The sequence below is a fragment of the Kineococcus aridisoli genome (assembly GCF_050871885.1).
Classification (GTDB): domain Bacteria; phylum Actinomycetota; class Actinomycetes; order Actinomycetales; family Kineococcaceae; genus Kineococcus.
Map to the genome: position 1 here is coordinate 56,515 of NZ_JBJLSF010000004.1, position 48,939 is coordinate 105,453.

Annotated in this window: 46 protein-coding genes and 2 tRNA genes (1 of these 48 only partly in view); 19 read left to right on the plus strand and 29 right to left on the minus strand. The window is 75.9% G+C overall.

All coding sequences use genetic code 11. The features are described 5' to 3' along the window. Together ACRYM2_RS02280 and ACRYM2_RS02285 are read right to left on the minus strand one after the other, a co-directional pair. Positions 1 to 31, minus strand: the 5' end (the start) of a protein-coding gene (locus ACRYM2_RS02280) for a putative bifunctional diguanylate cyclase/phosphodiesterase (protein WP_432519551.1). The gene continues 1,865 nt to the left of window position 1, outside the view; 31 of the gene's 1,896 nt are visible here — the first part of the coding sequence; its start codon is at positions 29 to 31; the stop codon falls past the left edge of the window. Positions 32 to 197: 166 nt separating this feature from the next. Further along, complete coding sequence (locus ACRYM2_RS02285) at positions 198 to 1,898, minus strand: putative bifunctional diguanylate cyclase/phosphodiesterase (RefSeq protein WP_432519552.1); 1,701 nt, start codon at positions 1,896 to 1,898, stop codon at positions 198 to 200. 128 nt (positions 1,899 to 2,026) lie between these two features. Here ACRYM2_RS02285 and ACRYM2_RS02290 point away from each other — a divergent pair, with 128 nt between their 5' ends. Further along, positions 2,027 to 2,785: an HpcH/HpaI aldolase family protein gene (locus ACRYM2_RS02290; protein ID WP_432519554.1), complete on the plus strand. Its 759-nt coding sequence runs from the start codon at positions 2,027 to 2,029 to the stop codon at positions 2,783 to 2,785. Here ACRYM2_RS02290 and ACRYM2_RS02295 read toward each other — a convergent pair. Further along, positions 2,730 to 3,206 (minus strand): helix-turn-helix domain-containing protein, encoded by a 477-nt coding sequence (locus ACRYM2_RS02295; RefSeq protein ID WP_432519556.1) that lies wholly within the window; start codon positions 3,204 to 3,206, stop codon positions 2,730 to 2,732. The genes ACRYM2_RS02290 and ACRYM2_RS02295 overlap by 56 nt on opposite strands. Positions 3,207 to 3,302: 96 nt before the next feature. Here ACRYM2_RS02295 and ACRYM2_RS02300 point away from each other — a divergent pair, with 96 nt between their 5' ends. The 7 genes from ACRYM2_RS02300 to ACRYM2_RS02330 all read left to right on the plus strand — a co-directional run bounded on the left by ACRYM2_RS02300 (position 3,303) and on the right by ACRYM2_RS02330 (position 11,301). Continuing rightward, complete coding sequence (locus ACRYM2_RS02300; protein WP_432519557.1) at positions 3,303 to 6,140, plus strand: Na+/H+ antiporter subunit A; 2,838 nt, start codon at positions 3,303 to 3,305, stop codon at positions 6,138 to 6,140. Further along, positions 6,137 to 6,592 carry a Na(+)/H(+) antiporter subunit C gene (locus ACRYM2_RS02305; RefSeq protein ID WP_432519558.1) on the plus strand — a complete coding sequence of 152 codons (456 nt, stop codon included), beginning with the start codon at positions 6,137 to 6,139 and terminating at the stop codon, positions 6,590 to 6,592. The genes ACRYM2_RS02300 and ACRYM2_RS02305 overlap by 4 nt, the downstream gene beginning before the upstream one ends. Beyond that, the gene (locus ACRYM2_RS02310; RefSeq protein ID WP_432519560.1) at positions 6,589 to 8,160 is read left to right on the plus strand and encodes a Na+/H+ antiporter subunit D; all 1,572 of its coding nucleotides are present in this window, start codon (positions 6,589 to 6,591) and stop codon (positions 8,158 to 8,160) included. The genes ACRYM2_RS02305 and ACRYM2_RS02310 overlap by 4 nt, the downstream gene beginning before the upstream one ends. After that, a complete protein-coding gene (locus ACRYM2_RS02315; protein ID WP_432519561.1) occupies positions 8,157 to 8,756 on the plus strand; it encodes a Na+/H+ antiporter subunit E in 600 nt (199 codons plus the stop codon). The genes ACRYM2_RS02310 and ACRYM2_RS02315 overlap by 4 nt, the downstream gene beginning before the upstream one ends. Next, positions 8,753 to 9,016 (plus strand): MrpF/PhaF family protein, encoded by a 264-nt coding sequence (locus ACRYM2_RS02320; protein ID WP_432519562.1) that lies wholly within the window; start codon positions 8,753 to 8,755, stop codon positions 9,014 to 9,016. The genes ACRYM2_RS02315 and ACRYM2_RS02320 overlap by 4 nt, the downstream gene beginning before the upstream one ends. Continuing rightward, positions 9,013 to 9,378: a monovalent cation/H(+) antiporter subunit G gene (mnhG, locus tag ACRYM2_RS02325; protein ID WP_432519563.1), complete on the plus strand. Its 366-nt coding sequence runs from the start codon at positions 9,013 to 9,015 to the stop codon at positions 9,376 to 9,378. Before ACRYM2_RS02320 ends, mnhG begins: the two co-directional genes overlap by 4 nt. Positions 9,379 to 9,480: 102 nt before the next feature. Next, entirely contained in the window at positions 9,481 to 11,301 is a 1,821-nt protein-coding gene (locus ACRYM2_RS02330) for a putative bifunctional diguanylate cyclase/phosphodiesterase (protein WP_432519565.1), read from the plus strand. Here the strand turns inward: ACRYM2_RS02330 and ACRYM2_RS02335 are convergent. Further along, a complete protein-coding gene (locus ACRYM2_RS02335) occupies positions 11,279 to 12,151 on the minus strand; it encodes a hypothetical protein (RefSeq protein WP_432519567.1) in 873 nt (290 codons plus the stop codon). The genes ACRYM2_RS02330 and ACRYM2_RS02335 overlap by 23 nt on opposite strands. An 81-nt stretch (positions 12,152 to 12,232) precedes the next feature. Between ACRYM2_RS02335 and ACRYM2_RS02340 the strand changes: the two genes are divergently transcribed. Continuing rightward, on the plus strand, positions 12,233 to 13,225 hold the full coding sequence (locus ACRYM2_RS02340) for a helix-turn-helix domain-containing protein (protein ID WP_432519569.1): 993 nt from the start codon (positions 12,233 to 12,235) through the stop codon (positions 13,223 to 13,225). Between the two features lie 131 nt (positions 13,226 to 13,356). On the opposite strand, the gene ACRYM2_RS02345 is transcribed toward ACRYM2_RS02340, so the two are convergent. From ACRYM2_RS02345 to ACRYM2_RS02355, 3 genes are all read right to left on the minus strand, one after another. After that, positions 13,357 to 14,472, minus strand: coding sequence for a baeRF2 domain-containing protein (locus ACRYM2_RS02345; RefSeq protein WP_432519570.1), 1,116 nt, complete (start codon positions 14,470 to 14,472; stop codon positions 13,357 to 13,359). Positions 14,473 to 14,545: 73 nt separating this feature from the next. After that, positions 14,546 to 14,965 (minus strand): YchJ family protein, encoded by a 420-nt coding sequence (locus ACRYM2_RS02350; protein ID WP_432519571.1) that lies wholly within the window; start codon positions 14,963 to 14,965, stop codon positions 14,546 to 14,548. After that, on the minus strand, positions 14,962 to 15,252 hold the full coding sequence (locus tag ACRYM2_RS02355; protein WP_432519572.1) for a substrate-binding domain-containing protein: 291 nt from the start codon (positions 15,250 to 15,252) through the stop codon (positions 14,962 to 14,964). Before ACRYM2_RS02355 ends, ACRYM2_RS02350 begins: the two co-directional genes overlap by 4 nt. Before the next feature lie 87 nt (positions 15,253 to 15,339). On the opposite strand from ACRYM2_RS02355, the gene ACRYM2_RS02360 reads away from it, so the two are divergent. Beyond that, positions 15,340 to 16,365, plus strand: coding sequence for a Gfo/Idh/MocA family protein (locus ACRYM2_RS02360; protein ID WP_432519574.1), 1,026 nt, complete (start codon positions 15,340 to 15,342; stop codon positions 16,363 to 16,365). A 33-nt stretch (positions 16,366 to 16,398) separates the two neighbouring features. Here ACRYM2_RS02360 and ACRYM2_RS02365 read toward each other — a convergent pair whose 3' ends face one another. From ACRYM2_RS02365 to ACRYM2_RS02385, 5 genes are all read right to left on the minus strand, one after another. Then, positions 16,399 to 17,937, minus strand: coding sequence for an LCP family protein (locus ACRYM2_RS02365; protein ID WP_432519575.1), 1,539 nt, complete (start codon positions 17,935 to 17,937; stop codon positions 16,399 to 16,401). Between the two features lie 86 nt (positions 17,938 to 18,023). Then, entirely contained in the window at positions 18,024 to 18,485 is a 462-nt protein-coding gene (locus ACRYM2_RS02370) for a DUF4190 domain-containing protein (RefSeq protein WP_432519576.1), read from the minus strand. Positions 18,486 to 18,543: 58 nt separating this feature from the next. Beyond that, positions 18,544 to 18,705, minus strand: a complete 162-nt coding sequence (locus tag ACRYM2_RS02375; RefSeq protein WP_432519577.1) for a hypothetical protein — start codon at positions 18,703 to 18,705, stop codon at positions 18,544 to 18,546. Between the two features lie 9 nt (positions 18,706 to 18,714). After that, on the minus strand, positions 18,715 to 19,422 hold the full coding sequence (locus ACRYM2_RS02380; protein WP_432519614.1) for a class E sortase: 708 nt from the start codon (positions 19,420 to 19,422) through the stop codon (positions 18,715 to 18,717). Beyond that, the gene (locus ACRYM2_RS02385) at positions 19,422 to 20,162 is read right to left on the minus strand and encodes a DUF881 domain-containing protein (protein WP_432519579.1); all 741 of its coding nucleotides are present in this window, start codon (positions 20,160 to 20,162) and stop codon (positions 19,422 to 19,424) included. The genes ACRYM2_RS02380 and ACRYM2_RS02385 overlap by 1 nt, the downstream gene beginning before the upstream one ends. A gap of 116 nt (positions 20,163 to 20,278) precedes the next feature. On the opposite strand from ACRYM2_RS02385, the gene ACRYM2_RS02390 reads away from it, so the two are divergent. Both ACRYM2_RS02390 and ACRYM2_RS02395 read left to right on the plus strand, forming a co-directional pair. Continuing rightward, complete coding sequence (locus ACRYM2_RS02390; protein WP_432519580.1) at positions 20,279 to 20,575, plus strand: cell division protein CrgA; 297 nt, start codon at positions 20,279 to 20,281, stop codon at positions 20,573 to 20,575. Between the two features lie 114 nt (positions 20,576 to 20,689). After that, positions 20,690 to 21,604: a glycosyltransferase family protein gene (locus ACRYM2_RS02395; RefSeq protein ID WP_432519582.1), complete on the plus strand. Its 915-nt coding sequence runs from the start codon at positions 20,690 to 20,692 to the stop codon at positions 21,602 to 21,604. A 202-nt stretch (positions 21,605 to 21,806) separates the two neighbouring features. Here ACRYM2_RS02395 and ACRYM2_RS02400 read toward each other — a convergent pair whose 3' ends face one another. Together ACRYM2_RS02400 and ACRYM2_RS02405 are read right to left on the minus strand one after the other, a co-directional pair. Further along, positions 21,807 to 22,658, minus strand: coding sequence for a rhomboid family intramembrane serine protease (locus ACRYM2_RS02400; RefSeq protein WP_432519584.1), 852 nt, complete (start codon positions 22,656 to 22,658; stop codon positions 21,807 to 21,809). A 56-nt stretch (positions 22,659 to 22,714) separates the two neighbouring features. After that, entirely contained in the window at positions 22,715 to 23,239 is a 525-nt protein-coding gene (locus ACRYM2_RS02405) for a peptidylprolyl isomerase (RefSeq protein ID WP_432519585.1), read from the minus strand. A 157-nt stretch (positions 23,240 to 23,396) separates the two neighbouring features. Between ACRYM2_RS02405 and ACRYM2_RS02410 the strand changes: the two genes are divergently transcribed. Next, positions 23,397 to 24,272, plus strand: a complete 876-nt coding sequence (locus tag ACRYM2_RS02410) for a hypothetical protein (protein ID WP_432519587.1) — start codon at positions 23,397 to 23,399, stop codon at positions 24,270 to 24,272. Between the two features lie 65 nt (positions 24,273 to 24,337). Here the strand turns inward: ACRYM2_RS02410 and ACRYM2_RS02415 are convergent. Beyond that, positions 24,338 to 24,410, minus strand: a tRNA-Ala gene (locus tag ACRYM2_RS02415). A 16-nt stretch (positions 24,411 to 24,426) separates the two neighbouring features. Further along, positions 24,427 to 24,543: a DLW-39 family protein gene (locus tag ACRYM2_RS02420; protein WP_338074703.1), complete on the minus strand. Its 117-nt coding sequence runs from the start codon at positions 24,541 to 24,543 to the stop codon at positions 24,427 to 24,429. Positions 24,544 to 24,668: 125 nt separating this feature from the next. Between ACRYM2_RS02420 and ACRYM2_RS02425 the strand changes: the two genes are divergently transcribed. The 5 genes from ACRYM2_RS02425 to ACRYM2_RS02445 are packed head-to-tail and all read left to right on the plus strand — an operon-like array spanning position 24,669 to position 30,922. Further along, positions 24,669 to 25,853, plus strand: a complete 1,185-nt coding sequence (locus ACRYM2_RS02425) for a glycosyltransferase (protein ID WP_432519588.1) — start codon at positions 24,669 to 24,671, stop codon at positions 25,851 to 25,853. Further along, a complete protein-coding gene (locus tag ACRYM2_RS02430; protein ID WP_432519589.1) occupies positions 25,844 to 27,205 on the plus strand; it encodes a hypothetical protein in 1,362 nt (453 codons plus the stop codon). The genes ACRYM2_RS02425 and ACRYM2_RS02430 overlap by 10 nt, the downstream gene beginning before the upstream one ends. Next, the gene (locus ACRYM2_RS02435; RefSeq protein ID WP_432519590.1) at positions 27,193 to 28,314 is read left to right on the plus strand and encodes a glycosyltransferase; all 1,122 of its coding nucleotides are present in this window, start codon (positions 27,193 to 27,195) and stop codon (positions 28,312 to 28,314) included. Before ACRYM2_RS02430 ends, ACRYM2_RS02435 begins: the two co-directional genes overlap by 13 nt. A 5-nt stretch (positions 28,315 to 28,319) precedes the next feature. Continuing rightward, a complete protein-coding gene (locus ACRYM2_RS02440; protein ID WP_432519591.1) occupies positions 28,320 to 29,465 on the plus strand; it encodes a glycosyltransferase family 4 protein in 1,146 nt (381 codons plus the stop codon). After that, positions 29,465 to 30,922: a lipid II flippase MurJ gene (locus ACRYM2_RS02445; protein ID WP_432519615.1), complete on the plus strand. Its 1,458-nt coding sequence runs from the start codon at positions 29,465 to 29,467 to the stop codon at positions 30,920 to 30,922. Before ACRYM2_RS02440 ends, ACRYM2_RS02445 begins: the two co-directional genes overlap by 1 nt. A gap of 60 nt (positions 30,923 to 30,982) precedes the next feature. Here ACRYM2_RS02445 and ACRYM2_RS02450 read toward each other — a convergent pair whose 3' ends face one another. Both ACRYM2_RS02450 and ACRYM2_RS02455 read right to left on the minus strand, forming a co-directional pair. Further along, positions 30,983 to 32,125, minus strand: coding sequence for a glycosyltransferase (locus ACRYM2_RS02450; RefSeq protein ID WP_432519593.1), 1,143 nt, complete (start codon positions 32,123 to 32,125; stop codon positions 30,983 to 30,985). Continuing rightward, positions 32,122 to 33,546 carry a sugar transferase gene (locus tag ACRYM2_RS02455; RefSeq protein ID WP_432519594.1) on the minus strand — a complete coding sequence of 475 codons (1,425 nt, stop codon included), beginning with the start codon at positions 33,544 to 33,546 and terminating at the stop codon, positions 32,122 to 32,124. The genes ACRYM2_RS02450 and ACRYM2_RS02455 overlap by 4 nt, the downstream gene beginning before the upstream one ends. A 73-nt stretch (positions 33,547 to 33,619) precedes the next feature. Between ACRYM2_RS02455 and ACRYM2_RS02460 the strand changes: the two genes are divergently transcribed. Continuing rightward, on the plus strand, positions 33,620 to 35,011 hold the full coding sequence (locus tag ACRYM2_RS02460) for a tyrosine-protein kinase domain-containing protein (protein WP_432519595.1): 1,392 nt from the start codon (positions 33,620 to 33,622) through the stop codon (positions 35,009 to 35,011). On the opposite strand, the gene ACRYM2_RS02465 is transcribed toward ACRYM2_RS02460, so the two are convergent. The 11 genes from ACRYM2_RS02465 to dnaA form a co-directional block, all read right to left on the minus strand. Next, positions 34,960 to 35,601, minus strand: a complete 642-nt coding sequence (locus ACRYM2_RS02465; RefSeq protein WP_432519597.1) for an arsenate reductase/protein-tyrosine-phosphatase family protein — start codon at positions 35,599 to 35,601, stop codon at positions 34,960 to 34,962. The genes ACRYM2_RS02460 and ACRYM2_RS02465 overlap by 52 nt on opposite strands. Next, positions 35,598 to 36,641, minus strand: a complete 1,044-nt coding sequence (locus tag ACRYM2_RS02470) for an AAA family ATPase (RefSeq protein ID WP_432519598.1) — start codon at positions 36,639 to 36,641, stop codon at positions 35,598 to 35,600. The genes ACRYM2_RS02465 and ACRYM2_RS02470 overlap by 4 nt, the downstream gene beginning before the upstream one ends. A gap of 89 nt (positions 36,642 to 36,730) precedes the next feature. Next, positions 36,731 to 36,807: transfer RNA gene (locus tag ACRYM2_RS02475), tRNA-Ile, on the minus strand. Between the two features lie 80 nt (positions 36,808 to 36,887). Continuing rightward, positions 36,888 to 37,343: a DUF3566 domain-containing protein gene (locus ACRYM2_RS02480; protein WP_432519600.1), complete on the minus strand. Its 456-nt coding sequence runs from the start codon at positions 37,341 to 37,343 to the stop codon at positions 36,888 to 36,890. Next, a complete protein-coding gene (gyrA, locus tag ACRYM2_RS02485; RefSeq protein ID WP_432519601.1) occupies positions 37,340 to 40,081 on the minus strand; it encodes a DNA gyrase subunit A in 2,742 nt (913 codons plus the stop codon). The genes ACRYM2_RS02480 and gyrA overlap by 4 nt, the downstream gene beginning before the upstream one ends. 58 nt (positions 40,082 to 40,139) lie before the next feature. Continuing rightward, positions 40,140 to 42,218 (minus strand): DNA topoisomerase (ATP-hydrolyzing) subunit B, encoded by a 2,079-nt coding sequence (gyrB, locus tag ACRYM2_RS02490; protein ID WP_432519603.1) that lies wholly within the window; start codon positions 42,216 to 42,218, stop codon positions 40,140 to 40,142. A gap of 202 nt (positions 42,219 to 42,420) precedes the next feature. Beyond that, a complete protein-coding gene (locus ACRYM2_RS02495; RefSeq protein ID WP_432519604.1) occupies positions 42,421 to 43,056 on the minus strand; it encodes a DciA family protein in 636 nt (211 codons plus the stop codon). Beyond that, positions 43,049 to 44,224, minus strand: a complete 1,176-nt coding sequence (gene recF, locus ACRYM2_RS02500) for a DNA replication/repair protein RecF (protein ID WP_432519606.1) — start codon at positions 44,222 to 44,224, stop codon at positions 43,049 to 43,051. The genes ACRYM2_RS02495 and recF overlap by 8 nt, the downstream gene beginning before the upstream one ends. 8 nt (positions 44,225 to 44,232) lie before the next feature. Further along, complete coding sequence (gene gnd, locus ACRYM2_RS02505; protein WP_432519617.1) at positions 44,233 to 45,186, minus strand: phosphogluconate dehydrogenase (NAD(+)-dependent, decarboxylating); 954 nt, start codon at positions 45,184 to 45,186, stop codon at positions 44,233 to 44,235. A gap of 27 nt (positions 45,187 to 45,213) precedes the next feature. Beyond that, positions 45,214 to 46,341 carry a DNA polymerase III subunit beta gene (gene dnaN / locus ACRYM2_RS02510; protein WP_432519607.1) on the minus strand — a complete coding sequence of 376 codons (1,128 nt, stop codon included), beginning with the start codon at positions 46,339 to 46,341 and terminating at the stop codon, positions 45,214 to 45,216. 650 nt (positions 46,342 to 46,991) lie between these two features. Next, entirely contained in the window at positions 46,992 to 48,566 is a 1,575-nt protein-coding gene (dnaA, locus tag ACRYM2_RS02515; protein WP_432519608.1) for a chromosomal replication initiator protein DnaA, read from the minus strand. Positions 48,567 to 48,939 lie beyond the last annotated feature (373 nt).

The following is a 48,939-nucleotide window of genomic DNA, read 5'->3' on the forward strand; positions in this document are numbered from 1 at the left end:
CCAGCGCGCGCCACATCCGTGCCAGGCGCACCAGCTGTCCCCCTCCACTCCCCGCTCCGCGCGGCGGCACCCCCGCTCGACCGGAGCGGGGGGACGGCAGCCGGCGGCCTCCCGGCGGGTCCGCCAGCGACCTCTAGAAGTACCACTCTCCGTGGGGGAGGTCGTCACGGAGCGCGTTGGCGGGAGAGCCGCCGCGCTCAGCGGCCCGCGCCCGAGCGGCCGGGCAGCGTCGTGCGGGTCGTGGTGAGCGCGACGGCCAGCTGCTCCTCGTCCATGGGCCGGGCCAGGTGGAAGCCCTGGCCGAGGTCCGCGCCGAGGCCGACGAGCAGGTGCCGCTGGGCGTCGGTCTCGATGCCCTCGGCGACCACCCGCAGGTCCAGCGCGTGCGAGAGGTCGATGACGGCGCGGACGATCTCCAGGCTCTGCGGGTCGTCGCCGATGCGGTGCACGAAGGAGCGGTCCAGCTTGAGGGTGTCGGCGGGCAGGTGCTGCAGCCACGTCAGCGAGGAGTGGCCGGTGCCGAAGTCGTCGAGGGCCACCTTGACGCCCGCCCGCTGCAGGCGGGCCAGCGTGTCCGCGGCCCGCGTGAGGTCGGTCATCACCTGCGTCTCGGTGACCTCCACCTCCAGGCGCCCGGGGTCGACGCCGGCGTGCGCGAGGGCGCCCACCACCTCCTCGAACAGCTGCGGGTGGTGCACCTGCCGGGCGGCGAGGTTGACGTCGATCTCCGGGGCGACGTCGGTCAGCTCGGCCCACTGCGCACCGGCCCGGCAGGCCTCCCGCAGCACCCAGCTGCCGATGCCGAGGATGAGGTCGCTGTCCTCGGCGACGGGCAGGAACTGCCCGGGCAGCAGCAGCCCTCGGGTGGGGTGCTGCCAGCGCACCAGGACCTCCACGGCGGCGATGGCGCCGCTGAGCAGGTCGTACTTGGGCTGGTAGTGCAGCCGCAGCTCGCCGCGGTGCAGCGCCCGGTCCAGCTCGGCCTCGGTGGACAGCCGGTAGCTGGCGCGGGCGTGCAGCTCGGGGGCGTAGCGCTGCACCTGCCCGCGCCCGCGCCTCCTGGCCTCCAGCAGGGCGGCGTCGGCCTCGGTGAGCAGCTTCCCGGCGTCGCGGGCGGCGGAGGTGGTCACGCTCAGCCCCATCGAGGCGGCGAGCACGACCTCGCCGGCGCCGAGGCGGTGGTGGCCGCCGACGGCGGCGCGCACCCGCTCGGCGACCGCGAGCGCGCTGTCCTCGTCGGGCAGGTCCACCAGGAGCGCCACGAACTCGTCCTCGCCGCAGCGGGCGACGACGTCGCCGGGGCGCAGCGCCGAGGTGAGCCGGGCGGCGACCTCCACGAGGGCCTCCTCGCCGGCGGCCTGGCCGAAGGTGTCCACGACGGCCCGGAAGCCGTCGAGGTCGCAGGAGAGCACCGCCACCGCCGTCCCGCTGCGCCGGGAGCGCTCCAGGGCCACCTGCAGGTGCTCCAGCAGCAGCGGGCGGCCGGGCAGCCCGGTCAGCGGGTCGTGGCCGGCGCGCTGGTCGGAGGGCTGCTCGGGGGGCTGCGGGCCGTCGGCGGGCACGTCCTGCAGGTGGCAGACGACCCGTTCGCCGCCGCCGGGGAGCACGTGCACCCGCCAGCGGCGCTCCTGCGGTCCCCGCTCGGGGTCCAGGACGCGCAGCTCCCCGCTCCACGGCCGCCCGCCGCCCAGCACCTCGGCGCAGCGCCGTCGCAGCCGGTCCGCCGACGGGCCGCTCCAGACCCGCTCCCAGCGCGCTCCACCGCCCAGCTCGCGCTCGAAGCCCCGGACGTGGCCGCGCTCGTCGCGGACCGCCCGCAGCACCGCGAACCCGTCGCTCGGGTGCAGGTCGAGACCGCGCAGCAGCGCGGCCGTCGCCGGGGCGCTCGCCTCCTCCACCCCCACACGGTGACAGAGGGCAGCCACCCGTGCACTGCGCGGTGTCACCCGGGAGGACCGGCGTGGTGGGCCTCCGCTCGCGGCCGCGGGGGCTGACGCGCTCCGGTGCCGCCTGCCATGCTCGCCGGGTGAGCCAGCCCGCCGGCAGCGCAGCCGCCCCGACCGCCACCGCTCCCGCGCTCGGCAGCTGGTCGCTGCTGCGCTCGCCGGCGGTGGCCGCCACCGCGGCCGCGGCGGGCGTGGACTGGATCTGCCTGGACGCCCAGCACGGCGAGCACGACGACGCCTCGGTCCGCGAGGTGTGCACGCTGCTCGCGGGCTCCGGCGTCGCGGTGCTCGTGCGGCCGCCCTCCAACGACGCGGCCTGGATCGGCCGGGCGCTCGACGCGGGGGCCGCCGGGGTGGTCGTGCCCCTCGTCGAGGACGCCCGCGAGGCCGCCGCGGCCGTCGCGGCCTGCCACTACCCCCCGCGCGGGCGGCGCAGCTGGGGACCGCTGGGCGGCGCCTACGGGCGGGCCGTGCCCTCGGCGCGCGAGGCGCGGGCCCGCTGCGCGGTCATGGTCGAGACGGCCGGCGCCCTGGAGCGGGTGGAGGCGATCGCCGCCGTCGACGGGCTCGACGAGGTGTTCGTCGGCCCGTTCGACCTGTCGCTGTCGCTGGGCCGCGAGGTGGGCGAGCTGGTCGCCGACCCGGCGCCCGACGCCCCGCTGCGCCGGGTCGTGGCCGCCTGCCGGCGCGCCGGGGTGACCGCCGGGGCCTTCGGGGTCGCCCCCGGGCACACCCGCGCCCTGCTGGCGCTGGGGTTCACCTCGGTGGCCTTCGCCAGCGACGTCAGCGCGCTGGGCGAGGGGCTCGCGCGGCTGCGGGCGGACGCCGCGCAGGGCTGAGCCCCGCGGCGGGCGCGGGCGGCACGGCCGGCGCCGCCGCGTGGCGCTGGCGCTCGGCGTAGGCGAGGACGTCCTCGAGCAGCACCCGGCGGTGCGTGCCGGGCTGGGTGTAGGGCAGCGCGCCGCTCTCCAGCAGGCGCACGAGCGTGGGCCGGCTGACGCCGAGCACGTCGGCGGCCTCCTGGGTGGTGAGCAGCGCCTCGTGCGGGGTGAGGGTCACGGCCTCGCCGCGGGCGAGGGCGGCGACGGCCTCGCGCAGCGCGTCGGCGAGCTCGGCCGGCAGCGGCACGCAGCGGCGCCCCACCTTCAGCGCGAGCGGGTTCCCGGAGCCGGAGGAGAGCAGTTCCGCGAGTTCCGGCAGACCGTCCGCACCGGGGTGGACGGTGACCTCAGCGCCGTGCGCGGCGGCCGTCGATGACACGTCCCCCACGGTACCCGGAGTTCCTCGAATCGAACGAAACGAAAACCTGGGTTACGGTGGGGGGACCGACCCGCCCCCCGAACGTGAGGACTGGCCGTGCTGGCACTGCTGATCGTCCACGCCGTCGCCGCCGTCCTCGCCGTGCCGCTGGTGCGCCTGCTGGACCGCCGCGCGTTCGCCCTGCTCGCCCTGGCCCCGGCCGCCACGGCGGTGTGGGCGGCGGTGAACTCCCGCGCGGTGCTCGACGGGCGCGGGCCCGTCGAGGTCGTGCCGTGGGTCCCCTCGCTGGGCGCGGAGCTCGCCTTCCGCCTCGACGTGCTCTCCTGGGTGCTGACCCTGCTCGTCGGCGGGGTCGGCGCGCTCGTGCTGCTCTACTGCGGCAGCTACTTCCACCGCGGCGAACCCGGCAGCGCGCGGTTCGCCGCCGTCCTCGTCGCCTTCACCGGCGCCATGACCGGGCTCGTGCTGGCCGACGACCTCGTGCAGCTGTACGTGTTCTGGGAGCTGACGACCGTCTTCTCCTACCTGCTCATCGGCTACGACGCGGCCAAGCGCACCGCACGCCGCGCCGCGATCCAGGCCCTCGTCGTCACCACGTTCGGCGGGCTGGCGATGCTCGTCGGGGTCGTCGTCCTCGGCCAGAGCGCCGGGACGTACCGGACCTCCGAGGTCCTCGCGGACTTCCCCACCGGCACCGGCGCCACCGTCGCCGTCGTGCTGCTGCTCGTCGGGGCCGTGAGCAAGTCGGCGCTGGTGCCGTTCCACTTCTGGCTGCCGGCCGCGATGGCCGCACCCACCCCGGTCAGCGCGTACCTGCACGCGGCCGCGATGGTGAAGGCCGGCGTCTACCTCGTCGCCCGGTTCGCACCCGCCGCGGCCGACCTGCCCGCCTGGCAGGTCCCCGTCCTCGGGCTCGGCCTGGCGACGATGCTCGTCGGCGGCTACCGCTCGCTGCGCCAGCACGACCTGAAGCTGCTGCTGGCGCACGGCACCGTCAGCCAGCTGGGTCTCCTCGTCGTCCTCGTCGGCGCCGGCAGCCGCGCCGCCGCCCTCGCCGGGATCGCGCTGCTCGTCGCGCACGCCACGTTCAAGGCCGCGCTGTTCCTCGTCGTCGGCGTCGTGGACCACCAGACCGGCACCCGCGACCTGCGGGAGCTGTCCGGGCTCGGGCGGCGGATGCCGCTGCTCGCGGTGGCCGGCACGGTCGCCGCGGCGTCGATGGCCGGGGTCCCCGTGACGCTGGGCTTCGTCGCCAAGGAGGCCGCCTACGAGGCGTTCCTGCACGACCGGCCCTGGATCCTCGTGGTCCTCGTCGCCGGCTCGGTGCTGACCGCCGCCTACTCCGCGCGCTTCGCGTGGGGGGCGTTCTGCCGCAAGCCGGGCCTGCCGGACTCCACCGCCCCCCGGCCGGGCGCCGGGCTGCTCGCACCGCCGCTGGTGCTGGCCGCCGCGACGCTGCTGCTCGGCCCGCTGGCGGGTCTGCTGGACCGCCCCGCCGGCCTCGTCGCCGCGCAGAACTCCGGCCTGGCCACCGACCCCGGCGGGGAGGCGACGCACCTGGCGCTGTGGCACGGGTTCTCCACCGTGCTGCTGCTCACCGCCGTGACCCTCGGGCTGGCCGCGGCCCTGTTCGCCCTGCGCGCCCGCGTCGAACGCGTGCTGGCGCGGCTGCCGCGGGTCCCCGGCGCCGACGAGGGGTACCGGCGCACCGTGCGCGCCGTCGACCGCGTCGCCGTGGAGGTCACCGGCGCCACCCAGCGCGGTTCGCTCCCGGTCTACCTGGCCTCGATCCTGCTCGTCGTCGTGCTCGTGCCGGGCGGTGCGCTGCTGTGGACGCGGCCGTGGCCGGCGGACGTGGTCCTGGCCGACCACCCCGCGCAGGTGCTCGTGGGGGTCGTGGTCGTCGCCGCCGCGCTGCTCGCGGTGCGCGCCCGCCGCCGGTTGCGCGCCGTCGTGCTCGCCGGTGTCACCGGCTACGGCGTCACGCTGCTGTTCGTCCTGCACGCGGGCCCGGACCTCGCGCTCACCCAGGCGCTGGCCGAGACGCTGACCCTCGTCGTCTTCGTCCTCGCGCTGCGCCGGCTGCCCCCGCACTTCTCCCGCCGGCCCGTCCTGGGTTCGCGCTGGGTGCGCATCGCGATCGGCGTCGCCGTCGGCCTGTGCACCTCCGGCTTCGCGCTCGTCGCCAGCGGCGCCCGCGTCGCCGTGCCCACCTCGGTGGACCTGCCGCAGTGGGCCTACGACTACGGCGGCGGCGAGAACGTCGTCAACGTCACCCTCGTCGACGTCCGGGCGTGGGACACCATGGGCGAGATCTCCGTGCTGCTCGTCGCGGCGACCGGTGTCGCCAGCCTGGTGTTCCGCCGCCGGGCGCGCGCGGCCGAGCGCGCCCCCGCCGCGCACCGCGGACCCGCGCCGAGCACCGTGTCCCTGGAGCGCCGCTCCGTCGTCTTCGAGGTCGTCACCCGGCTGACGTTCCACGCGATCGTCGTCCTCTCGCTCTACCTGGTGTTCTCCGGGCACAACCAGCCCGGCGGGGGTTTCGCCGGCGGGCTGGTCGCCGGCCTCGCGCTGCTCGTGCGCTACCTCTCCGGCGGCCGCCACGAGTTCGACACCGCCGTGCCCATCAGCGCCGGCTGGCTGCTGGGCATGGGGCTGTTCCTGTCCGCCGGCACCGGCCTGGTCGGGATCCTCATCGGCCAGGACGTGCTGCAGACCGCGATCGTCCACCTCGACGTGCCGGTGCTCGGGCACGTGAAGCTCGTGACGTCGCTGTTCTTCGACATCGGGGTGTACCTGCTCGTCGTGGGCCTCGTCGTCGACATCGTCCGCAGCCTCGGCGCCGAGGTCGACCGGCAGGTCGAGGAGGGCGACGAGCAGGGACCCGGGGAACCCGGGGAGACGTCCACCGAACTGCAGGAGGTGACCCGGTGAGCCCGAACCTCACCCTGGTGCTCGTGTCGGGGGTCCTCGTCGCCACCGGCGTCGCGCTGCTGCTGGAACGCACCCTCACCCGGGTGCTGGTCGGCATCGTCCTGCTGAGCAACGGGATCAACGTGCTGTTCCTCGTCGCCGGCGGCAGGCCCGGCGGCGCGCCGATCCTCGGCGTCACGCGGGCGGAGGACATGAGCGACCCGCTGCCGCAGGCGATGGTGCTCACCGCCATCGTCATCACCCTCGGGATGGTGGCGTTCATCCTCGCGCTGGCGTACCGCAGCTGGCAGCTCGACGGGCACGACGAGGTCCAGGACGACGTCGAGGACCGCCGCATCGTGCGCCGGGCGGAGCGCGACGAGACCTCCGCCAGCTACGACGACGACACCGCCGAGACCGCCGGGACCACCGCGACCGGCGCGCACCCCCACGACGGTCGGGAGGCCCCGTGAACGAGTGGCTCACCGACTGGCCGCGGGTGCTGCTGCCGCTGCCCGTGGTCCTGCCGCTGTCCGCGGCCGGGCTCACCCTCGCCCTGGCCCGCCGCGTCAGGGCGCAGCGCACCATCAGCGTCACCGCGCTGTCCCTCGTCGTGCTCGCCTCCGTCGCGATGCTCGTGCTCACCGACCGCGGCGGCGGCACGTACAGCGTCGACGTCGGCGGGTGGCCGGCCCGGCTGGGGATCCCGCTGGTGGCCGACCGGCTCTCCACCCTCATGCTCGTCGTCAGCTCCGTGGTCACCCTCGCCGTGCTCGTGTACTCCCTGGCCCAGGGCGTCGCCGACGGCGAGGAGGACGGCCCCGTCTCGATCTACCACCCGACGTACCTGGTGCTGTCGGCCGGCGTCTCCAACGCGTTCCTGTCCGGCGACCTGTTCAACCTCTACGTCGGGTTCGAGATCCTGCTGGCCGCCAGCTACATCCTGCTCACCCTCGGCGGGACCCGGGCCCGGGTGCGCGCCGGCACCACCTACGTCGTCGTCAGCCTGCTGTCGTCGCTGGTGTTCCTCACCGCCATCGCCCTCGTCTACGCGGCCACCGGCACGGTGAACATGGCCGAGCTGGCGGTGCGGCTGCAGGAGATCGACCCCGACGTCCGGCTCGTGCTGCACCTGCTGCTGCTCGTCGGCTTCGGCATCAAGGCCGCGGTGTTCCCGCTGTCGGCCTGGCTGCCGGACTCCTACCCCACCGCGCCCGCCCCGGTGACGGCGGTGTTCGCGGGGCTGCTGACGAAGGTCGGCGTGTACGCGATCATCCGCACCCAGACGCTGCTCTTCCCCGGCGGCGAGGCCGACGCGCTGCTGATGTGGGTGGCGCTGGCGACGATGCTCGTCGGCATCCTCGGCGCCGTCGCGCAGAACGACGTCAAGCGCATGCTGTCCTTCACGCTCGTCAGCCACATCGGCTACATGGTCTTCGGCGTCGCGCTGGGCAGCGCGGCCGGCCTGTCGGGCGCGGTGTTCTACGTCGCGCACCACATCACGATCCAGACGACGCTCTTCCTCGTCACCGGCCTGGTGGAGCGCCACTCCGGCAGCACCTCGCTGGACGCCCTCGGCTCGCTGGCCCAGCGCGCCCCCCTGCTGGCCGTGCTGTTCTTCGTGCCCGCGATGAACCTCGCCGGCATCCCGCCGCTGTCCGGGTTCCTCGGCAAGCTCGGGCTGCTGCAGGCCGGCGCCGACGACGGCTCGCCGCTGGCGTGGGCCCTCGTCGCGGGCGGGGTCGTCACGAGCCTGCTGACCCTCTACGCGATCGCCAAGACGTGGAACCGGGCGTTCTGGCAGGAACCGCTCGCCGAGCCCGAGGGCGTCGGCGGGCTCGTGACCGCCACCCGCGTCGGGACCCGCACCCCGGTCGGCATGGTCGCCCCCACCGCGGCGCTCGTCGCCGTCGGCGTGGGGATCACCGCGATCGCCGGACCGCTGTTCGGCGTCGCCGACCGGGCCGCCGCCGACCTGCTGGAGCGCACCCCGTACACGAGCACCGTCCTGCACGACCGGGTCCCGGAGGTGGGCCCGTGAGGCTCCTGCGCGAGCGCGTCAGCCTGCCCGTCCTGCTCTGGCTCGTCGTCCTGTGGCTGCTGCTGTGGGGGGACGTGTCGTGGGCCAACGTCCTGTCCGGGCTGGCGCTGGCGCTGCTCGTGACGGTCGTCCTGCCGATGCCGCGGGTCGACCTCGCCGTGCGGGTGCGGCCGCTGCGGATCGCCCGGCTGCTGGCCCGCTTCGCCGTCGACCTCGTGCGCGCCAGCGCGCAGGTGGCGTGGCTGGCGTGCCGGCCGGGCCGGCAGCCGCGCAACTCCGTCGTGCGGGTCCCCCTGCACAGCGGGTCGGACCTGTTCGTCGCGATGACCGCCGAGGTGGTCTCGCTGGTGCCCGGCTCCCTCATCCTGGAGATCGGGGCGCCGTCGGCGCGCGAGGGGCAGGGCGTGCTGTACGTGCACGCGCTCGGCGCGGGCGACGAGCGGGCCCGCGAGCGCACCCGCCGCGAGGTGCTGCTCACCGAGCGCCGGATCGTGCGCACGTTCGCCACCACGGCGGCGCTGGCCGCCTACGAGCAGCGCTGCCGCGCCGACGGCACGGCGGCGCTGCGCGAGAGGACCCGGAGGAACCCCGCGTGAACCTCGTCGTCGCCGTCTGCGCCCTGACGCTGACGGCCGCCGCGCTGATGGCGCTGCTGCGCATCGCCAAGGGGCCCACGATGCTCGACCGCGTCGTCGCCCTCGACGTGCTCGTCGCCGTCGTCGTGATCGCCCTGTGCGTGGAGGCCGCCGCCAACCGGCACGCGACCACGCTGCCCGCCATCGTCGTGCTCGCCCTGCTCGGCTTCGTGGGCTCGGTGAGCGTGGCCCGCTACGCGGCGAAGGAGGAGCGGGAGTGAGCTGGGGCGCCGTCGCGGACGTCGTCTCCGCGCTCTGCCTCCTCGCGGGGTGCCTGCTGACCCTCGTCGCCGCGATCGGGCTGCTGCGGCTGTCCGACGTCCTGGCCCGCATGCACACCACCGCCAAGCCGCAGGTGCTCGGCCTCGTGCTCGCCCTCGTCGGGGTCGGCCTGCAGCTGCGCGGGGCGACCGACGTGGCGATGCTCGTCGCCATCGCGGTGTTCCAGCTGCTCACCGTCCCCGTCGCCGCGCACCTGGTCGGCCGCGCCGCCTACCGCACCGGGCAGGTCGACCAGTCCGTGCTCGACGCCGACGAGCTCGCCGAGCAGCTCGCCCGGGAGGAGCAGGACCGGGCGCGGTGACGGGCCGCGGCGCCCACCGGCGGGCGCGCGGGGCGGGAGGTGCCTACGATCCGGGCACGAGTCATACACGCGGCTCCCCCGCACGGTGAGGCGAGGTGTCCCGTGGGCAGCACCACCCTGGTCGACGGCGTGGCCGACCTGGCCGCCGAGGCCGCCGAGCAGTCCACCCCCGACGACCTGCTGCGGCGCCTGGCGGACGTGGCCGCCCGGCACCTGGCCGTCGACGGCATCGGCGTCGTGGTCCTCGAGGACGGCGCGGCCCGCTTCGTGCACGCCGACTGCGGCGCCGTGGACACCGTCGAGCGGTTGCAGCAGCTCGTGCAGGAGGGGCCCTGCCGCGACGCGGCCGAGACCCGCTCCGACGTCGTCGTGGCCGACCTCGCCGACCCCGCGCAGACGGCGTGGCCGGAGTTCGTCGCCCGCGCGCTGGCGCTGGGGCTGGGCGCGGTGCTCGCGGTGCCCCTGGTCAGCCGCGGCCGCACCTGGGGCGTGCTGGACCTGTACCGGCACCGCGCCGGGCCGTGGACGGCCGGCGAGATCGCCACGGCGCACCTGCTCGCGCGCGTGGCGGTCTCCTACCTGGTGATGGCCGCGGACCGCGACGAGGCCCGCCGCGCCCAGGCCGAGCTGGCCCACCGCAGCACCCACGACCCGCTGACCGGGCTGCCCAACCGGGTCCTGCTCTTCGACCGCCTCGAGCACGCGCTGCGCGCGGCCCGCCGCCACCACCGCGTCGTCGCGGTGCTCTTCCTCGACCTGGACCGCTTCAAGGCCGTCAACGACACCTTCGGCCACGCCGCCGGCGACACCGTGCTGACCACCGCCGCCACCCGGATGGCGGGCGTGCTGCGCGACGAGGACACCCTGGCCCGGCTGGCCGGTGACGAGTTCGTCGTGCTCTGCGAGGACCTGCCGCAGGCGGAGGCCGGCGAGCTGGCCGAGCACGTGCAGGCGGTCACCTCCCGGCTGCGCCGCGCCCTGGCCGAGCCGATCCGCGTCGGCGGCGTCGACCTCGTCGTGCGCGCCAGCATCGGCACCGCCCTCGGCGACGGCCGCCGCAGCGCCGACGAGCTGCTCGCCGACGCCGACGCGGCGATGTACCGGCTCAAGCACGGCCCCGGCCACCTCCGGGACCGCCCCGAGGGCCCGGGCGACGGCGGGTCGGTGCGCCGGCTGGAGCGGCAGGTGCTGCAGGCACTGCCGCAGGGGCAGCTGCGGGTGCACTACCAGCCCATCACCGACCCCACCGGGCACGTGCACGCCGTGGAGGCGCTGCTGCGCTGGCAGCACCCGGAGCAGGGGCTGCTGCCGGCGGCCCGGTTCATCGACCTCGTCGCCGGCACCGAGGCGGTCGTCGGCATCGGGCGGTGGGTCCTCGAGCAGACCTGCGCGCAGGTGGCGCGCTGGCAGCGCGAGCTGGGCGCCCGCGCCCCCGCCACCGCCTACGTGAACCTCGGCGCCCGCGAGCTCGCCGACCCCGGCCTCACCGGCGCCCTCACCACCGCGCTGCGCACCCACCGCCTCGACCCCGAGCAGCTGGGCCTGGAGCTGCTGGAGAACAGCTTCAGCGACCTCCAGGTGCTGCCCGCCCTGCACGAGCAGCAGCGCCGCGGGCACCCGCTGTCCGTCGACGACTTCGGCACCGGCTACTCCTCGCTCTCGCGCCTGGTGGAGCTGCCGGTGCGGATGGCCAAGATCGACCAGAGCTTCGTCGCCGGCCTCGCCGACGACCCCCGCCGCCGGGCCCTCGTCGACGCCGTCGTCACCGTCGCCACCAGCCTGGACCTGCGCGTCATCGCCGAGGGCGTCGAGACCGCCGAGCAGGCGAGCCGGGCCGCCGAGGCCGGCTGCCACTACCTGCAGGGCTTCCACTGCGGCCACCCGCAGCCGGGCGAGGCCCTCACCGCGCTCTGGGCGGGGTGAGCGGCCCGGGGTGCAGCTCGGTGCGCAGCTCGTGGGCACCGTCGGCGGTGCGCGCCTCGTACCAGGTGCGCACCGCGCCGCCCGGCAGCACGAGGACGTCCAGGTAGCGGCAGTCGGCGACCGGCCGCGCCGCGGGGCGGAACGCGGTCCCGGCCGACCCGGCCGGGCCGGTGGGCGCGGCGATCCCGGTGCGCTCGCACCAGTTCTCCGCGGCGCTCGCCCGGCCGTCGTAGGCGGCGCGGCCGTCCGGCAGCAGCGCCGTCAGCCGGGCACCGCGCGCGTCCCAGCCGCCCGGGGCGCCGCGCAGCACCGTCGCCACCGGCGTCCACGTCCAGCCGTCGGCGCTGACCAGCTCCACCGTGCTCATGCGGTCCTCCGCTCCCGGCACGTCGAGCGGGTGGCGGCACGCCCACATCCGCCAGCGCCCGCCCTCGCGGCGCACCACGGGGTCCTTGAAGCCCTCCAGCGCGTCCCCCGGCACCACCGGCCGCCAGGGCGCGTCCGCGAGCCCGGCGAGCGTCGGCGCCTCGCTCGCGCCGATCCACCAGTGCAGGCTGCCGGGGGTGGCGAACCCCGCGAACAGCCGCCAGCCGGTGGCGGTGCGCACGAGCGCGGGGCGTTCCAGCATCGCCGCGCCCGCCCGCTGCGGGCGCAGGCGCACGACCTCCTCGGTCGCCACGCCGTCGGCCGTGCGGGAGAGCACGAGGGCGTCCCCGTCGGCGCGCTCGCGGTGGGCCAGGACGATCCCGCCGTCGTCGTCGAGGGCGGCGCAGGAGGCGCCCGCCCACCGCTGCGGACCGGTCGCCGGGGCGGGGACGGCGACGCTGCTGGGTGCGCTTCCGGGGATCACCCGACGAGCGTGCGCCGCGCCGCCCCCGCCGGGAAGTGGCAGGACTGCCGGGGAGGGCGGGTTTCCTGCCACGATGGGCGCGTGCCTCTCGCGCGGGTGACCGCCCTCGTCGGTGAGCGGGTCGCGCCGTTCGAGCTGGGCATCGCCGTCCAGGTGTTCGGCACCGACCGCCGCGACGACGACCCGGCCCTGCCGCACCCGCTCTTCCGGGTGGCGGCCGCCTCCCCCGGGCCGGTGCCCGCCGCCGCGGGCTTCGACGTCCTCGTCCACCACGGCCTCGAGGCGCTCGCCGACGCCGACCTCGTCGTCGTCCCGGCCTGGCCCGCCCTGGACGCCCCGGTCGCCGAGCCCGTGCTGGAGGCCGTGCGCGCGGCCGTCGGGCGCGGCGCCCGGTTGCTGACGATCTGCACCGGCGCGTTCCTGGCCGCCCGGGCCGGTCTGCTCGACGGCCGCCGCGCGACGACGCACTGGCAGTTCACCGGCCTGCTCGCCGAGCGCCACCCGCGGGTGCGCGTCGAGCACGACGTCCTGCACGTCGACGACGGGCCCGTCACCACCAGCGCGGGGGCCGCGGCCGGCATCGACGCCTGCCTGCACGTGGTGCGCACCGAGCACGGCGCCGCCGTCGCCAACGCCCTCGCGCGGCGCATGGTCACCGCGGCCCAGCGCGCCGGCGGTCAGGCCCAGTTCGTCGAGCGGCCCGTCCCGCGCAGCACCGCCGAACCCGGCATCGCGGAACTGCAGGACTGGGCGCGCGCGCACCTGCACGAACCGCTGACCGTGGACGCGCTGGCCCGCCGGGCGCTGATGTCCCCGCGCACGTTCGCCCGCCGCTTCCGCGAGGCGACTGGGACGACCCCGCACCGCTGGCTGGTGGAGGAGCGCGTGCGCCGCGCCGAGGAGCTGCTGGAGAGCACCGACCTCACCGTGGAGGCGATCGCCGCGCGCACCGGCACGGGCACCGCCGAGGCGCTGCGCGCGCAGTTCACCGCACGCCGCGGCGTCGGGCCGGCCACCCACCGCCGCACCTTCCGCGCCCCGGGCACCGCGGGCGCTGCGGGGCCCCGCGGCTGAGGGCCGCTCGTCCCCAGCGTGTGGAGGCGCCTGGGGACGCACCGCGACCCGTCCGTGATCTTCCACGGCGCGCATCCCCGATCGGTGATCTTCCACGGTGCACCGTGGGAGATCACCGATCGGGAGGGCGGTCAGGTGGAGGGGTCGGCGTAGCGCAGGACGGCGCCGATGCCGTCGACGAGCTCGACGCCGTCCTCCACCAGCTCGATGTCGGCGTCGGAACCGGCCAGGGCCCGGATGATCGCCGCGTCGGCGCGGACCTCGAACGGGTCGCTCACCCCCAGGGCGCGGACCTCGTCGGCGGACGTGCCGATCGCCAGCGGGTCGTCCCCGATCCACAGCGTCGCCGTGGAGCTGGGGTCGTCGCGCAGCAGCAGGGTGCGCACCTGGCTGCGGCGCAGCGCGGCGACGACCGCGGTCAGCCCCTCCGCGGCCGCGCCGGAGCGGCCGCGCTCCTGCACGAACGCGTCGAGGACGGTCTTGCGGCGCTCGGCGCGGACGGCGTCGACCGCCTCCTCGACGGCGGCCGCGAACGCCTGCTCGTTGGCGCCCGGCGAGCGGCTGCCGCCCTGCACGTCGACGAGCAGGTCGAGCACCGCCGGGGAGGCCTTGCCGCGCAGCGCGGCGGCGGCCTTGGTGTCGCCGGTGAGCACGACGACCTCGGGGCGCTCGGTGCGCACGATGCGGTCCAGCTCCTCGGCGACGGCCGCGGCGTTGTGGTCCCAGGAGTCCTGGACGGCGTGCTGGTAGCGCAGGTGCGCCCACCCGCCGCCGGGGATCTTGTGGATGAGGTCGTGCCCGCCCTCGACGGTCCGGGTGCGGGCGGGCTCGACGGCGTGCGAGCGGGCCATGGTGATGTCGGCGCCCGTGCGGTCCAGCACGACGAGGGCGTAGCGCACGTCGTCGGCCAGCGAGCGCACGAGCGGCATGAGGTGCGCCACGGGTCCGCTGGCGCTCTCCTCGCGCAGCGGCGGGCCGGGCAGCAGCACGTGCAGCTCCAGCCCTTCGGCCGAGGCGAGCATGGCGCGGCCGACCCGGCCGCCGACGCCGGTGGGCTCGGTCGCCACGCCGTCCAGCGCCTGCAGCGCCGGTTCGGGAGCGCCCTGGTCCAGCAGCACGGTGCGTGCGTCCTGCCAGCGCACGTCGAACTCGTGGGCGCCGTTCTCCCGGTCGCGGGTGGCGTCGGCGTAGACGGACACGTGCGGTCCGGGGGCCAGGGCGACGTCCTTGAGCCAGTCGAGCTTCACGGAGGAACCTCCTTGCGACGGTGCGGTGGTACTCCTCTCGTACCCGTGACCCAGCGTGTCAACGCCTGCTCCTTCACGCGAGCCGGTCCGCGTCGGGCCCCACGTACACCCAGCGCCCCGCGCGGCGGGCGAACAGCGAGCGCTCCGCCTGCACCCCGCGCCGGCCCGCCCGGCGGTGGTGCGCCTCGAACTCCACCGTGCCGGTGTCGTCGAACGGGCCGCCGCCGCTCGTGCCCAGCACGACGAGGCGCCGCCAGCGCACGTCGTCGTCGAGCACCAGCTCGCGCGGGCGGGTGGCCGGGTCCCAGGTGCGCAGCAGGTGCGCGACGTCGCCGAGCGCGAAGGCCGTGTAGCGCGAGCGCATGAGCGCCTCGGCCGTGGGCGCCTCGGCCCCGGCGAGGTGGCGGCCGCAGCAGGCCTCGAAGGCCTCGCCCCAGCCGCAGGGGCAGGGCGCGCCGGGTGCGGGGGCCGCGGGGTGTCCGGGGGTGCTCACGGGTCCACCGTGCCAGCAGCCGCGGTGCTCGCGCGCACCCGCAGCCGGGCCGGGGAGGTGTCGTCGTAGCCGGCCACGGACAGCCCGGCCGGCACCCGCAGGCCGAGGTCGGCGGCCGCGGCGAGCACCCCGACCGCGGACAGGTCGTCGGCGGCCAGGACGGCGGCGCGGCGCTCGGGCGACACCTTCGGCGAGCCCTGGAGCACGAGGGAGACCAGCGACTCGGAGAACCCGGCGCGGGCGGCGACGTCCCGGACGGTCGCCCGCCGCCCGTGCTCCACCGCCACCGCCCGTCCTTGACACCCCCGTCGCCCGGCCACCACCCTCGAGCGCCATTGGACCGGTCCAACACCGTCGTTCCCGGGAGCCTGCGCATGTCCGACCTGCACCTCGCCCTGGCCGGCGTCGGCCGCATCGGCGCGATGCACGCCCGCCACCTCGTCTCCACCCCCGGCGTGGGCAGGCTGACCGTCGCCGACGCCGACGCCGGCCGGGCCCGCGAGGTGGCCAGCGCCCTCGGCGCCGACTGGGCCCCCGACACCGCCGCGCTGCTGGCGCGCGGCGTCGACGGCCTGCTCGTGGCCACCGGCACCGCCCAGCACCCCGAGCTCATCGCCGCGGGCGTGCGCGCGGGCGTGCCGGTGCTCTGCGAGAAGCCCGTCGCCCCCGACGTGGCGTCCTCGCTGCCGGTGCTGGAGCTCGTCGAGGCCGCCGGCGGCGTCGTCCGCATCGGCCACCAGCGCCGCTTCGACGCCGGCTACCGCGAGGCCCGGCGCGCCCACGCCGCCGGCGAGCTCGGCTGGCTGCACGCCGTGCGCGCGACCACCTGCGACGCCGCCCCGCCGCCGGTGGCGTTCCTGGCGACCTCCGGCGGGCTGTTCCGCGACTGCAGCGTCCACGACTTCGACGTGCTGCGCTGGACCACCGGCCGCGAGGTCGTGGAGGTCACCGCGCGCGGCAGCAACAACGGCGACCCCGCGATCGGCCGCGTCGGCGACGTCGACACCGCGCTGGCCGTGTGCACCCTCGACGACGGCACCCTCGCCGTCGTCACCGCCTCCCGGTACAACGGCGCCGGCCACGACGTGCGGCTGGAGCTGCAGGGGTCGCTGGGCACGCTCGTCGTCGGCCTCGACGAGCGGTCCGCGCTGCGCTCGGCCGAGCCGGGCGCCACCTTCCCCGCCGGGCCCGCGCACACCACCTTCGCCGAGCGCTTCGCCGACGCCTACCGCGCCGAGGTCGCCGCCTTCGCCGACCTCGTGCGCGGGACCGCGGGCCCGGCGGACGACCTGTGCACGCTCGCGGACGCCGTGGCCGCCGCCCGCGTCGCCGACGCCGCCCAGGAGTCGCTGCGCAGCGGGGCGCCCGTGCGCCTGGACGCGCCGGTCGCGGTGCCGTGAGCAGCGGTGCCGCGAGCGGGTGCGCCGCGGGCCTCAGGCGCAGATGTCGTCGGTGGCCACCCGGCTCGTGATGCTCGCGCTCGGCGCCGGCGCGGCGGGCACCGCGCCGGTCACGCGGGAGCGGACGTCGGTGACCGCCACGGTCGGCGAGGCGACCTCGACGACGATGCTGCGGCCCAGGGTGGCGTCCTCCTGGATCGTGGCGCCGCCCAGGGCGGCGGCGACGGTCCTCGCCGAGTCGGCCCGGTCGGTGCCGTGGCGCACGAGGACGCCGGTGCCGGGCGCCGTCGCGGGGCCGTCGCCGGTGCCGGCGACCGCGAACCCGACCCCGGCCAGCTGGTCGGCGACCGTGGACGCCGTCCCGGCGGGAGCGCCCACGTTGAGCACCCGCACGGAGATGTCCGAGGGCGCCACGAGCAGCTCCGAGCTCGCCGACGGGTCACCGGTGGGGGTCGCCGTCGGGGTCGCCGACGGCGGGCCCGCGGTGTCGGTGCGGATCTGCTGCCACAGCGCCGAGGCCGCGGCGGTCCACTGCACGCGGGCCTCGTTCCTCGGGTACGGCTCGGTGGGAACGGTGATGAACTGCACGCCGTCCGCGGGCATCTTCTGCAGGCTCTGGGCCAGGCCCACCGACTCCGTCAGGCTCGCCAGGCCGGGGTCGGCGGTCACCGACTTCGTCGCCGCGTCGAGGAAGGAGTACAGCCGGTCCGGGCGCAGCAGCACCTGCGAGCTGGTGATCTTCTGCACCATCGAGGACATCAGCGCCTGCTGGCGGCCGATGCGGGAGATGTCCGAGCCGTCGCCGATGCTGTAGCGGGCCCGGGCGTAGGCCAGCGCCGTCTCCCCGTCGACGTCCTCGTGGGTGCCGGCGGGCAGGTGCAGGTTCGCCTTGGTGTCGTCGATGTCCTCGGGGGTGCAGATCGTCACCCCGCCCAGCGCGTCCACCATCGAGCGGAAGCCGCTGAAGTCGATGACGGCGTAGTGGTCGACGTAGACCCCGGTCAGCGACTCGACCGTGCTGATCGTGCAGGCCGCACCGCCCTCGGAGAAGGCGGAGTTGAACATGTCCAGCCGCGGCGGGACCTGCTCGCCGGTGGTGGAGGAGGTGCACGCGGGGATCTGCACGACGGAGTCCCGCGGGATGCTCACGATCGTCGCGCTGCGCCGGTCCGCCGACAGGTGCACGAGCACCGTGGTGTCCGAGCGGGCGCCCGGGTCGGCGGCCTCGCCGCCGTACGCGTCACCGCTGCCGTCGGCCAGGGCCCGGGTGTCGCTGCCCATGACGAGGATGTTGACGGCGTCGTTGCCGGTCGTCGGGTCGGCGGTCGACTCGTCGCTGGGCCGGTCCCCCAGCAGCCCCGACAGGTCCCGGGCCTGGATGTTGCCCTGCAGCCGGTGGTAGGCGTAGACCCCGCCGCCGGCCGCCAGGACCGCCAGCACGAGCACGCCGACGGCCAGCACCCGCAGCACGCGGAAGGCCGCGCCGTGGGCGTGGCTGGAGTGCTGGCCCCGGGCGCGGCGGCCCGCGCCGGGCACCGTGCTGGGCTGCGGGTCGTCGGTCGAGGTGGCCACGCCGTCACGGTAAGGCCGCAGCGGGGCCTCCCCGGACGCGGTCGCGCACAGTTGCGCAGCGTGTGCGCGATGCCTTCACAGCCCGCTCAGGAACCGAGCTGGTCCTGCAGGGTGTCGTTGTACTCGTCGTTGCACGCTTGCACCGCCGCCTGGTCGTTGCCGGCCTCGCGCAGGCAGTCGGTGAGGTCGGCGCCGCCGTTGTTCCAGAAGGCGGCGCCGGCGGCGATCCAGATGGCGGTGAAGACCGCGCTGGCCAGCAGCGCGACGGCGTTGACGGCGACGGCGGCGATCGCCGTGCCGCGGTTGGTGGCGAGCCCCCGCTTGGCGCGGCGCATCGCCACGATCCCCAGGACCAGCCCCACGAGCGCCAGCGGCAGCCCCAGGAAGATCCAGCACGTCAGCAGCGCGAGGACGCCCAGGACGAGCGCGGCGACGGCCATCCCGTTGCGGGGCTTGGCGCCGTAGGGCTCGGAGTAGCCGCCGTAGCCGCCCCCGTAGCCGCCCTGCTGCCCGCTCGGGTAGCTGCCCTGCCCGTGCTGCTCGGCCATCCGGTCCTCCTCGATCGTGGAGCTGGGAGTCTGCCAAGCAGACGCACCGGGCGCGACTTCAGTTCCCCTCGACCGTGCCGTCGTTGATCGCCAGGTGGTCGGCGACCGCCGGGAAGACCACCGTGAAGCACAGCAGCAGGAGGCCGGCCGCCACCAGCAGGCTGATGAGCAGCCGCACCCACCACGGGCCGGGCAGCGCCCGCCACCACCACGCGTACACCGCGACCTCCTAGTCCACGGCCGCGAGCGAGGCCGGCGGCCCCGCCGAGCGGTCCTGGGCCGACTCCAGCAGGGCGTGCACCACGTAGCGCTCGCGCGCGGAGTGCATCGGGTGGCAGGCCGTCATCGTCAGCCACGCCTGCGTCGGGTCGGCCCCCGGCTGGTCGGGCACCGGGGCGATGACCGAGACCTGCTTCGGGCTGACGACCTGGGAGGAGGCCACCCGGTAGGTGAACCACCGCGTCGCGGTGGCGACGACGACGGCGTCGCCGGGCCGCAGGTCGGCGATGAGGTGGAACGGCTTGCCGTAGGTGACGCGGTGACCGGCGAGGGCGAGGTTGCCGACCTGCCCGGGCACCGCGGTGCCCTCGTAGTGGCCGATGCCCTCCTTCAGCTCCTCGGTGCCGGTGCCCTCCACGACGGGGACGGCGTAGTCGGAGCCGAAGCGCGGCACGTAGAGGACGGCGAACGCGTCCCCCGCCGGCGGGGTCTGGTCGACGTCGGGCACGACGGGCGCCGCGGTGCCGGTCGCGGACGGCGCGGGCACCGGGGCGGCGGGCGCGGCGGCGTCCCACTGCTCGGTCAGCGAGCTCACGGTCGCCGCCTGCGCCCGGCCGCTGGTCAGGTCGGTCCAGTGCAGCTGCCAGACGACGAACAGCAGCACGAGCACGCCGGCCGTCAGCAGCAGCTCGCCGAGCGCGGAGACCGCCCGGCGCATCACGCGGCACCCGCTCGCGCGTGCGAGGGCCGGGTCGTGCCGTCGAAGGCGGGCAGCTGCAGGTCGTCGGCCCCGGAGACCTCGTAGCCCAGGCCGTAGGCGGCCACGTACTGCCGGTAGACCGCCACCTCGGGGCTGGCGGCGAGCGCGGCGCGCAGCGCGTCGGGGTCGCCGACGGCCGCGATGCGGTACGGCGGGGAGTACGTGCGCCCCTGCAGCACGAGGACGTTGCCGACGCAGCGCACCGCCGACGTCGAGACGATCCGCTGGTCCATGACGACCATGGCCTCCGCACCGCCGTTCCAGAGCGCGTTGACGACGGCCTCGACGTCCTGCTGGTGCACCACGAGGTCGTCGGGGACCGCACCCGCCGGTCGCGGCCGGTCCGTCGGCGCGTCGTCCAGCACGACGGCGACGCCCGGCCCGCGCACGGCGAGCGCGCCGGAGGCGGTGCCCAGCGCGGGGTCGGCGAGCGGGTCGCCCGGCCCCGGGGCGCCGGCGGCGGCCCGGGGGGCGCTCAGCTGATCCACCTGCGCGCGCAGCGCGCTCACCTGCTGCGAGCGCAGCTCGTTCTCCCGCGAGCGCTGGGCGACGAGCGTGCCCAGGTCGGCGGACTCCGAGCGCAGGTCGGTGCCGCGCGAGGTCTGCGCGCTCGTGGCGAAGAGCAGCCCGGCGGCCGCGAGCACCCCGGCGACCGCGGTCCGGCGGGCGGCCCGACGGCCGACCCCTGCTGCACCCACCCGGCCTCCTCCCCCTCCGTCGTGCTGTCGGGACCGACCGCACACCGGTCGTCGCACTACGCTAACCAGGTGAGGACGTGCCGCGTCCCGCCCACCCCCCTGACCCGGAGGTCGACGTGCCCCGCCCCGAGAACGAGCCCGACCAGCCCGCCGGCCGCAGGCGGCTGCGCCGCGCCGCCCGGAGCGAGGACGGCGTGGCCGCCGCGGACCGCGCCGTCAAGGCGAAGAACCAGCTCACCCCCCGCTGGTGGATCTTCCTCATGGTCGCCCTCATGGTGGCCGGGCTGCTGTGGATCGTCGTCTTCTACCTGTCCAGCTCGCAGCTGCCGGTGCCCGGGTGGCGCAACTGGAACCTCGTCGCGGGCTTCGGGCTGGTGCTCGTGGGCTTCGCGATGACGACCCGCTGGCGCTGACCTCGCTCGCCCGGGTGAACACCGGGCCCGTCCGGGCGACCCTCCCCGTACGTCACGGTTAGGCTCCCGGCGTCGGCCGGTCCCGGTGCGACGCGACGCGACCGGAGGGCCGCTGTGCTGCACGTCGTCTACCGCTCCCACGGCGGGGAGAACGCCAAGGGCCGACCGGCCTGGTACTCCAAGCCGCTGGCCCTGGCGTCCTTCCTGCGCGCCGTCGAGTCGGCGGGTGAGCCGGTCGACGTCCTCTTCCTCAACGACGGGCCGCTGCCGCACCCGCTGCTGACCGCGATGCGCGCCAGCGGCCGGGTGCGGGCGATCACGGGCGGGACCAACCGCGCCAGCTACCTCGCCGGGCTCCGGCTCGCGGTGCGCTCCGGCTTCGACGACGACGACGTCGTCCTGCTCGCCGAGGACGATTACCTGTGGCGCCCCGACGCGCTCCGCTCGCTGCTGGCGACCGCCGCCCAGCGGCGCGCCGAGTACTGGGCGCCCTACGGCACCGGCACCCACGACGACGTCGACGGCCGCACCCGCGCGGAGCGGCTGCCGCGCACCGGGCGCGGGGAGACGCAGGTGCCCGCCGACGTCGTGCGCTGGGTGCCCCACGCGTCCACCACCAGCACCTTCGCCGTGCGGGTGGGGGCGCTGCGCCAGGACCACCGGCTGCTCGTGCTGTGCTGCCTGTCCGGCGGCGACTTCGACCACACCAGCTTCCTGGCCGTGCGGGGCGTGCCCCGCTTCGGCCTGCGCGACCTGCTCGTGCACCACCCGGGGACCTCGGCGTCGCCGCTGGTGCGGGCCGCCCGGGCCGCCTACCTCACCGCCACCCGCTCGGCCGTCGACCTCGCCTCGCTGCGCCGGCCCGCGCACCGGCGGCGGCTGGCCGCGGCGGACCCGGCGCTGTGCACGCACATGGAGGACGGCTGGCTCGCCCCGGCGCCCGCCGGCGCCCCGGACTACTGGGAGGAGCTGGCGGCGAGCACCCGCCGCTGGGCCGCCGCCCACCCCGTGCTGTCCCGGGTCGTCTAGCTCGGCGGAGCCGTCCCGGGTTGTCCACCGCCTGGGGACGGCTTGTGGACGAGCGGGGGACGACGGGCCCGGGCGTGGGGACGGCGGTGGCGCTGTCCACAGCCCTTGTCCACCGGTTCATCCACACCGTGTGGACAGCTGTGGGAAACCCCGTCGTCCGTCCACAGGTGTGCACAGGCGCGGTGGACGGACGGTCCACAGCTCAGAACGGCGAGCGGGTGGCCGCGTAGCCCAGGAGGGCCACCAGCACGACCGCGACGACGGCCAGCCCCGACCACTGCAGCACCGCGTCGCCGCGCCGGCCGCGGGCCAGCACCCACGAGACCGCGGCACCGGTGAGCAGCCCGCCGAGGTGGGCCTGCCAGGAGATGCCCGCCACGAGGACGCCGATGGCGAAGTTGACGACGATGAGGCCGACGATCTGACCGGTCTGGCGGCCCAGGTGCCGGTTGACGACGAACAGCGCCGCGAACAGGCCGAAGATGGCGCCGGAGGCGCCCACGAGGACGCTGTAGGCGGTGAAGGGCAGCAGCAGGGCACCCGCGGCGCCGCCCAGCGCCGACAGCACGTACAGGGCCGTGAAGCGCAGCCGGCCCAGGATCGGCTCCAGGTACTGCCCGGTGATCCACAGGGCGTACGTGTTGAGCAGCAGGTGCAGCAGGCCCCCGTGCAGGAACGCCGAGGTCAGCGGCTGCCACCAGGTGCCCGGGCCGAACGCGTTCTCGTAGGGGCCGTTGACCAGCGGCAGCCAGGCGTAGACCTGCGGGGGCAGCACGTACTGCCCCGCGAAGGCCACCAGGCAGGCGGCGATGAGCACCTTCGTGACGGCGGTGTCCCTGGTGCGCAGCGCACCGCCGAAGGTGGTGCGGGGCGCGCGGACGGTGCGGGCCGCCTCGGCCACGCAGTCCACGCACTGCACCCCGACCGCGGCGGGGCGCTGGCACTGCGGGCAGACGGGGCGCTCGCAGCGCTGGCAGCGCACCCACGACTCGCGGTCGGGGTGGCGCGGGCAGACGGGGACGTCGCTCGCGGGCGGGATCGGCTCGGCGCTCACGGAGGGCTCAACGCCCGGGACGTCCCCGTCGTTGCCCGCTGCCGGGCCCGGAGTGCTCAGTCGCGCTCGACGTCGACGCTGGAGATGACGACGGGCTCGCGCGGGGCGTCCGCGGGTCCGGTCGCCACCGAGGCGATGGCGTCCACGACCTGGCGGCTGGCGTCGTCGGCGACCTCGCCGAAGATCGTGTGCCGGCCGTTGAGGTGGGAGGTCGGGGCGACGGTGATGAAGAACTGCGAGCCGTTGGTGCCGTGACCCGCGATCTTGCCCGCGTTGGCCATGGCGAGCAGGTACTTCTTGTCGAAGCGCAGGTCCGGGTGGATCTCGTCGTCGAACTGGTACCCCGGGCCGCCGCGGCCGTCACCGCGCGGGCAGCCGCCCTGGATCATGAAGCCGTCGATGACGCGGTGGAAGGTCAGCCCGTCGTAGAACGGCTCCGTCCGCTTCTCACCCGTGGCGGGGTCCTGCCACTCCTTCGTGCCCTCGGCGAGGCCGACGAAGTTCGCCACCGTCTTCGGGGCGTGGTTCTCGAACAGTTCCAGGCGGATGTCGCCGTGGTTGGTGTGCAGGGTGGCGTGCATGGGCCCATGCTCCCACGGCCCGGCGCCGTCCACGCTGGCGGAGAGTCCCGGGGTGCGGTGTGATGGCCGCTGGTGATCCAGGCACCGGGCACGTGCGGAGCCGTGCGCTCGTTGCCACGACCAGTGCGGGTCCACCGCCAGACGACAGGAGGAACGGATGTCCCTGACGACGAAGAACCGGTCGGACACGCTGCAGGCGCAGGTGCGCGAGCAGGGTGCGGCGCTCGCCGAGAAGGTGGGTCCCGCCGTCGACAGCGCCCGCGAGTGGGCCACCCCCCGGGTGGAGGCGGCCATCGCCGCCGCCGTCCCCGCGGTCGAGAACGCCCGCGCCACGATCGTCGACGAGCTGCTGCCGCGCCTCGCGGAGGTCCTGCAGGAGGCCACCGAGAGCGCCAGGGAGAACGCGGCGCCCGCGGTGACCGCCGCCACCACCGCGGCGACGGCGGCCGCCGCCTCCGCCGCCGGCACCGCGAAGACCGCCCGCAAGGGCCTGGAGGTCGCCGGCAAGAGCGCCCTCGAGGCCGGCAAGGGCGCCAAGGCGGCCGCCGCGGCGAGCGCCCTGGCCGGCGGGAAGGTGGCCGCCCAGCGCTCCAGCGACGCCCTCGCCGTCCTCAAGGGCGAGGCCGTGGTGCACAAGGCCGAGGAGAAGTCCGGCCGCGGCCGGAAGCTCCTGCTCGTCACGCTGCTGCTCGCCGGTGGCGCGGCCGCGTTCGCCGCGGTCCGCGGGCGCTCCAAGGAGGACCCGTGGGCGACCCCGGGCGCCGCCTGGACCCCCGCCCCCCCGGCCTCGACGCCCAGCACCCCGGGCACCCGCGCCAGCGCCGACCGCCTCGAGGAGGCCAGCTCCACCGGCACCTCCGGCACGGGCAGCGCGTTCGCCGCGTCCGGGACCTCCGGCGAGCCCAGCACCACGCAGGTGCCGGACCCGGCGGGGAGCGGCCCGTCCGACACGACGACCCGGATCGCGCCCGCGCCCGGTGAGCCGACGCTCGAGTCCGGCTCCTCCGAGTCCTCCGAGCCCCGGGACTCCTGACCCCCGCCCCGAGCGGACGACGAAGGCCCCCACCGCGTGCGGTGGGGGCCTTCGTCAGGTCCGGGTGGAGGCGAGGGGACTCGAACCCCTAACCCCCTGCTTGCAAAGCAGGTGCGCTACCAATTGCGCCACGCCCCCCGGGGGCTGCCGGTGCTCAGCGCACCGTGTCGGTCGCCTCGGCCCACAGGTCGCGCTCGGCCTTGGCCGACGCCTTGCGGCGCCAGAGGACGACGGCACCCGCGGCAGCAGCCACGACGAACAGCTTCTTCACGGGTCCTCCTCCTCGACCGCACGTCGCCCGCACGGGCGACGACGCAGCACGCTAGCACGGTGGGCCACGCACGGTGATCGGCGTCCGCCTCAGGTCCCGGCGGGCGCGGCCGACGGGAGGGCGACATGCTCCCCTCCCCCACAGCGCCCCCGCCCCCCGGGCCGCCGGCGCCGCAGCGCACCGCGCTCGTGCACGAGTGGATCGCCGCCCGCGCCGGCGCCGAGCAGGTCTTCGAGGTGCTCGCCGGGATGTGGCCGCAGGCGGACCTGCACGCCCTCAGCGCCGCGCCCGGGGTCCACCTGGAGCTGGGGGGCCGCCGGGTGCGGACCACCGCGCTCGACACCGCGCCGCTGCGGGAGCGGCGCGCGCTCGCGCTGCCGCTGATGCCGCTCGCCTGGCGCGCGCACGCCCGCGAGGTGCAGGGCGGCTACGACCTCGTCGTCAGCAGCCACCACGCCTTCGCCAGCGCCAACCGCCTCGTCGCCCCCGGCGGGGCCCACCTGGCGTACGTGCACACCCCCGCCCGCTACGTGTGGACCCCCGAGCTCGACGGGCGCGGGACCTCCCCCCTGCTGGCGCCCGCCCGCGCCGCGCTGCGCGCGCTGGACCGCCGCAGCGCCGCCCGGCTGACCGCGGTCGCCGCCAACAGCCGCGAGGTCGCCCGCCGCGTCGAGCGCTGCTGGCACCGCGAGGCCGTCGTCGTCCACCCGCCCGTCGACGTCGACGCCCTCGACCCGGCCCTGGCCGGTCCCGACGAGCTGGAGCTGCCCGCGGGCTTCCTGCTCGCCCTCGGCCGGTTCGTGCCCTACAAGAACCACGCCGTCGCCGTCGAGGTCGCCGAGCGGCTGGGCCGGCCCGTCGTCCTGGCCGGCGCCGGGCCGCTGGCCGCCGCGCTGCGCGAGCGGGCCGCCACCGCCCGCGTGCCCGTGCACGTCCTGGAGGCGCCCTCGCGCGCCCACGTGCGGGAGCTGCTGCGCCGGGCCTCCGTCCTGCTCTTCCCCGCCGTGGAGGACTTCGGGATCGTGCCCGTGGAGGCGATGGCCTCCGGCACCCCCGTCGTCGCCCCCGCCCGCGGCGGCACCGCCGACACCGTGGTGGACGGGCGCTCCGGCGCCCTCGTCGAGGACACCCGCCCCGCCGCCTACGCCGAGGCCGTCGCCCGGGCGGAGCGGTGCACCCCCGCGGCCTGCCGCGAGCAGGCCCGCCGCTTCGACGTCGCCCGCTTCCGCGCCGAGGTCCGCGCGTGGGTCGCCGCCAGCGCTCCCGGTGGCGCTCCCGGCGGCACTCCCGGCGGTGCGCCGTGGTCCTGATGCTGGCGCTCGCCGCCGCCGGAGCCCTGACCGGCCTGCTGGTCTGCTGCACGGCCGGCGACCGCACCCGGCTGACGATCGCCGCCGCGCTGGCGGTGCCGCAGCTGTTCGTCGGCCCGCTGGGCACCATGTCGCTGCCGCTGAGCCAGTGCTGGACCATCCTCATCGCGCTCTGCTGGCTGCTGGAGCGCAAGGAGCTCCCGCTGGGCGACGCCGTGCTGCGCGGGACGCTGCTGCTGGCCGCGGCCGAGGGCGCGGCGATCGCCTGGTCGCCGGACCCGCTCGTGGGCGTCCTGGAGGTCGCGCGGCTGGTCTCCTTCGCCTTCCTCGTCCTCTACGCGGTCCGGGTCGAGCGCGACGACCCGCGGGGGCTGCGCGGGCCGCTGACGCTCGTGCTGCTCTGGGCGGTCGTCGACGCGCTGCTCGTGTGGGCCTTCCGGCTCTCCCCGGCCGCGGAGTCCGCGTTCCTGCACTCCCCGCTGGCGAGCCTGGTCATCGGTCCCGACGCCATGAGCGCCTTCTTCGGCGACGGCGCCAACAACGTCACCGACCCCGCCAAGTCCGGGGGGCTGTTCATCAACGCCAACGTCTCCTCGATGTTCCTGGGCGTGTCCACCTTCGCCTTCCTCGCCCTCGGCGTCGGCGAGCGCGGCCGCCGCCGGCGCTGGTACGCCGCCGGCGCGCTCACCACCTGGTCGGCCACGTTCGCGACGGGCTCCAAGACGGCCGCGGCGCTGGCGCTGCTGCTGCCCGTCCTCGTGCGCGGCGTGCAGGTCCTCGGGCGCCCCGGCGCCCGCTGGTTCCTGCCGCAGGCCGTCGCCGTCGTCGCCCTGGGCGCCTGGCAGCTGCCGCGGCTGCTGGAGCGCTCCGTGCCCGGCTACGCCGACGCCTCCGCCCACAGCCTGGCCAGCCGGGCGCCCATGTGGGAGTTCGCCCGCCGCATGGTCGGCGAGCACCTGGTGCTGGGCCTGGGCCACGGCGGCTGGACGCGCACGATGGAGCAGTTCGCGGCCCTGGGCATCGAGGCGCTGCCGCCGCACAACCTCCTCATCGCCGCCTGGGCGGCGTGCGGGCTGGGCGGCGTCCTGGCGCTGCTCGTCCTGGCCGTCACCGTCCTCGTGCGGCTGACCGCCACCGTCGTGCGCCGGGTCGGCAGCCCGCTGGCCCGCACCGCGGCCTTCGCGCTGGGCGCCTGGCTGTGGGTGCTCGTGCACGGCATGGGCGACAACACCGCCGTCTACGGGGAGTCCAAGACGATGATCCTGCTCGCGCTGCTCATCGGCCTGGTCACCGCGCGCGCCGCCCGGCCGGCCGCCGCCGTCCCGGCGCAGGGGGCACCGTGCCCCGCGTAGCGGTCCTGCGCCACCGGCTCGGCGTCGGCTCCGAGCCGTTCGTGCTGGAGCAGGCCCGCCGCTTCGGGCGCTGGGAACCGGTGCTCGTGGCGCGCGACGCGCTGCCCGCGGGCCTGGAGCTGCCCGCCGCCAGCCTCGTCGAGAGCGCCGGCCGGCGCGCCGCCGCCGCGCACACCGCCGGCGTCGGCTCCCGCCCGCTGGCCGCGCTGCTGCGCGAGCTGCGCGTCGACGCCGTCCTGGCCCACTTCGGCGTCGAGGGCGCCTGCGCGCTGCCCGCCACCCGCCGCGCGGGGCTGCCGCTGGCGACGGTCTTCCACGGCTTCGACGCCACCTGCTCCCCCGCCGCGCTGCTGCGCGCGCGCAAGCCCTCCTGGGCGACGTACGTGCGCCGCTCCCGGCGCCTGGCCCGCGAGGGCGAGCTGTTCCTGCCCGTCTCCGAGCACCTGCGCACCCGGCTGCTGGAGCGCGGGCTGCCGGCCGCGCGCACGCGCACCCACCACCTCGGCATCGACCTCGGCAAGCTGCCCGCCGACCCGCCCGCGGCGCAGCCGCGCACCGTCGTGCACGTGGCCCGGCTGGTGGAGAAGAAGGGCACCGCCCACCTGCTGCGGGCCCTGGCGCTGCTGCCGGCGGACGTCCGGCTGGTCTGCGTGGGCGACGGTCCGCTGCGCCGGCCGCTCGGCGAGCTGGCGCGGCACCTCGGCGTCGCCGGCCGCACCACCTTCACCGGTGCCGTCGGCAACGACGAGGCCCTGCGGCTGGTGGCCGCCGCGGGCGTGCTGTGCCTGCCCAGCACCACCGCCGCCAACGGCGACCAGGAGGGGCTGGGGCAGGTGCTGCTGGAGGCCGGGGCGCTCGGGCGGCCCGTGGTCGCCACCCGCCACGGCGGCATCCCCTCGGCCGTCGTCGACGGCCGCACCGGCACCCTCGTCCCCGAGGCCGACCCCGCGGCGCTGGCCACCGCCCTCGCCCGCTACCTGGACGACCCCGCCCTGGCCGCCCGCACCGGCGGCGCCGCGCGCGAGCACGTGCGCGCGCGCTTCGACGCCGCCCGCCAGACGGCGCTGCTGGAGGACCTGCTCGACGGGCTGATCGGCGGGTCCCGGTGAGCCGCGTGCTCGTGCTCACCCGCGGGCTGCCGCTGCACCACGTGGGCGGGATGGAGTCCGTCGCGTGGGACCTGTGCCGGGCGCTCACCGCGCACGCCGAGGTCGGCGTCCTGACGACCGGCGTGCCCGGCCGGCCGGAGCGCTGCGCGCTGGAGGGCGTCGACGTGCACGCCCTGGCGGGCACCGCTCCGGGGCGCTACTCGCGCGCGTGGTGGCGCGCCTCGCGGAGCGCGCTGGCGGCCGAGCTGGCCCGCGGCGGCGTCGGCGGGGTGCTGTCGGTGAGCGCGGCCGCGCACTCCGCCCTCGACCTGCCCGCGCGGGCCGGGGCGCGGCTGGTGCTGCAGGCGCACGGCACCTCCGTCGCCGAGCTGACCTCCAAGCTGACCAGCCGGCGGGTGCGCCCGGTGCTGACCTCGGTGCGCAACGTCTCCGGCCTGCTGCGGGACGTGCGGGCCTACCGCCGCTTCGACGACGTCGTCGCCGTCGGCCCGGCCGTCGCCGCCTCGCTCACCGCGCCGCCGCTGGGCCGCCTCGTCGCGATGCCCCCCGTGCACGTCCTCGCCAACGGCGTCGACACCACCGCCTTCCGCCCCGACCCGGCGGCGGCCGCCGCCGCCCGCCGCGAGCTGGCGCTGCCGCCGGGGGCGCCGGTCCTGCTCGTGGCCGGGCGGCTGCACCCGCAGAAGCGCGTCGACCGCTCCCTGCGCTGCCTGGCCGCCCTCGACGGCGAGGCCCACCTCGTGCTGGCCGGCGACGGGCCGCAGGAGCGGGAGCTGCGCGCGCTGGCCGGCGAGCTGGGCGTCGCGCACCGGGTGCGCTTCCTCGGCGCCGTCGCCCGCGAGCGCCTCCCGGCGCTCACCGCCGCCGCCGACGCCTCGCTGCTCACCTCCCAGTGGCGCGAGGGCCTGCCGATGGCCGTCCTGGAGTCCCTGGCCTGCGGGACCCCGGTGGTGGCCGCGCGCACGACCGCGCCCGTCGACGGCGCCGGGGAGGCCGTGCGGCGCGTCGACGCCGGGGACCCCGGCGCCCTGGCCGCGGCGGTGCGCTCGGTCCTGGCCGCCGGCCGCAGCCCGCGCAGCCTGCTGCCCGCCCGCTACGAGCTGCGCGGGGTCGCCGCCGCCTACGCCCGGTTGCTGACGGGCGCGCCGTGATGCGCGCCGCCGTGCAGCGGCTGCTGCTCGGCGGCCTCGCCGGCAAGCTGCTGGGCCTGCTGCGCGAGGTGCTGCTGGCGGCCGCCTACGGCACCGGCGCACCCGCCGTCGCCAACCGCGTCGCCCAGAGCGCGACCCTCGTGCCGGTCGACCTGCTGACCGCCGACGTCCTCACCTCCGGGTTCCTCCCGCTGCACGCCCGGCTGCGGCACGCCGACCCCGCCCGCGCCGCCGCGCTCTTCCACCGGCTGCGCGCGGCGCTGTGGGTGCTGGCGGCCGTGCTCACCGGCGGGCTGCTCGTGGCCGCCCCCCTGGTCGTCGACCTGCTCGCCCCCGGGCTGGGGGCCGGCACGGCCGCCACGGCCACCGCCTTCGTGCGCACCAGCGCCCTGGGGGTCCCCAGCTACCTGCAGTTCGCGCTGCTGAGCTGCCTGGAGGTCTCCCACGGCTCCTTCCGGCTCTCCAGCCTGCGCGCGACCGGGCAGAACGCCGGCGCGCTCGCCGCGCTCGGCCTGGCCTGGTGGCTGGGCGAGCCGCTGGTGCTGGCGGGCGGCTTCGCGCTCGCCTACCTGCTCCTGCACGCCTGGGCCGAGGTGTCGCTGCGCCGTCGGGGGCTGCTGCCCGCCCGCCCCGCCAGCGGCAGCGGGGCGGGCCTGCCCGGGGAGCTGTGGCGGCGGCTGCGGCCCCTGCTGCTGCTGCCGCTCGCGCTGCAGGCCTCCGTCGTCGCCGAGCGCGTCGTCGCCTCCCTGATGGGCGAGGACGTCGTCGCCGCCGTCGACTACGCGCGGTTCGTGGCCACCACCGGGGTCAACCTGCTGGCCGTCCCGCTCGGCCTGGCCGGCCTGGCGGTGCTGTCGACGCTGGCGGCGGACGCGGCCCGCGAGCGCCTGGCGCAGCTGCTGCCGCCCCTGCTGCTCGTCGTGGCCGCGCTGTCGGTGGTGCTCACCGCCGAGGCGGCGGGCGTCGTGGAGGTCCTCTACGCGCGCGGCGCGTTCGACGACCGCGCCGTGGCCACCTCGGCGAGCGTGCTCGCCGGGCTGGGCGCGGGCTTCTGGGCGCAGTCGGTCTCGTACGTGCTCGTCAAGGCGCTCACCGCGCAGGACCGCAACCGGGCGGCGGCGACCTCGCTGCTCGCGGGGCTGGTCGTCGCCCTGGCGGTCAACGTCTGCCTGCACGACGTGCTGGGCCCGGTGGTGCTGGGGCTGGCGACGTCGGCGGGCGCGGTCGTCAGCTGCGCCGTCGCGGCGGCCCGGCTCGGCGTCGGGCGCGTGCTCGTGCGCTGGGGCGCGGCGTGCCTGCCGGTGGCGGCGCTGTCCTGGCTGGCGGCGGCCTGCGCACCGGGGTCGGGCTGGGCGGGCCTGGCGGTCGGCGCGGCCTGCGCGCTGGGGGTGTGGGTGCTCGCCGCGCTGGCGCTGCCGCCGTGGCGGCGCGTGGCCGCCGGGGTCCTGCGCGGCTGACCCCACCGGCCGACCCCACCGGCTGACCGCCTGGTGGGCGGCCCGGTGGGCGGCCCGGCCTCAACCCGGCAGCAGCCCGGCGGCCAGGGTGCGCAGCTCCTCGCCCCGGCTCGCCCAGTCGTGGCCGGCGGCCAGCCGGGCCGCCCGGGCGGGCAGCTGCGGGTCGGCGTCGGCGAGGACGTCCAGGACCCGGCGCACGAAGGCGTCCGCGCTCGCCTCCACGTGGACGGCGCCGGGGGCGGGCCGCACGGCGGGCAGCGCGGTGCTGACCACGGCGAGCCCGGCGGCCAGGTACTCGTGCACCTTCAGCGGGCTGATCCCGACGGTCAGCGGGGAGATCCGGTAGGGCACGAGGCCGACGCGGGCGGCGGCGAGCTCGGCGGCCAGCGCCGTCGGCTCCAGCGGGGCCACGACCTCGGCGCCGGCGGCCAGCAGGGCCCGCCAGGCGGGGTCGGCGGCCGTGCCGTCGGCCAGCGGGCCGATCAGCCGCACCCTGCCGCGGCCGCGCAGCGCGGTGGCCAGCCGCGCCAGCAGCGGCAGGTCGAGCTTGTGCGCGGCGAGGGTGCCGGCGACGACGACCACCGGCTCGCGCGGGGCGCTGCGCCGGCGCACGGCGTCGGCGAAGAGGGCCACGTCCGCCACGTTCGGCAGGCAGCGGGTGCGCGCGAAGCCGCGCTCGCGCAGGTGCGCCTCGACGGCGGGGCTGCTCGCGAGCGCGAGGTCGGTGCCCGCCGCCAGCGAGCGCTCGGCCGCCAGCAGCCGGCCGCGGTGGACCCCGGGGTTCTCGTGCAGCAGGTCCACGAGGTGGTACGCGGTGGCGTCCGCCAGCGCCTCCAGCCCGTAGCTGAACGGCGTGTACGTCCACAGCAGGCGGGGTCCGGGGTGCTCGACCCAGGGGCGCAGCTGCCGCGTCAGCGCCCAGCCGTTGACCGCGCGGGTGGACGGGGCGTGGTGCGGGAGCAGCCGGGGGGTGAGGACGCGCACCCCGGCGGGCACCGGGCGGCGGGTGCGCGCCGCGGGTTCGCGGCGCAGCCGGCGCAGGACGCGGCGGGCGTCACTGGGGCGCAGCCTGCGGGTTCCGGTGCCCTCGGCGAAGAGGACCGGCCAGCGCTGCGCCAGCGCCGCGGCGGCGGAGTGCTGGTTGGTGGCGATGACGGCGTCCCAGTCGGCCGTGCCGAGCACCAGCACCAGCGGCGCGCTCACCGGCCCGCGGCCGTGAGGACCTGGCCGACGGTGCGCAGCAGGATCTTCACGTCCAGCCACAGCGTCCAGTTCTCCACGTAGTGGTTGTCGAAGCGGGCCCGGTCCCCGATCGAGGTGTCCCCGCGCAGCCCGTTGACCTGGGCCCAGCCGGTGATGCCGCAGGGCACCCGGTGCCGCCACGGGTAGTCGGCGTGCTCGGCGCTGAAGCGCTCGACGAAGAAGGGGCGCTCGGGGCGGGGCCCGACGAGCGACATGTCGCCGCGCAGCACGTTCCACAGCTGGGGCAGCTCGTCCACGGAGGTGCGCCGCAGCCAGCGCCCCACCGGGCCGATGCGCTCGTCGGTGGCGATGCTCCAGCGGGTGGCGGCCTCGCGCTCGTCGGCGCGCAGCGTGCGCAGCTTCAGCAGCTCGAAGCGGCGGCCGTCGAGCCCGACGCGCTCCTGGCGGAACAGCGCGCCGGGGCCCACCTCGGGGCGCACCGCCAGCGCGGCCAGCACGAGCAGGGGGGTGACGGCGAGCAGCCCCAGCGCGGAGGCGGTGACGTCCAGGACCCGCTTGAGCGGCCAGGTGGCCGCGCGGAAGGCGGGGCGGCGCAGCTTGACCAGCGGCACACCGCGGACGGTGTGCACGAGGCGGTGGGTGCTGGTGACCTGCCAGAAGCGCGGGACGGTGAGGATCTCCACGTCCAGGCCCTGCGAGCCCCGCAGCACGTCCACGACGAGGTGCTCGGGGGCGCTGGAGAAGGCGATGACGACGACGGAGGCGTGGTGCTCGCGCACGAGGGCGGGCAGGTCGGCGATCCGGCCCAGCACCGGCAGCGTGCGCTCGCCCGCCGGCAGCCGCGGGTCGTCGTCCACGAAGCCCACGGGCAGCAGGCCGTGCTCGCCGCTGCCGAGGATGTCCACGAGCTGCTGGCCCAGCCCGCCGCAGCCGACGACGAGGGTGCGGTGGGCGACGCGGCCGCTGAGGCGGCTGCGCCGGCGCAGGGCGTACAGCACCGTGCGGGCCAGCACGACGAGCCCGGTCTGCACGAGGACGGCGTCCAGCGCCGAGGGCGCGCCGCGCCCGAGGCCGGTGGCGGTCTGGACCAGGGAGGTGACGCCGACGGCGGCGACGGCGGCGCCGAGGACCTGCGGCAGGTCGTCGAGGACGCTGAGGTCCAGGCGCGGCCGGTACAGGCCCACGCAGGCGTGCACGAGCAGCACGGAGACGGCGAAGACGCCGACGGCGGGGTCGTCGCGGCCGAGGAGGAGGACCACGAGGAGGACGCAGGTGCTGTCGGCGAGCAGCATCAGCAGCGCCAGCGGGTTGCGCCGGCGCGGCGGGCGCGGGGTCTCCGGGGTCTCCGGGGTCTCCGGGGTGCCCGTCCGCACCGGGGGGCGCTCCGGGGCGCTCCACCCGCTCGTCATGGTCACGGTCATCCGTCGTCGTCGCGGCGTGTCGACTTGAGCTCCAGGGCGTTCAAGTGCTGGTGCCGGTGGCCGATGGATCGCCGTGGACCTGGTCGACTACCTGCGCGCCCTGCGCAAGCACTGGGTCCTCGTGCTGCTCGCGGTCCTGCTGGGCGCCGGGGGCGGAGCCGCCTCGCACGCCGCCAGCGCGCCGGTCTACCGCGCGGACTGCCTGCTGTTCGTGTCCATGCACGACACCGGCAACGCCGCCATGCTCATGCAGGGCAGCATGTTCACCCAGCAGCGCGTGCAGTCCTACACCGGCGTGCTCACCAGCCCCAAGGTGCTGCAGCCGGTCATCGACGAGCTCGACCTGGACACCACGCCGCGGGCGCTGGCCGAGCACGTGAACTCCCAGGCCCCGGTGGGCACGGTGCTCATCGAGGTGACCGTCGACGAGTCCTCGCCGCAGCTGGCCGCCGACGTCGCCAACGCGGTCGCCGAGCACTTCGGCGCGGTGGTCAGCGAGCTCGAGCAGGCCACCCCGGACACCCTGAGCCCGGTGCGGATCAGCGTGCTGCGCCCCGCGGAGGTCCGCGAGGAGCCGATCGCCCCCGACCTCGCGCGCGAGCTGGCCCTGGGGCTGCTGTGCGGGATCGTGCTCGGCACCGGGCTCGCGGTCCTGCGCGAGGTGCTCGACACGAGCGTCAAGACGCTGTCGGCGATCACCGAGCTGGGCGCCCCGGCCCTGGGCGCGGTGCCCGCGGGCACCCCCGGCCACCGCCCCGACCTCGTCGTCGAGGGTTCGCGGACCCCGCAGTCGGAGGCGCTGCGCCAGATCCGCACCGACCTGCAGTTCGCCGACGTCGACCGCCCGCCGCAGCTGGTCGTGGTCACCTCGGCGCTGCCCGGCGAGGGCAAGAGCACCACGGCCGTGAACCTCGCGCTGACGGCGGCGACGGCCGGGGTGCGCACGATCCTCGTCGAGGGCGACCTGCGGCTGCCCCGGGTCGCGGAGTACCTCGGCGTGGAGGACAGCGCCGGGCTGACGACGGTGCTGGCCGGCCGCGCCGACCTCGACGACGTGCTGCAGCCCTACGGCGACACGCTGCTGTCCGTGCTGGCCAGCGGGCCCGTGCCGCTCAACCCGGCGGCGCTGCTGGGCTCGCGGCACATGAGCGAGCTGCTGACCCGGCTGCGCGAGCGCGCGGAGCTGGTGATCATCGACAGCCCGCCCCTGCTGCCGGTGGCGGACGCCACCGTGCTGGCCAGGCAGGCCGACGGGGCGGTGGTCGTCGTGCGCCACGGCCGCACGCGGCGCGAGCACCTGGCGCGCGGTCTGGAGCGGTTGCGGGCCGTCGACGCCCGCGTCCTGGGCGGCGTCCTGACGATGGTGCCCCCGCGCCGCTCGGACGTCACCTACGCCTACGAGTACGGCTACGGCTACCAGCCGGTGGCCTCCACCGACGACGAACCGGTGCCGCTGGAGCGCTGAGGGGCCGGCAGGCAGTCGACGACGACCCGCAGCGCCTCGTCGAGGCGGCGCGCCAGGCGCAGCTGGTCCTCGACAGGCTCGCCGTGCACGTCCGGCAGGTCGTCGGCGGCCGGGTCGTCCGGAGCGGTCGGCCCGCGCCAGGCGGGGGCGGCGGTGACGAGCGCGCGCAGCCCCGTCGCGAGCGGCGCGCCGGCGGGCAGCCGCCGGCCGTCGCGCAGGCAGCGGGAGATGCGCGCGAGCTCGAGGGCGGTGAAGGTGCGCCGCTGGGCCGCGGGCACGGCGCGGATGACGTGCGAGCGGTGCTCGCGCGTCATCGTCACGACGAGGTCGGCCGCGCGCACCTGCTCCTCGTCGAGCTGGCGGGCGACCTGGGCGGGCGCGACGGGGCGGCGCAGCCGCCGCAGCACCTCGGCGACCTCGGGGTCGGTGCTCCCGCCGGGCAGCGCCCGGGTGCCGGAGCTGGTGACGCGCACGGTGGCGGCGCTCTCCCCGAACCGCTCGAGCAGGTGGTGGCGCAGCAGCGCGGTCGCCAGCGGGGAGCGGCTGACGTTGGCGGTGCAGACGACGAGGACCTCGAAGCGGGTCCTCACGGCGCCATCCTCAGCACCTGGCGGCGTTCGCGCAGCGCGGCGAGCAGCGCGGCCGTCTCCACCTGCGCGGCGCCGTCGAGGACGGACTGCTTCGCCGCCAGCGCCGCCGCGGCCGCGACCTGCTCGTGGCTGAGGCCGCTGGCGGTCGAGGCCACCCGCGGCCACTCGACGCCGCCGAGGTCGAATCCGCGCAGCCGGCGCAGGACGACCTCCTGCACGACGCCCGTGCTGGGCAGCGGGTAGTCCAGGACCGTGTCGAAGCGGCGCAGCACGGGGCGCTCGAGGAGCTCGGGCCGGTTCGTGGTCACCACGACGACCCCGCGGGAGGCGTCCGCGTCGAGCAGGGCGGTGAAGCGCCGCAGCACCTCGCGCAGCCGGCCACCGCCGCGCTCGCCACCGCCGCGCTCGCCGCCGTCGGCGTCGAGCAGGGCGTCGAGGTCGTCGAAGAGGCAGACCGCGCGCGCCTGGGCGAGCAGGTCGAAGACCAGCGTCAGCGCGGTGGCGGCCTCGTCGGCGGGCAGCTCGGCGACGGCGTCCAGGCGCACGGTGAACACCGGCAGCCCCAGCTCGGTCGCGACGACCCGCGCGGTCATCGACTTGCCGGTGCCGGGCGGGCCGGTGAGCAGCAGGGTGCGCAGCGGCTCGAAGCCGCGGGCCCGCAGCGCATCGGCGTGCCGCTGCTCGGTGAGCACGCGGTGCAGCCGGGCCATGACGTCGCTGCTGAGGGCGAGGTCGGCCAGCTGCTCCTCGGGGCGGGAGACGGTCAGGACCCGGCCGAGCTCGCCGCGGGGCTGCACGACGGGAGCCGGTGCGGGCGGCGGCTCGGGCGGCGCGGAGCGGGTGCTCGCGCGGCGCTCCTCGCGCGGCGGGCGTTCGGCGAGGGCGCCGCGGACCTCCTCGGCGTCGCGGCGGCGGCCGTTGCGGGCGGCCTGCTCGGCGAGCTCGTGGACGACGGCGCGGAAGCGGGCCTCGTCGCCGGAGCTGTGGCTCTGCACGAGCGCCTTGACGTGGCCCGTGGTCGCCAGCAGCCGTCCCTCCACCCCAGGAGCTTACCGTGGGTCACCTGTTGTCACTGGGGCATCGGCGGGAACGACGAGAGCCCCGTCCGCGGTGGACGGGGCTCTCGTGGTGGTGGGCCTAGGAGGACTTGAACCTCCGACCTCTTCCTTATCAGGGAAGCGCTCTAACCGACTGAGCTATAGGCCCGCTGCCGAGCACGGGGCGCGGCGTCACCTCAAGCTTACCGGATGCCCGGCGGTGCCTCGCACCGGCCGGTGCCGCACCGGTCAGTCGTCGGAGAGCGTGACGTGCAGCCCGCCGACGAGCGCGGCGGAGACGTTGTAGAGGAACGCCACGATGGTCGACAGCGCCGTCAGCAGCACGACGTCCACGACCGCCACGACCGTGGCCAGGGAGATGACCTTCCCGAAGCCGACGTAGTCGAGCAGGTCGAAGTCGATCTCGTTGCCGACGACGTCGCGCAGCAGGCCGTTGAGGTCGGTGAAGACCCCCATCCCGTCGAGCACGCTCCAGATGACCGCCGTGGCCACGACGAGGGCGATGCCCACGGCGACCGACAGCAGGAACGACAGCTTCGTCACCGACCACGGGTCGATCCGCGCCAGCGTGAGGCGCACCCGTCGGGGGACCGAGTCCACCCCGTTGCGGGGGCGGGCCGTCCCGGCCGCGGCCGAGGCGGCCGAAGCGGTCGACGGCTGCGCCGTGCGTTCGGCGGGGCTCACTCGTCACCTCCGGGATCGGGCTCGCTGCTCGAGACCTCACCGGACGGTACGCCATCACCGGGGCCCGCCACAGGGTCGATGCCCGGTTCCTGCACAGGTGCTCCACCGATCGGGCCACCGGCGGCGACCTCGTCGGCCCCCTGCGCGGAGGCGAGGTCGTCCCCGCCACCGGCCACGTCCTGCAGCGGGTCGTCCACGCCCTCGGTCGTTGCGTCGGAGGCCTCCTCGGCCTCCACCTCGGCGTCGATGACGCGCTCGGCGTTGCGGGCGACGGCGAGGATGCGGTCGCCGCTCTCCGGCCGGGCGAAGGTGACGCCCATGGTGTCGCGGCCCTTGGCCGGCACCTCGTCGACGCGCGAGCGCACGACCCGCCCGCCCTGCATGACGACGAGCACCTCGTCGTCCTCGGAGACGGTGAGCGCCCCGACCAGGTCGCCGCGGGCGTCGGCCAGCTTGGCGACCTTGATCCCCAGGCCGCCGCGGCCCTGCTTGCGGTACTCGGCGATGCGGGTGCGCTTGGCGTAGCCGAGCTCGGTGACGACGAAGACGTCGAGGTCGTCGCGCGCGACGGCCATCGCCAGCAGCTCGTCGTCCCCGCGGAACTTCATGCCGGTCACCCCGGAGGTGGCGCGGCCCATGGGGCGCAGCGTGTCGTCGTCGGCCGAGAAGCGGACGCTCATGCCCTTGCGGGAGACGAGGAACAGGTCTTCCTGCTCGCCGACGAGGGCGGCGCCGAACAGCTCGTCGTCGGCCTCCTCGCCGCCGTCGGCGCCCGGCCGCTGGCGCAGGTTGATGGCGATGAGCCCGCCGGAGCGGTTGGAGTCGTACTCCGACAGCCGCGTCTTCTTGACGATCCCGCCGCGGGTGGCCAGCACCAGGTAGGGCGCCTGCTCGTAGTCCTCCAGGTCGAGGACGGCGACGATGCGCTCCCCCGGCTGGAAGGCCAGCAGGTTCGCCACGTGCTGGCCGCGGCCGTCGCGGCCGCCTTCGGGCAGCTCGTAGCCCTTGGCCCGGTAGACGCGGCCGAGGTTGGTGAAGAACAGCAGCCAGTGGTGGGTCGTCGTCGTGAAGAAGTGCTCGACGACGTCGTCCTCGCGCAGGCTCGCCCCGCGCACGCCGCGGCCGCCGCGGCGCTGGGCGCGGTAGAGGTCGGTGCGGGTGCGCTTGGCGTAGCCGCCGCGGGTCACCGTGACGACGACGTCCTCGACGGGGATGAGGTCCTCGACGCTCATGTCGCCCTCGAAGGGCAGCACCTGCGTCTGGCGCTCGTCGCCGTAGCGCTCGACCAGCTCGGTGAGCTCGTCGCCGACGATCTGCCGCTGCCGCTCGGGGCGGGCGAGGATGTCGTTGTAGTCGGTGATGAGCCGCTCGAGCTCGTCGTGCTCGTCGGTGATGCGCTGGCGCTCCAGGGCCGCCAGCCGGCGCAGCTGCATCTCCAGGATCGCGCGCGCCTGCACGTCGTCGATCTCCAGCAGCCCCATGAGGCCGTCGCGGGCGGCGTCGACCGTGGCGCTGGCGCGGATGAGGGCGATGACCTCGTCGAGCGCGTCGAGCGCCTTCAGCAGCGCCCGCAGGATGTGCGCGCGCTCCTGGGCGCGGCGCAGCCGGAAGCGGGTGCGGCGCTGGATGACGTCGAGCTGGTGGGTGATCCAGTGCTTGAGGAATGCGTGGATCGGCAGCGTGCGCGGCACGCCGTCGACGAGCGCGAGCATGTTCGCGCCGAAGTTCTGCTGCAGCTGGGTGTGCTTGTAGAGGTTGTTGAGCACGACCTTGGCCACCGCGTCGCGGCGCAGCACGATGACCAGCCGCTGCCCGGTGCGCCCGGAGGTGTGGTCCTGCACGTCCGCGATGCCGGACAGGCGCCCGTCGCGCACGAGGTGCGCGATGTTCTCGGCGAGGTTGTCCGGGTTGACCTGGTACGGCAGCTGGCTGACGACCAGGCAGGTGCGCCCGGAGATCTCCTCGACCTCCACGACGGCCCGCATGGTGATGGACCCGCGGCCGGTGCGGTACGCGTCGTCGATGCCGCGGTGCCCCAGGATGAGCGCCCCGGTGGGGAAGTCCGGGCCCTTGATGCGCTGCAGCATGGCGGCCAGCTGCTCGTCGTCGCCGGCGTCGGGGTTCTGCAGCAGCCAGTGCACCCCGGCGGCGACCTCGCGCAGGTTGTGCGGCGGGATGTTCGTCGCCATGCCGACGGCGATGCCGGCGGAGCCGTTGACGAGCAGGTTGGGGAACCGGCTGGGCAGGACGTCGGGCTCGTCGGTGTGCCCGTCGTAGTTCGGCGAGAAGTCGACGGTCTCCTCGTCGATGTCGCGGACCATCTCCATGGCCAGCGGCGCCATCCGGCACTCGGTGTAGCGCGGGGCGGCGGCGGGGTCGTTGCCGGGCGAGCCGAAGTTGCCCTGGCCGTCGATGAGCGGGTAGCGCAGCGACCAGTCCTGGGCCAGCCGCACGAGGGCGTCGTAGATCGAGGTGTCGCCGTGCGGGTGGTAGTGGCCCATGACGTCGCCGACGACGCGGGCGCACTTGGAGTAGCCGCGGTCCGGGCGGTAGCCGCCGTCGTACATGGCGTAGAGCACCCGCCGGTGCACGGGCTTGAGGCCGTCGCGCACGTCGGGCAGCGCCCGGGACACGATGACGCTCATCGCGTAGTCGAGGTACGACCGCTGCATCTCCAGCTGCAGGTCGACCTGCTCGACGCGGTCTCCGGTGGGTGGTTCGGTGGTGCTCTCGCTCACGGGGGGTCCCTCTCAGGTCACGGGCTCGGGTGCTGGTTCCACGTGGAACGGGTGGGACCTACACGTCGAGGAACCTCACGTCGCGGGCGTTGCGCTGGATGAAGGAGCGGCGGGACTCCACGTCCTCGCCCATGAGGACGGAGAACACGGCGTCGGCGGCGGCGGCGTCCTCGAGCGTCACCTGCAGCAGCGTGCGGTGCTCGCGGTCCATCGTCGTCTCGGACAGCTCGTCCCAGTTCATCTCGCCCAGGCCCTTGTAGCGCTGCACCTGGTTCTCCTTGGGCAGCTTCTTGCCCGCCGCCCGGCCGGCCGCGATGAGGGCGTCGCGCTCGCGGTCGGAGTAGGCGAACTCGTGCGCCGCACCGCCCATCCACTTGATGCGGTACAGCGGCGGCTGCGCCAGGTAGACGTGGCCGTTCTCCACCAGCGGGCTCATGTAGCGGAACAGCAGGGTCAGCAGCAGCGTGCGGATGTGCTGCCCGTCGACGTCCGCGTCGGCCATGATGATGATCTTGTGGTACCGCAGCTTGTCGAGGGTGAACTCCTCGCCGATGCCGGTGCCGAACGCCGTGATGAGCGCCTGCACCTCCTGGTTGCCCAGGGCGCGGTCCAGCCGGGCCTTCTCGACGTTGAGGATCTTGCCGCGGATCGGCAGGATCGCCTGCGTGCGCGGGTCGCGGCCGCGGGTGGCCGAACCGCCCGCGGAGTCGCCCTCGACGATGAAGACCTCGCACTCGGCGGGGTTGTTGGACTGGCAGTCCTTGAGCTTGCCGGGCAGCGAGTTGCGCTCCAGCAGCGACTTGCGGCTGGCTTCGCGGGCCTTGCGGGCCGCCTGGCGCGCCACCGACGCCGAGTGCGCCTTCTTCGCGATCGTGTACGCCTCCTTGGGGTTGGAGGCGAACCAGTGCCCGAGGTGCTCGCGCACCTGGGCGTTGACGAAGGTGCGCGCCGAGGTGTTGCCCAGCTTCGTCTTCGTCTGGCCCTCGAACTGCGGCTCGGACAGCTTCACCGAGATGACGGCCGTCAGGCCCTCGCGGATGTCGGAGCCCTCGAGGGTCTCGTCGGCCTTGAGCAGCGCCGGCTTGGCCGAGCGGGCGTAGTCCTGCACGAGCGAGGTGAGCGCCGTGCGGAAGCCCGTCTCGTGGGTGCCGCCCTCGGTGGTGTTGATGGTGTTGGCGTAGGTGAAGACGGCCTCGGAGTAGGCCGTCGTCCACTGCATGGCGATCTCCACGGAGATGCCCTGCTCGGTGTCCTCCGCCTCCAGCGAGATGATCGACTCGTGCAGGGGCTCGTTCTTCTTCTGCGCGTTGACGTGGCGCACGTAGTCGACGAGACCGCCGTCGTAGCGGTAGACGACCTCGCGCTGGGCCTTCTCGTCGGTGGACTCGGCCTCGCCGGCGTCCTCGGCGTGCACGCGCTCGTCGCACAGCGAGATCGTCAGCCCCTTGTTGAGGAAGGCCATCTGCTGGAAGCGGGTGCGCAGGGTCTCGAAGTCGAAGACCGTCGTCTCGAAGGTCTCCGCGCTGGGCCAGAACGTCACCGTGGTGCCGGTCTCCTCGGTGGCCTCGCCCTTGACCAGCGGCGCGACCGGCACGCCGCCCGCGTAGGACTGCCGCCAGGCGTGCCCCTGCCGGCGCACCTCGACGTCGAGGCGGCGGGAGAGCGCGTTGACGACGGAGATGCCGACGCCGTGCAGACCGCCGGAGACGGAGTAGCCGCCGCCGCCGAACTTGCCGCCGGCGTGCAGGACGGTGAGCACGACCTCCACGGCCGGGCGCCCCTCCCCCGGCATGACGTCGACGGGGATGCCGCGGCCGTTGTCGCGCACGCGCACGCCGCCGTCGGCGGTCAGGGTGACGTCGATCGTGTCGCAGTACCCGGCGAGCGCCTCGTCGACGGAGTTGTCGACGACCTCGTAGACGAGGTGGTGCAGACCGCGCTCACCGGTGGAGCCGATGTACATGCCGGGGCGCTTGCGCACGGCCTCGAGGCCCTCGAGCACGGTGATGGCGTCGGCGCCGTACTCCGGGCGGGGAGCGCCGTCGGGGGCCACCGCGTCGGCCAGCGACGGGGCCTCCTGCGGCGGGGGTGCCGGGGTGTTCGCGTCCTGGGGGCCGGTCGGGTTCTCGTCGGGCACGGGCGCGGGCTCTCCCTCTGCGTCGAGGCGGGGCGCGGAGAGCTCCGCACCCGCCTGGGGTCAGCCCATTCTACCCCTCCGCGGGGCGCCGATCGCGCTGAGCGGGTCTGTGCGTGCCTCTCGGCGGGTCGGACCCCGTGGCGCGTGGGTCCCTACGCGGACGGGGTCCCGAGGCGTCCTCGCCGTCTCCGCCCGCTCTCCGTCACCCGTAGGTGTCGCGCGGCCCCCGACCACCGGGCGCCGAGCGCCCGCCCTTGCGCCACGACGGCGCCGACGGGCCGCGCACGACGACCTTGGTGACGACCCCGTGGCCGAGCTCCTCGTCGAGGCGGCGCACGAGGTGGCTGGTGAGCAGCCGCACCTGGGTGGCCCACGCCGTGGACTCGGCCCGCACCACCAGGGTGCCGTCCTTGAGGGTCTCCGGCGTGCAGTGCCCGGCCAGCTCCGGGCCGACCACGACGTCCCAGCGCCCGAACGCCCCGCCCACCGCGACCGGCTGCTCCCAGCCGCGCTCGCCGACGAGGCGGCCCAGCGTCGCGTCCAGGCTCTGCGGGTCGCGGGCGTCGGGCCAGGCCCCGGAGCGGGCGGAGGCGTCGGCCCGCCGCCCGCGGCCGGCGCGCGCGTCCTCGCCGGAGGCGGAGCGGCGCCCGCCCAGCGGGGCGTGCCCGGGGCGCAGGCCCTTGGCCGCCGCGGCCGCGCGGGCCCGCCCCAGGGCCGTGCGCGCCAGGTCGGCGCCGGCGGCGTCCTCGCCGGCGGGGCCGCCGGCGGGCTCCTCCTCGCCGGCGGTGGGCCCGTCCGCGGTGGACCCGGCAGGCCCGGCGGCCGGCGGCTCAGTCACCGCGGACCGCCCGTCCCGCGCTGACGTGCACCCGGTCGGCCCCCGCACCGCGCAGCGCGTCGGGGACGTCCTCGGGCACGGCCGCGGTCACGAGCACCTGCTCGGCGTCGGCGACCACCTCCGCCAGCCGCCGGCGGCGGCCGGCGTCGAGCTCGGCGAAGACGTCGTCGAGCACGAGGACGGGACCGCCGGGGTCCTCCGCGACGTCGTCGGCCAGCAGCAGCCGGTAGCTGGCCAGCCGCAGCCCCAGGGCCACCGACCAGCTCTCGCCGTGGCTGGCGTAGCCCTTGGCCGGCATCCCGCCGAGGGTGAGGACGAGGTCGTCGCGGTGCGGGCCGACCAGGCACACGCCCCGCTCCAGCTCCGCCTTGCGCTGCTCGGCCATCCCCGCCAGCAGCGCCTCGCGCAGCGCGGGGCGGTCCGGCACCGCGCCCCCGGGTTCGGTGGCCACCCCCTCGGCCAGCAGCGGCAGCCCCGAGCGGTACCCCAGCTCCAGGTCCCCCTGACCGGCGCTCACCGCGCGGTAGGCGCCGTCGGCCGGTGCGCGCAGGTCCCCGAGCAGCGCCAGCCGGGCCGACAGCAGGTCGGCGCCCGTGGTGGCCAGGTGCTCGTCCCAGACCTCCAGCGCGGAGGTGTCGGCCCGGCCGGAGCGCATCGCGGAGCCGGCCGACTTCAGCAGCGCGGTCCGCTGGCGCAGGATGCGGTCGTAGTCGGCCCGCACCCCCGCCACCCGCGGCCAGCGGGTGACGAGGAGGTCGTCCAGGTAGCGCCGGCGCTCCCCCGGGTCGCCCTTGACGAGGGCGAGGTCCTCCGGGGCGAAGAGCACCGTGCGCAGCACGCCGAGCACGTCGCGCACCCGCCGGACCGGGTTGCCGTTGAGGCGGGCCCGGTTGGCCCGGCCGGGCGTGATCTCCAGCTCGACCAGCGCCCGGCGCCCGCCGCGCACCAGCTGCGCCCGCACGACGGCGCGCGCCGCTCCCTGCCGCACGAGCGGGCCGTCACCGGAGACCCGGTGGCTGCCCAGCGTCGCGACGTAGCCCACGGCCTCGACCAGGTTGGTCTTGCCCTGCCCGTTGAGCCCGACGAAGGTCGTCGTCCCGGGGTGCAGGTCGAGTTCGAGGCTCGGGTAGGAGCGGTAGTCGACGAGCGAGAGGTGCGCGACGTGCACGCGGGGGGTCAGCCGTTCGTGGAGCCCGTGCCCGAGGTGGGCCCGGCCTGCGTCACGGCGTGGCCGCCGAACTGGTTGCGCAGCGCGGCGACGGCCTTGATCGAGGGCGAGTCCTCCTGGCGGGAGGCGAAGCGGGCGAAGAGGGCGGCCGCGAGCACGGGCATGGGGACCGCGTTCTCGATGGCCTGCTCCAGCGTCCAGCGGCCCTCGCCGGAGTCCTGCGCGTAGCCGCGGATGTTGTCCAGCTTCGGGTCCTCCTCCAGCGCGCGGACCATGAGGTCCAGCAGCCAGGAGCGCACGACGGTGCCGCGGGTCCACGCCTTGAAGACGGCGGGGACGTCGTGGATGATCCCCTTCGCCTCCAGCAGCTCGTAGCCCTCGGCGTAGGCGTGCATGAGGCCGTACTCGATGCCGTTGTGGACCATCTTCGAGTAGTGGCCCGCGCCGACGCCGCCGGCGTGGACGAAGCCCTCCTCGCGGGGGCCCTCGGGGCGCAGCGCGTCGAAGATCGGCATCGCCAGCTCCACGTGGTGCTTGGAGCCGCCGGCCATGAGGCCGTAGCCGTTGTCCTTGCCCCAGACCCCGCCGGAGACGCCGCAGTCGAGGTAGCCGGTGCCGCGCTCGGCGAGCAGCTTGGCGTTCACCTCGTCGTCGGTCCACTTGGAGTTGCCGCCGTCGATGACGAGGTCGCCGTCACCGAGCAGCGGGGCCAGGTTCGCGACGGTGTCACGGGTGATCTTGCCCGAGGGGACCATGACCCAGACGACCTTGGGCGAGGGCAGGGCCTCCACGAGGGCCGCCAGGCTCGCCACGTCGGTCACGTCCGGGTTGGGGTCGTACCCGGTGACCTCGATGCCCTTGTCGCGAAGGCGGGAGCGCATGTTCCCGCCCATCTTCCCCAGGCCGACGAGACCGATGTGCATGGAGGTACTCCCCTTCTCCGCCCGGCCTCGCCGGGCGATCCATCCGCCCGCGAGGGCGGCACCGGCTCAGCCGGCGAGACGGACCGGCATCAGCAGGTACCGGTAGCTGTCGTCGTCCTCCCCGTCGAGCTCCGCCTGGCCGGTGATGACCGCCGGGCGCGTCGACTGGGTGAACGAGAGTCGGGCGTAGGGCGCCGAGAGCGCCCCCAGCCCGTCGAGCAGGAACTGCGGGTTGAAGGCGATGGAGATGGACTCGCCGACGAGGGCGGCCTCGAGGGCCTCCGTCGCCTGCGCGTCCTCACCCTGTCCCGCCTCCAAGGACAGCACGCCGTCCTCGAAGCGCAACCTCACGGGCGTGTTGCGCTCGGCCACGAGGGCCACGCGCTTGACGGCCTCCACGAGGGCCGAGGTGGACACGACCGCGTGCGTGGGCGACTCCGCCGGGAACAGCGCCCGGACCTTGGGGTACTCGCCGTCGACGAGCAGGGAGGTCGAGTAGCGGCTCTCGGCCTGGAAGCCGATGAGGTCGCTGGTGCCGTCGCCCATGGCCAGCGTCAGCGAGCTCGTCGAGCCCAGCGAGCGCGCCACGTCGGACAGGGTGCGGGCCCGCACCAGCGCGACGGCGGAGATGTCGGTGCGCGCCGGGCTCCAGCGCAGCTCGCGCACGGCCAGGCGGTAGCGGTCGGTGGCCAGCAGCGTCAGCCGGTCGCCCTCGATCTCCATCCGGACGCCGGTGAGGATCGGCAGCGTCTCGTCGCGGCTGGCGGCGACGGTGACCTGCGCGACGGCCTCGGTGAACTCCCCGCCCGTGACGGCGCCGGAGGCGGCGGGCAGCGTCGGCAGCGTCGGGTACTCCTCGACGCTCATCGTCAGCAGCGTGAAGCGGCTCGCGCCGCAGGTGACGACGACCTTGGAGCCGTCCGTGGTCAGCGACACCGGCCGGCCCGGCAGGCTGCGCGAGATGTCGGCCAGCAGCCGGCCCGAGACGAGGACGCGGCCGGCGGTCCGCACGTCGGCGGGCAGCTCCACGCGGGCGGAGACCTCGTAGTCGAAGGTCGACAGCGTCAGGACGCCGTCCTCGGAGGCGTCGAGGAGCACGCCCGCCAGGACCGGCACCGGGGGCCTCGAGGGCAGAGCCCGGGCCGCCCACGCGACGGCATCGGCCAGCACGTCGCGTTCGACCTGCAGCTCCACCAGGCACCGCCTCCCCGTCGTCCCCCTGCGCGCGCCGGCGTCGTGCACGGCGGGCGGCTTCCGACAGTAGTGGAGCGCGTGCCGGTGCGGTGAACGGGCCCCGGAGGGGGTCCGGCGCTGCGGTCACGCAGCGTGAGCACGTTCGGGAGCCGGGCGCACAGCTTGTTCGAACGCCTCCGCGCGGCGGCGCGCCGTCCGCGGCTCGTCCCCAGGGGCTCCTCCCGGCCCTCCAGGCCGCCCGTCCCCACCACAGGTCCACAGTGCACGTGGGTTGACGGGTCGAATCGTAGAGGGGTCCATCGTCGTAGTAACCCTTGTGGAGCCTGTGGACGACGCGACGTCGTCGCAGGTCAGAGGCCTGATCGGGCCCTGGCGGCCGTGTGGACGGGCTGAGGACCGGGACGTGGCGCCGTCCACAGGCGCACACGGGCCGGAGCGCCCGTCCACGGCCGTCCCCAGGCGTCCCCTGCACCGTCCACCCGTCGTCCACCGCGTTGTCCACCGTTGGGGACACCGTCGTCCACAGGGCTGTCCCCAACGTGTGGACAACTGTGGACAGCGCTCGGGAGGCCCCTCGCCGGGCGGGCGCAGACGCGCGGAGGCCCCCGTCGACGATCGACGGGGGCCTCCGCGGGGAGCGGGTCAGGCGCTCAGGCGCCGGCCTGCTTCTTGATGCGGTTGGTCAGCTCGGTGACCTGGTTGTACGTGCTGCGGCGCTCGGCCATCTGCTGCTTGATCTTGCGCTCGGCGTGCATGACCGTCGTGTGGTCGCGGCCGCCGAAGTGCTGGCCGATCTTGGGCAGCGACAGCTCCGTGAGCTCCCGGCACAGGTACATGGCGATCTGGCGGGCCGTGACGAGCGTGCGCGAGCGGGAGGTGCCGCACAGGTCCTCCAGCGTGACGCTGAAGTACGAGGCGGTCTGGCCCATGATCGCAGCCGCCGTGATCTCCGGCGTCTCGTCGTTGGGGATGAGGTCGCGCAGCACGATCTCGGCGAGCTGCATGTCCACCGGCTGCCGGTTCAGGCTGGCGAAGGCCGTCACCCGGATCAGGGCGCCCTCGAGCTCGCGGATGTTGGAGGAGATCTTGGAGGCGATGTACTCGTTGACGTCGTCGGGGACCTCCAGGCGCTCCCCGATGGCCTTCTTGCGCAGGATGGCGATGCGCGTCTCGAGGTCCGGCGGCTGGACGTCGGTGATGAGGCCCCACTCGAAGCGGCTGCGCATCCGCTCCTCGAAGCCCGACAGCTGCTTGGGCGGCAGGTCGGAGGTGATCACGACCTGCTTGCTCGCGTTGTGCAGCGTGTTGAAGGTGTGGAAGAACTCCTCCTGCGTCTGCACCTTGTTGCTCAGGAACTGGATGTCGTCGATGAGCAGCACGTCGACGTCGCGGTGCCGGCGCTGGAAGGCCTGCGCCTTGTCGTCGCGGATGGAGTTGATGAAGTCGTTGGTGAACTCCTCGGAGTTCACGTAGCGCACCTGCACCCCCGGGTAGAGGTTCTGCGCGTAGTGCCCGATGGCGTGCAGCAGGTGCGTCTTGCCCAGCCCGGACTCGCCGTAGATGAACAGCGGGTTGTAGGCCTTCGCGGGCGCCTCGGCGACGGCCACCGCGGCCGCGTGCGCGAAGCGGTTGCTGGCGCCGATGACGAAGGTCTCGAAGATGTACTTGGGGTTCAGCCGCGCGTTCTCCACCTTGGTGGTGGAGCGGGTGCGCGGCACCTGCCGGCCGGTGCCCGGACCGCGGTCCACCTTGTAGCCGGTGAAGAGCAGGTCCGGGTCGGACTCGTCGAGCAGGGAGCCGCCCAGCGGGGCGTCGCCGTGCCGCGGCTCGTCGGCGTCGCCCGGCTGCGGCAGGGGGGTCTCGAACTCCGTGCGCAGCGCCGAGACGCGCTCGCGCTCCAGGCTGGGCACGCCGTCGTCGCCGGAGCGCTCGCCGGTGCGCTCGGGGGCCAGCGTCTGCCCGATGGAGGGGTCGACGGTCACCGCCAGCCGGATGGTGGAGCCCAGCTCCTCCGAGAGGGCGCGGGTCAGCGGCTCGCGGACCTTCTGCTCGATGACCTCCTTGGTGAGGTCGTTGGGCACCGCGAGCAGCGCGGTGCCGTCGAGCAGCCCCAGGGGCCGGGTCAGCCGGACGAACGCGCGCTGGTGCGGGGTGACCCCACCCTCGTCGAGCTGCGCGACGGCGCGCTCCCAGGCGCTGGGGAAGTCCCCTCCGTCGGTCTCCACTCGAGCCCTCTCCCGTCGTGCCGGATCCGTTCGACAGGTCTCGTCCACACCCCTGTCCACAGCTGTGCATGACCGTGGGGGTAGGACGAGGTGGCCCGTCGCAGCACCTGCTGCGGTGCGGGTCGTCGGCACGTCGAGCCGGACCGTAACAACGGCGGTGGCCGCCGTTCAAGTGCCGTCCGCTGCGGGGTCGCCGCACCGACACCCCGGCGGGCCGCGCCCGCCGTTCGTCGAGGGAACGGTACCGTCCCCGCCTCACCCGGACGGGCGCCCCCCGCGGCGGCCCCCGCCCCCGAGGACCCGCGTGCACCCACGACCGTACCCTCCACGGCATTGACCTCCGCGTCACGACACAACGGAACCCCAAACCCGA

Bases quoted from the DNA above. Each gene is read 5' to 3' on its own strand.
- ACRYM2_RS02425 (WP_432519588.1), top strand. From the start codon at position 24,669: ATGCTCCCCTCCCCCACAGCGCCCCCGCCCCCCGGGCCGCCGGCGCCG.
- ACRYM2_RS02445 (WP_432519615.1), top strand. From the start codon at position 29,465: ATGCGCGCCGCCGTGCAGCGGCTGCTGCTCGGCGGCCTCGCCGGCAAG.
- ACRYM2_RS02410 (WP_432519587.1), top strand. From the start codon at position 23,397: ATGTCCCTGACGACGAAGAACCGGTCGGACACGCTGCAGGCGCAGGTG.
- ACRYM2_RS02370 (WP_432519576.1), bottom strand. From the start codon at position 18,485: ATGGCCGAGCAGCACGGGCAGGGCAGCTACCCGAGCGGGCAGCAGGGC.
- ACRYM2_RS02380 (WP_432519614.1), bottom strand. From the start codon at position 19,422: ATGCGCCGGGCGGTCTCCGCGCTCGGCGAGCTGCTGCTGACGGCCGGC.
- ACRYM2_RS02455 (WP_432519594.1), bottom strand. From the start codon at position 33,546: ATGACCGTGACCATGACGAGCGGGTGGAGCGCCCCGGAGCGCCCCCCG.
- ACRYM2_RS02360 (WP_432519574.1), top strand. From the start codon at position 15,340: ATGTCCGACCTGCACCTCGCCCTGGCCGGCGTCGGCCGCATCGGCGCG.
- ACRYM2_RS02405 (WP_432519585.1), bottom strand. From the start codon at position 23,239: ATGCACGCCACCCTGCACACCAACCACGGCGACATCCGCCTGGAACTG.